At 61.0% G+C, this 56773-nt stretch carries 49 protein-coding genes and 1 pseudogene (1 of these 50 cut by a window edge); 32 read left to right on the top strand and 18 right to left on the bottom strand.

Going from position 1 to position 56773, the window contains the following annotated elements:
* From CKW24_RS21060 to CKW24_RS21070, 3 genes and pseudogenes are all read right to left on the bottom strand, one after another.
* Positions 1–133, bottom strand: a pseudogene (locus tag CKW24_RS21060) (peptide ABC transporter permease); the annotation flags it as partial.
* A gap of 206 nt (positions 134–339) precedes the next feature.
* Positions 340–1941 (bottom strand): ABC transporter substrate-binding protein, encoded by a 1602-nt coding sequence (locus CKW24_RS21065; protein WP_095170097.1) that lies wholly within the window; start codon positions 1939–1941, stop codon positions 340–342.
* A 260-nt stretch (positions 1942–2201) separates the two neighbouring features.
* Positions 2202–2768 (bottom strand): helix-turn-helix domain-containing protein, encoded by a 567-nt coding sequence (locus CKW24_RS21070; protein ID WP_095170098.1) that lies wholly within the window; start codon positions 2766–2768, stop codon positions 2202–2204.
* Between the two features lie 159 nt (positions 2769–2927).
* Here CKW24_RS21070 and CKW24_RS21075 point away from each other — a divergent pair, with 159 nt between their 5' ends.
* From CKW24_RS21075 to CKW24_RS21085, 3 genes are all read left to right on the top strand, one after another.
* The gene (locus CKW24_RS21075; protein WP_095170099.1) at positions 2928–4145 is read left to right on the top strand and encodes a Xaa-Pro peptidase family protein; all 1218 of its coding nucleotides are present in this window, start codon (positions 2928–2930) and stop codon (positions 4143–4145) included.
* 554 nt (positions 4146–4699) lie between these two features.
* Positions 4700–5758, top strand: coding sequence for an aromatic ring-hydroxylating dioxygenase subunit alpha (locus CKW24_RS21080; RefSeq protein WP_095170100.1), 1059 nt, complete (start codon positions 4700–4702; stop codon positions 5756–5758).
* Positions 5759–5845: 87 nt separating this feature from the next.
* Positions 5846–6796: a PDR/VanB family oxidoreductase gene (locus CKW24_RS21085; RefSeq protein WP_095170101.1), complete on the top strand. Its 951-nt coding sequence runs from the start codon at positions 5846–5848 to the stop codon at positions 6794–6796.
* A 9-nt stretch (positions 6797–6805) separates the two neighbouring features.
* Here the strand turns inward: CKW24_RS21085 and CKW24_RS21090 are convergent, their stop codons facing one another.
* The 4 genes from CKW24_RS21090 to mhpT all read right to left on the bottom strand — a co-directional run bounded on the left by CKW24_RS21090 (position 6806) and on the right by mhpT (position 11968).
* Positions 6806–7522, bottom strand: coding sequence for a GntR family transcriptional regulator (locus tag CKW24_RS21090; protein WP_095170102.1), 717 nt, complete (start codon positions 7520–7522; stop codon positions 6806–6808).
* 83 nt (positions 7523–7605) lie between these two features.
* The gene (locus CKW24_RS21095; RefSeq protein ID WP_095170103.1) at positions 7606–8856 is read right to left on the bottom strand and encodes an OprD family porin; all 1251 of its coding nucleotides are present in this window, start codon (positions 8854–8856) and stop codon (positions 7606–7608) included.
* Between the two features lie 66 nt (positions 8857–8922).
* Positions 8923–10257 carry an MFS transporter gene (locus tag CKW24_RS21100; RefSeq protein ID WP_095170104.1) on the bottom strand — a complete coding sequence of 445 codons (1335 nt, stop codon included), beginning with the start codon at positions 10255–10257 and terminating at the stop codon, positions 8923–8925.
* Between the two features lie 493 nt (positions 10258–10750).
* Positions 10751–11968, bottom strand: a complete 1218-nt coding sequence (mhpT, locus tag CKW24_RS21105; RefSeq protein ID WP_095170105.1) for a 3-(3-hydroxy-phenyl)propionate transporter MhpT — start codon at positions 11966–11968, stop codon at positions 10751–10753.
* 332 nt (positions 11969–12300) lie between these two features.
* Between mhpT and CKW24_RS21110 the strand changes: the two genes are divergently transcribed.
* On the top strand, positions 12301–13623 hold the full coding sequence (locus CKW24_RS21110) for an OprD family porin (RefSeq protein ID WP_095170106.1): 1323 nt from the start codon (positions 12301–12303) through the stop codon (positions 13621–13623).
* 48 nt (positions 13624–13671) lie between these two features.
* On the opposite strand, the gene CKW24_RS21115 is transcribed toward CKW24_RS21110, so the two are convergent.
* Positions 13672–14160, bottom strand: coding sequence for a MarR family winged helix-turn-helix transcriptional regulator (locus CKW24_RS21115; RefSeq protein WP_095170107.1), 489 nt, complete (start codon positions 14158–14160; stop codon positions 13672–13674).
* Positions 14161–14371: 211 nt separating this feature from the next.
* Here CKW24_RS21115 and CKW24_RS21120 point away from each other — a divergent pair, with 211 nt between their 5' ends.
* The 5 genes from CKW24_RS21120 (at position 14372) to CKW24_RS21140 (ending at position 21856) form a co-directional block, all read left to right on the top strand.
* On the top strand, positions 14372–15202 hold the full coding sequence (locus tag CKW24_RS21120) for a p-hydroxycinnamoyl CoA hydratase/lyase (RefSeq protein WP_095170108.1): 831 nt from the start codon (positions 14372–14374) through the stop codon (positions 15200–15202).
* Between the two features lie 108 nt (positions 15203–15310).
* On the top strand, positions 15311–16759 hold the full coding sequence (locus CKW24_RS21125) for an aldehyde dehydrogenase (protein ID WP_095170109.1): 1449 nt from the start codon (positions 15311–15313) through the stop codon (positions 16757–16759).
* Positions 16760–16906: 147 nt separating this feature from the next.
* Positions 16907–18790, top strand: a complete 1884-nt coding sequence (locus CKW24_RS21130; protein WP_095170110.1) for a feruloyl-CoA synthase — start codon at positions 16907–16909, stop codon at positions 18788–18790.
* 8 nt (positions 18791–18798) lie between these two features.
* A complete protein-coding gene (locus CKW24_RS21135) occupies positions 18799–20040 on the top strand; it encodes a thiolase family protein (RefSeq protein WP_095170171.1) in 1242 nt (413 codons plus the stop codon).
* A gap of 61 nt (positions 20041–20101) precedes the next feature.
* Positions 20102–21856 (top strand): acyl-CoA dehydrogenase, encoded by a 1755-nt coding sequence (locus tag CKW24_RS21140; protein WP_095170111.1) that lies wholly within the window; start codon positions 20102–20104, stop codon positions 21854–21856.
* Between the two features lie 89 nt (positions 21857–21945).
* On the opposite strand, the gene pobA is transcribed toward CKW24_RS21140, so the two are convergent.
* Positions 21946–23130 carry a 4-hydroxybenzoate 3-monooxygenase gene (pobA, locus tag CKW24_RS21145; RefSeq protein WP_095170112.1) on the bottom strand — a complete coding sequence of 395 codons (1185 nt, stop codon included), beginning with the start codon at positions 23128–23130 and terminating at the stop codon, positions 21946–21948.
* 169 nt (positions 23131–23299) lie between these two features.
* On the opposite strand from pobA, the gene CKW24_RS21150 reads away from it, so the two are divergent.
* The 7 genes from CKW24_RS21150 to pcaC all read left to right on the top strand — a co-directional run bounded on the left by CKW24_RS21150 (position 23300) and on the right by pcaC (position 29791).
* Positions 23300–24151, top strand: a complete 852-nt coding sequence (locus CKW24_RS21150; protein ID WP_095170113.1) for a helix-turn-helix domain-containing protein — start codon at positions 23300–23302, stop codon at positions 24149–24151.
* 32 nt (positions 24152–24183) lie between these two features.
* Positions 24184–25113, top strand: a complete 930-nt coding sequence (gene pcaQ, locus CKW24_RS21155) for a pca operon transcription factor PcaQ (RefSeq protein ID WP_095170114.1) — start codon at positions 24184–24186, stop codon at positions 25111–25113.
* A gap of 116 nt (positions 25114–25229) precedes the next feature.
* A complete protein-coding gene (gene pcaH, locus CKW24_RS21160; RefSeq protein WP_095170115.1) occupies positions 25230–25949 on the top strand; it encodes a protocatechuate 3,4-dioxygenase subunit beta in 720 nt (239 codons plus the stop codon).
* Between the two features lie 12 nt (positions 25950–25961).
* The gene (pcaG, locus tag CKW24_RS21165; RefSeq protein ID WP_095170116.1) at positions 25962–26564 is read left to right on the top strand and encodes a protocatechuate 3,4-dioxygenase subunit alpha; all 603 of its coding nucleotides are present in this window, start codon (positions 25962–25964) and stop codon (positions 26562–26564) included.
* A 65-nt stretch (positions 26565–26629) separates the two neighbouring features.
* Positions 26630–27979 (top strand): MFS transporter, encoded by a 1350-nt coding sequence (locus tag CKW24_RS21170; protein ID WP_095170117.1) that lies wholly within the window; start codon positions 26630–26632, stop codon positions 27977–27979.
* A 37-nt stretch (positions 27980–28016) separates the two neighbouring features.
* Positions 28017–29378: a 3-carboxy-cis,cis-muconate cycloisomerase gene (locus tag CKW24_RS21175; RefSeq protein ID WP_095170118.1), complete on the top strand. Its 1362-nt coding sequence runs from the start codon at positions 28017–28019 to the stop codon at positions 29376–29378.
* A 23-nt stretch (positions 29379–29401) separates the two neighbouring features.
* Positions 29402–29791: a 4-carboxymuconolactone decarboxylase gene (gene pcaC, locus CKW24_RS21180; RefSeq protein WP_095170119.1), complete on the top strand. Its 390-nt coding sequence runs from the start codon at positions 29402–29404 to the stop codon at positions 29789–29791.
* A gap of 49 nt (positions 29792–29840) precedes the next feature.
* On the opposite strand, the gene CKW24_RS21185 is transcribed toward pcaC, so the two are convergent.
* The 3 genes from CKW24_RS21185 to CKW24_RS21195 all read right to left on the bottom strand — a co-directional run bounded on the left by CKW24_RS21185 (position 29841) and on the right by CKW24_RS21195 (position 32421).
* Positions 29841–30581 (bottom strand): SDR family NAD(P)-dependent oxidoreductase, encoded by a 741-nt coding sequence (locus tag CKW24_RS21185; RefSeq protein ID WP_095170120.1) that lies wholly within the window; start codon positions 30579–30581, stop codon positions 29841–29843.
* Between the two features lie 29 nt (positions 30582–30610).
* Complete coding sequence (locus CKW24_RS21190; protein WP_095170121.1) at positions 30611–31441, bottom strand: shikimate dehydrogenase; 831 nt, start codon at positions 31439–31441, stop codon at positions 30611–30613.
* Positions 31442–31707: 266 nt separating this feature from the next.
* Positions 31708–32421, bottom strand: coding sequence for a FadR/GntR family transcriptional regulator (locus tag CKW24_RS21195; protein WP_095170122.1), 714 nt, complete (start codon positions 32419–32421; stop codon positions 31708–31710).
* Between the two features lie 284 nt (positions 32422–32705).
* On the opposite strand from CKW24_RS21195, the gene CKW24_RS21200 reads away from it, so the two are divergent.
* The 11 genes from CKW24_RS21200 to lpdA all read left to right on the top strand — a co-directional run bounded on the left by CKW24_RS21200 (position 32706) and on the right by lpdA (position 45390).
* On the top strand, positions 32706–33947 hold the full coding sequence (locus CKW24_RS21200; RefSeq protein WP_095170123.1) for a branched-chain amino acid ABC transporter substrate-binding protein: 1242 nt from the start codon (positions 32706–32708) through the stop codon (positions 33945–33947).
* A 59-nt stretch (positions 33948–34006) separates the two neighbouring features.
* The gene (locus tag CKW24_RS21205; RefSeq protein WP_095170124.1) at positions 34007–34948 is read left to right on the top strand and encodes a branched-chain amino acid ABC transporter permease; all 942 of its coding nucleotides are present in this window, start codon (positions 34007–34009) and stop codon (positions 34946–34948) included.
* A 3-nt stretch (positions 34949–34951) separates the two neighbouring features.
* Positions 34952–36229 (top strand): branched-chain amino acid ABC transporter permease, encoded by a 1278-nt coding sequence (locus CKW24_RS21210; protein WP_095170125.1) that lies wholly within the window; start codon positions 34952–34954, stop codon positions 36227–36229.
* Positions 36226–36981 (top strand): ABC transporter ATP-binding protein, encoded by a 756-nt coding sequence (locus tag CKW24_RS21215; protein ID WP_095170126.1) that lies wholly within the window; start codon positions 36226–36228, stop codon positions 36979–36981. Before CKW24_RS21210 ends, CKW24_RS21215 begins: the two co-directional genes overlap by 4 nt.
* Entirely contained in the window at positions 36978–37700 is a 723-nt protein-coding gene (locus CKW24_RS21220) for an ABC transporter ATP-binding protein (RefSeq protein WP_095170127.1), read from the top strand. Before CKW24_RS21215 ends, CKW24_RS21220 begins: the two co-directional genes overlap by 4 nt.
* 116 nt (positions 37701–37816) lie before the next feature.
* Complete coding sequence (locus CKW24_RS21225; protein ID WP_095170128.1) at positions 37817–39058, top strand: OprD family porin; 1242 nt, start codon at positions 37817–37819, stop codon at positions 39056–39058.
* A 127-nt stretch (positions 39059–39185) separates the two neighbouring features.
* The gene (locus tag CKW24_RS21230; protein WP_095170129.1) at positions 39186–40028 is read left to right on the top strand and encodes an SDR family NAD(P)-dependent oxidoreductase; all 843 of its coding nucleotides are present in this window, start codon (positions 39186–39188) and stop codon (positions 40026–40028) included.
* A 62-nt stretch (positions 40029–40090) separates the two neighbouring features.
* A complete protein-coding gene (locus tag CKW24_RS21235) occupies positions 40091–42283 on the top strand; it encodes a thiamine pyrophosphate-dependent enzyme (protein ID WP_095170130.1) in 2193 nt (730 codons plus the stop codon).
* A complete protein-coding gene (locus CKW24_RS21240; protein WP_095170131.1) occupies positions 42280–42765 on the top strand; it encodes a VOC family protein in 486 nt (161 codons plus the stop codon). The genes CKW24_RS21235 and CKW24_RS21240 overlap by 4 nt, the downstream gene beginning before the upstream one ends.
* Entirely contained in the window at positions 42765–43988 is a 1224-nt protein-coding gene (locus tag CKW24_RS21245; protein WP_095170132.1) for a pyruvate dehydrogenase complex dihydrolipoamide acetyltransferase, read from the top strand. The genes CKW24_RS21240 and CKW24_RS21245 overlap by 1 nt, the downstream gene beginning before the upstream one ends.
* A gap of 10 nt (positions 43989–43998) precedes the next feature.
* Positions 43999–45390, top strand: a complete 1392-nt coding sequence (gene lpdA, locus CKW24_RS21250; RefSeq protein ID WP_095170133.1) for a dihydrolipoyl dehydrogenase — start codon at positions 43999–44001, stop codon at positions 45388–45390.
* 6 nt (positions 45391–45396) lie between these two features.
* Here lpdA and CKW24_RS21255 read toward each other — a convergent pair whose 3' ends face one another.
* A complete protein-coding gene (locus tag CKW24_RS21255) occupies positions 45397–46506 on the bottom strand; it encodes an acyltransferase (protein WP_095170134.1) in 1110 nt (369 codons plus the stop codon).
* Between the two features lie 306 nt (positions 46507–46812).
* On the opposite strand from CKW24_RS21255, the gene CKW24_RS21260 reads away from it, so the two are divergent.
* Entirely contained in the window at positions 46813–47703 is an 891-nt protein-coding gene (locus CKW24_RS21260; protein ID WP_095170135.1) for a methyltransferase domain-containing protein, read from the top strand.
* 11 nt (positions 47704–47714) lie between these two features.
* Here CKW24_RS21260 and CKW24_RS21265 read toward each other — a convergent pair whose 3' ends face one another.
* Positions 47715–48911, bottom strand: coding sequence for an MFS transporter (locus tag CKW24_RS21265; RefSeq protein ID WP_095170136.1), 1197 nt, complete (start codon positions 48909–48911; stop codon positions 47715–47717).
* A gap of 155 nt (positions 48912–49066) precedes the next feature.
* On the opposite strand from CKW24_RS21265, the gene CKW24_RS21270 reads away from it, so the two are divergent.
* Positions 49067–49993, top strand: a complete 927-nt coding sequence (locus CKW24_RS21270; protein ID WP_095170137.1) for a LysR family transcriptional regulator — start codon at positions 49067–49069, stop codon at positions 49991–49993.
* Between the two features lie 122 nt (positions 49994–50115).
* On the opposite strand, the gene CKW24_RS21275 is transcribed toward CKW24_RS21270, so the two are convergent.
* A complete protein-coding gene (locus CKW24_RS21275; protein ID WP_095170138.1) occupies positions 50116–50751 on the bottom strand; it encodes a TetR/AcrR family transcriptional regulator in 636 nt (211 codons plus the stop codon).
* Positions 50752–50835: 84 nt separating this feature from the next.
* On the opposite strand from CKW24_RS21275, the gene CKW24_RS21280 reads away from it, so the two are divergent.
* Complete coding sequence (locus tag CKW24_RS21280) at positions 50836–51483, top strand: NAD(P)H-dependent oxidoreductase (protein ID WP_095170139.1); 648 nt, start codon at positions 50836–50838, stop codon at positions 51481–51483.
* Here CKW24_RS21280 and CKW24_RS21285 read toward each other — a convergent pair.
* The 3 genes from CKW24_RS21285 to CKW24_RS21295 all read right to left on the bottom strand — a co-directional run bounded on the left by CKW24_RS21285 (position 51461) and on the right by CKW24_RS21295 (position 54514).
* Entirely contained in the window at positions 51461–52363 is a 903-nt protein-coding gene (locus tag CKW24_RS21285; protein ID WP_095170140.1) for an amino acid ABC transporter substrate-binding protein, read from the bottom strand. The genes CKW24_RS21280 and CKW24_RS21285 overlap by 23 nt on opposite strands.
* Before the next feature lie 45 nt (positions 52364–52408).
* A complete protein-coding gene (gene potE, locus CKW24_RS21290; RefSeq protein ID WP_095170141.1) occupies positions 52409–53755 on the bottom strand; it encodes a putrescine-ornithine antiporter in 1347 nt (448 codons plus the stop codon).
* An 87-nt stretch (positions 53756–53842) separates the two neighbouring features.
* Positions 53843–54514 carry a bifunctional 2-polyprenyl-6-hydroxyphenol methylase/3-demethylubiquinol 3-O-methyltransferase UbiG gene (locus CKW24_RS21295; protein ID WP_095170142.1) on the bottom strand — a complete coding sequence of 224 codons (672 nt, stop codon included), beginning with the start codon at positions 54512–54514 and terminating at the stop codon, positions 53843–53845.
* A gap of 153 nt (positions 54515–54667) precedes the next feature.
* On the opposite strand from CKW24_RS21295, the gene CKW24_RS21300 reads away from it, so the two are divergent.
* Together CKW24_RS21300 and CKW24_RS21305 are read left to right on the top strand one after the other, a co-directional pair.
* Positions 54668–55330 carry a hypothetical protein gene (locus tag CKW24_RS21300; protein ID WP_095170143.1) on the top strand — a complete coding sequence of 221 codons (663 nt, stop codon included), beginning with the start codon at positions 54668–54670 and terminating at the stop codon, positions 55328–55330.
* 84 nt (positions 55331–55414) lie between these two features.
* Positions 55415–56773: the 5' portion of a SulP family inorganic anion transporter gene (locus CKW24_RS21305; protein ID WP_095170144.1), read on the top strand. Its footprint extends 411 nt past the window's final position; only the first 1359 of its 1770 coding nucleotides appear in the window; the start codon lies at positions 55415–55417; the stop codon falls past the right edge of the window.

Raw genomic sequence — 56773 nt, forward strand, 5'->3', positions numbered from 1 at the left:
CGACCCGGCGTTCGCCCATCATGACTTCCACAGGGTCGCCAGGAATCATGCGAATCAACGCGAAAGTCAGCAGGGTGATGCCGAAAAAGGTGGGGATCAACAACCCCAGTCGGCGGGCAATAAAACTCAGCATTTGGGCGACTCACTCCTTATCTTTTTTGTAATGCCGGTCATCGTGCTGGCCGTTCTCAGCAGTTCAGGCTGCATGGGTAAAGGCTTGGGCTCGACGTGTCCCGGTGTGGCGCTGGATATTTTTGGTTGTAGCAGGTGAGACCGTCCTCGCCGGTCTGGCGCCGGCTCGAGGACGGCGAAGGGGGCCGTTTGGCCGGCCCCTGTTGCTCACTGCTGGTTGTAGACGCCGTAGAAGCTGCTGAGCCCGAAAGGGCTGATCTGGAAGTTCTGCACACTGGCGCGCATCGGCTGGTAAACCGTGGAGTGGGCGACCGGGGTCATCGGCACCTGCGCTTTCAGGAGGTGCTGCGCTTGTTTGTACAGCGCGGTGCGCTGCTCCACATCGGCGGTGGCCTTGGCGGCCCCTACCAACTTGTCGTAGCCATCATTGCACCACTTGGAGAAGTTGTTGCCGTTGACCGCGTTGCAGGTGTAGAGGGTGCCCAGCCAGTTGTCTGGGTCACCGTTATCGCCAGTGAAGCCAATCAACATGACGTCCTGCTCGCCGGCGTGGGCGCGCTTGATGTACTCGCCCCATTCGTAGCTGACGATGTTGGCCTTGATGCCGATTTTGGCCCAGTCGGCCTGGAGCATTTCGGCCATCAGCCTGGCGTTGGGGTTGTAGGGGCGCTGCACCGGCATGGCCCAGAGATTGAGTGCCGTGCCTTCTTTGACGCCTGCAGCCTTGAGCAACTCCTTGGCCTTTTGCGGGTTGTAGTCGGCATCCTTGATGGTCTCGTCGTAGGACCACTGGGTCGGTGGCAGGCCGTTGACGGCCAACTGGCCGGCTCCCTGGTAAACGGCGTCGATGATGGCTTGCTTGTTTACCGCCATGTCTAGCGCCTGGCGTACTTGGAGCTGGTCGAACGGCTTGCGGGTGAAGTTGTAGGCGATATAGCCAAGGTTGAAGCCTGGTTGGCTAGGCATCTTGAGGTTCTTGTCTTCCTGCAGCGGCTTGATATCGGCCGGGCGCGGGAAGGAGGTGATCTGGCATTCGTTCTTTTTCAGCTTTTGCATGCGCACCGAGGCGTCGGTGGTGATGGCGAAGATCAGATTGTCGATCTTCACGTCTTCAGGCTTCCAGTAATCCTTGTTGCCCTTGTAGCGAATCTGGGCGTCCTTCTGGTACTTGCTGAACACGAACGGGCCAGTGCCGATCGGCTTCTGGTTGATGTCCTGGGCCTTGCCTTGCTTGAGCAACTGGTCGGCATATTCGGCCGACTGGATCGAGGCGAAGCTCATGGCCATGTTCTGGATGAAGGCTGCGTCGACACCCTTGAGGGTGAACTTGACGGTATGGTCGTCGACTTTTTCGACCTGGGTGATGTTTTCGTGCATCCCCATGTCGGTGAAGTAGGGGAACTCGGTGGGGTAGGCCTTGCGGAACGGCATGTCCTTGTCGAGCATGCGGTTGAAGGTGAACAGCACGTCGTCGGCGTTGAAGTCGCGAGTCGGCTTGAAGTAGTCGGTGGTGTGGAACTTGACCCCATCACGCAGGTGGAAGGTGTAGGTCAGGCCGTCGGGAGAAACGTCCCAGCGGGTTGCCAGCCCCGGGATGACCTTGGTCCCGCCACGTTCAAATTGCGAAAGACGGTTGAAGACGGTTTCGGCTGAGGCGTCGAAGTCGGTCCCCGTGGTGTATTGGCCTGGGTCGAAGCCAGCAGGGCTACCTTCGGAACAGAACACCAGGTTGCTGGCGGCGTGGGTGAAGCCGGAGCCGAGGATCAGGCCGGCGGCAATCATGGTCTTGAGCGTGGTTGTTTTGCGCATGCGAACCTCATTGTTGTTATTTTTGAGGGCGGCAGATCAGGTCGTTCATTCCAGGGGAGGGGCACCTGACCCTGCGGCTTTACGGGCTGTAGGCTGCCCGTCATGTGCGACAGGGAGCCAAAGGCCGACGTGCTGGCTTGGGCGGTGACGCTGAAGGGGAGAGGGAAACTCGCGCCGTCAGCGGCCGAGGCAAAACTTAAGTTATTCTAAAATTAAATACAACTTAAATTCAGTGACACTTACTTATTCGGCGCGACCGCTCAGGTCGCGGGGTGGTCGTCGAGCAGGCCGCCCATGGTGGTGACAACCAGCACTTCGGCAACATCGTCGCCAGAGTTGGCGATGGAATGGTGCTTGGTGGAGTCGAAATGCACCGATCCCCCCGGGCCGAGCGGGTAGGTGTGGCCTTCGATGGTGTAGACGATCTGCCCGGAGAGCACATAGGTAAACTCTGCGCCTTCGTGGGAGATGAGTTCGGACTGGTAGCCCACCGCCATGGTCATCTTCATCGCGTTGATCAGGTTGCCGGGAAAGCTGCTGGACAGGCGCTCGTAGACCAGCGGCTGGCTGCCGACCGTGTACCGCACGCGCTGGCCCTGGTGGGAGTCAGGCTGGGGCTGGGGAGGCTGTTCGAACAGGGAGTTGAGCGGAATGCCCAACGCACTTGCGATTTTCGCCAGCGAGGAGATGGACACGCCAGTGAGGTTACGCTCCGCTTGGGACAGGAAGCTGGCGGTGAGGCCTGTTTCAGTGGCGACTTGGTTCAGGGTCTTGTTGGCGGCACGGCGGTAGCGGCGCAACCGTTCCCCGATCTGTTCTACGGTCATTGGCGTGGCTCGTATTCTGGAAGGCGCCAGTATAGCGGGCGACGCATCGCTGAGAAGGCTTTTCGCCTAACTGAAATTAAGTAGCACTGAAAATAGGCGTTGACTGGAGTTTAAGTCAGGCTTAAATTTCGAGTATTACACATAATTCAGGAGAACGAGATGACAGTCGGTGTTGGTGGCAAAACTGCGGAACAGGCGCTGGCCGGCCTGACGAAGATGACTGCGGGCATGCAGCCCATCGGCCTCGACGAATACCTGTCACGCATTGCCAAGGCCCAGAGCCTGATGCTTGAGCAGGGCATTGCTGCCCTCTATCTGAACGCTGGCAGCAACTTGTACTACTTCACCGGAGTGAAGTGGAACCCGAGCGAACGCATGGTCGGTGCCGTGCTGCCCGCCAACGGCCCGCTGGCCTATATCGCCCCGGCTTTTGAAGAGGGCACCATCCGCGACTTCCGCGAGGTGGATGGGGTTATCCATGGTTGGCAGGAGCATGAGAGTCCTTACCGCCTGCTGCTCGACATGCTCGCTGGAATGGGCATCGCCGACGACGCAGTGGTGGGCCTATGCCCGTCCCTGGCGTTCTGCATGTTCGAGGCAATCCGCCGCCTCGAATCGCGCTTGGAGTTTGTAGATGCTTCTAGCGTGATCAACCAGTGTCGCTATCACAAGAGTGCTACAGAATTGGCGCTGATGCAGCGCGCCAAAGACATGACCTTGCAAGTGCACAAGGCTGCCGCCAGCATCCTGCGCGCAGGTATCAGCACCACCGAGGTTGCCGAGTTCATCCGCGAGGCGCACCGCAAGGTGGGCGCGCCGGGTTCGACCTTCTGCATCGTGCTGTTCGGCGAGGCCAGCGCCTTTCCCCATGGGGTGAAGCACGCGCAGGTGCTCAAGGACGGCGACATGGTGCTGATCGACACGGGCTGCCTGCTCCACGGCTACCAGTCGGATATCACTCGCAGTTACGTGTTCGGCACCCCGAGCGACCGCCAGCGCGCGCTGTGGAACCTGGAAAAGGCCGCCCAACTGGCTGCCTTCGACGCCGCACGCCTGGGCGAACCCTGCCAGGCGGTGGATGCCGCCGCACGGCTTAGCCTGGAAGTCGCCGGTCTCGGACCGGACTACCAGTTGCCCGGCCTGCCGCACCGCACCGGACATGGCATCGGCCTGGACATTCACGAGGGTCCCTACCTGGTGCGCGGTGATCAGACGCCGCTGGCCGAGGGCATGTGCTTCTCCAATGAACCGATGATTTGTGTGCCAGGCGAGTTCGGCATTCGCCTGGAGGATCATTTCTACATGACCGCCACTGGCCCGCGCTGGTTTACCCAGCCGAGCCACTCCGTGGACGACCCGTTCGGGTTGCAGGCCTGAGCAGGCGATTGTCCGAGGGGCTGGCTGCCTGAAGCGAAGGGGCGGCAGCGGCCCTTCACTTCAGGTAGTAATCGGCCTGAAGCAGCGTGAAGTCGTGACGAGCACTGCCAAGTGCGTTCCTGCGTGTTATCGAAACTAGAGTTGAAGCGGTCGTTGACCAAGGTGCCGCCACTGGCACCGTTAACCCGCACCCAGGCGGTATCTGCGGCTTCTGCAAGCCAGCATGTAACGTGCTGCTCCCCTGTTTTGTTGTCCGTGTCGCCGGCCAAGCTGGCACCCTCTTCCTTGCCAATGAAGTAGCCCATGGTTAGCGGTTGCCCACTTGACGGCGCAGCAGGTCGTCAACGGTCCTGAGTGCCACGGAATAACCATCGACCCCCAAGCTGAAGATCACCGCATCGACCACGCCAGGCATGGGGTTCATGCACAGGATTAAAACACTGCAAGCGCATTAATGGATCCATTAAATACTTAATAAGGTAAAATCTCTTGACTTGCCCAGGTCAAAATCGATCAAATGGATCCATAAGAATAAACCTGGCCTGGAGATCCCCATGTATCCGAAGAACACCTGGTATGTCGCCTGTACCCCCGACGAGATCGCCGAGAAGCCCCTGGGGCGGCAAATATGCGGTGAGAAAATCGTTTTCTATCGCGGCCATGAAGGGCGTGTTGCCGCCGTCGAAAATTTCTGCCCGCATCGCGGCGCTCCCTTATCGCTTGGCTATGTCGAGAACGGCAACCTGGTCTGCGGCTACCACGGCCTGGTGATGGGCTGTGACGGCAAGACCGTCGAAATGCCGGGGCAGCGCGTACGGGGCTTTCCGTGCAACAAGACCTACGCCGTTGAAGAGCGTTACGGTTTTATCTGGGTCTGGCCTGGGGAGCAGGACAAGGCCGACCCTGCGCTGATCCACCATCTGGAATGGGCTGTCAGCGATGAGTGGGCCTATGGTGGTGGGCTGTTCCATATCGGCTGCGACTATCGCCTGATGATCGATAACCTGATGGACCTGACCCACGAAACCTACGTGCACGCTTCCAGCATTGGCCAGAAGGAAATCGATGAAGCAGCACCGGTCACCACCGTTCAGGGTGACGAAGTGGTCACCGCGCGGCACATGCAAAACATCATGGCGCCGCCGTTCTGGCGCATGGCCCTGCGGGGTAACAACCTGGCCGACGACGTGCTGGTGGACCGTTGGCAGATCTGCCGCTTCAGCCCGCCCAGTCACGTATTGATCGAGGTGGGGGTGGCCCATGCCGGCAAGGGCGGTTACGACGCCGAGCCGCAACACAAAGCCGCGAGCATCGTGGTCGACTTCATTACACCGGAAACCGACACCTCGATCTGGTACTTCTGGGGTATGGCACGCAACTTCAATCCGCATGACGAAGCGCTGACCGCAAGCATCCGTGAGGGCCAGGGCAAGATCTTCAGCGAAGACCTCGACATGCTCGAGCAACAGCAGAAAAACCTGCTGGCCAACCCTGAGCGCAACTTGCTCAAGCTCAATATCGATGCCGGTGGCGTGCAGTCCAGGCGAGTGCTGGAGCGCATCATCGCCCGAGAGCGGACCCCGGCGGTCGAGCTGATCACCTCGGTCAAATAGCGACGACGAGCGCCCTCCAACATACCGCGGTCCACTCCCATTCCCATTTTTCGCGGCCACTGCGGTGGCCGGTCTTGAAGGTGCGACATGATTGAAGTCGTCGTGACATCCCGCAACAACGAAGCGCTGGATATTTGTAGCTACGAGCTGACCTGTGCCCAGGGTGGGGAGCTGCCCGGCTTCACTGCCGGCGCCCACATCGATGTGCACTTGCCTGGCGGGCTGATCCGTCAGTACTCACTGTGCAATCACCCGCAAGAGCGCCATCGCTACCAGATCAGCGTACTCAAGGACGCAGCCTCGCGCGGTGGTTCCCAGTGCATGCATGAGCAGGTCAACAGCGGCGATCGGCTGTACATCAGCGAGCCGCGTAATCTATTCCCGTTGGTGGCTGAAGCGCGGCGCAGCCTGTTGTTCGCCGGCGGTATCGGCATCACCCCGATTCTCTGCATGGCCGAGCAACTGGCCGACAGCGGTGCCGATTTCGAACTGCATTACTGCGCGCGCGCCGGTGACCGTGCGGCTTTTGTCGAGCGACTCAAGGGGTCACCCTTTGCCGACCGCGTGCACCTGCATTTTGATCAAGACCCCGATTCGCGCTTGGATGCGGCCAACGTTCTCGCCGGTCCGGCACCGGACTTGCACCTGTATGTCTGTGGTCCTTCAGGCTTCATGCAGCATGTGCTCGACAGCGCCAGGCTCCAGGGCTGGAGTGAAGCGCAGTTACACCGTGAATATTTCGCCGCAGCGCCGGTGGATACCAGTGCCGATGGGTCGTTCCAGGTGAAGCTTGGCAGTAGCGGCCGGGTGTTCGACATTCCGGCCGACAAGACGGTGGTCCAGGTGCTGGAAAGTCACGGTGTCGAGATCGCGATTTCCTGTGAGCAGGGTGTGTGTGGAACCTGCCTGACCCGTGTGCTGGAAGGGGTGCCCGAGCACCGTGACCTGTTTCTCACCGAAGAGGAGCAAGCTGCCAATGATCAGTTCACACCCTGCTGTTCGAGATCCAGATCGGCGTTGCTGGTGCTGGACCTCTGAGCCAAACGATCATTCGCCGCGCGCGATCACTTTAATCCCTTCGCTACTGGTGCCGCTCGCACCGAACACCTCGGCATAACGCAGGGTCGCATTGGCATGTTCGCGCATGATGGCTTCGGCGCGAGCACCCTGGCGACTGACCAGCGCGTCGACCACCGAGTGGTGTTGCATGTGAGCGAAGTTGAAGCGCCGGTATTCGCGTGCCATGTCCTCGCGATCGAAAGCCAGCGCCGACACTGAAGCGAAGGGACGATGGTCATTGCGCGCCAGGGCTTCGGCGATAGCCGGGTTGGCGCTGCTTTCGACGATCACCTGGTGAAAGCGCATGTTGAGGTCATGAAACGCCTCAAGGTCTTCTTCTGTCACGTAGCCTTTGTCGAACAGTGCATCGCCTTGCACCAGGCATTCATGCAGTGCCGCCCGCGCTTGCTCGCTCAAGCCACGTTCGGCACTTTGCCGGGCGGCCAGCCCCTCCAGCACCCCACGCACTTCCACGGCGCCGGCAATATCGTCGGCACTCACCGAGCGCACCTGATAGCCCCGTCCGCCGTGGCGTACCAGCAAGCCTTCCTGTTCGAGGGTCAGGAAGGCCATGCGTACCGGCATGCGCGAGACGCCGAAGCGATCCGCCGTCGGAATCTCCATCAGCCGTTCGCCCGCCGCCAGCTCGCCCGAGGCAATCATTTTGCGCAGTGCCACTAGCACCATTTGACCGGGTTTACTCATGCAGGCGACTTCCAGAGAGGGGGTTCGCCATAGTAACGCAAGGAGGGGGAGAGCTGCAGGGGCGAGCGCCCCTGCAGGGAGGATCAGAGTGACAGCGGGTAGTTGATGATGATGCGGGTCTGATCGAAGTCACTGTTGAAGCTGCGACGGTTGGTGGCGTTGTTGACGCGCACGCTAAGGCTTTTCAGTGGACCGCTCTGCAGGGTGTAGCTGACTTCAGTGTCGCGCTCCCATTCCTTGCCATCGGTGCCGGCCTTGGTGGTGGCGTTTTCGCCGTGACCGTAGCGGGTCATCAGCAACAGGCCGGGGATCCCGGCGGCAGCGAAATCGTAGTCATATCGAGCCTGCCAGGAGCGTTCGTCGGCATTGCTGAAATTACCGTTGAACATGTCATTGCCCAGGGTTCGCCCGCTACTGCCATATACCGACATCCAGGCGGTGTCGCCGCTGACCTTCTGCAGGCCCAGGTACAGGGTGTGGCCGCCAAGTTTGGCTGAGAACAACCCGTAGGCGGTGTGGCTTTGCACATTGCCGATCCGTGCGCTGCCGTCTTCCTTGTCGATGAAATAGCCCAGGTTCGCGCCGAGGGTCCAGTCAGCGAACTGCTGTTTATGCAGCAGGTTCAGATAGCTTTGCTGATAGATGTCTTCGAGTTGCGAGTGCCAGGCGCCGACCAGGGTTTGTTGTTGGTTGAAGCGGTATTCGGCGCCCATGTAGTTGAAACCGTCCGACATCACGGTGGGGGCTGCCCACGCCGAGAGGTCTTGCATGTTCGAGGAATTGCGCAAGCTCACGTCGGTGTATTGACCTGCTTGCAGGTTCAGTCCCGGCAACTCTCGGGACACCAGCATGGTGCCCTGAAAGGTCTGTGGCAGCAGGCGGCCGTCATCGTAGCGCAGCAGCGGGATGTCCGGCATGAGCTCGCCGAGCATCAGTTCTGTGGCGGATAGGCGCATTTTGGCGGCCACGCCAATGCGCCCGTAATCGTCGGCGGAACGTCCGTCGTCGTGCACCGGAAGCAGTTCCGAACCGCTGCGTTGTGGGCCGCTGTCGAGCTTGAGGCCAAGCATCGCGATACCGTCAAGGCCAAAACCGAGCACGCCAGGGGTATAGCCAGAATTGAACTTGAGGATAGCGCCTTGGGCCCATTCTTCTATCTTGCTCTTGCTGGCGCCCGGGTCGTTGAAATCACGATTGAAGTAGTAATTTCGCAGCACCAGGCTGGTCTTGGAATCCTCGAAAAAGCCACCGTCCTCAGCATGCGCTGAAGGTAGGAGGGCGATCAGGATTGCACCGCCGAGCAAGGCCCGGGGAGGGAGGGGGGAGCGAGTCATTATTATTGTATTCCTGGAGGATGTAGTCAGTAGCGAGGGCGGCCCCTCGCTACTCTTGGCATAGGCTCAAGCCTGGCTGAATTGGGCGTCAGGTTGCTGTTTGGCTTCAGGTCGCAGTAGTAGCAGCACGGCAGCGGCGATGACGAAAACCACAGCAAACACCCCATACAGATGCAGTGGCTGCCAGCCGCTATCGAGCAACAGGCCGGCCACGGTCGGCGACAGAATCGCGCCGATCCGCCCGATACCGATGCCCCAGCCGACGCCAGTTGCTCGTACCGAAGCGTCATAGACAATCGGTGACAGCGCGTACAAGCCCGCCACGCAGCCATTGGCAAACAGCCCGATCAACAGACCCAGTCCGAGGGCCATGGATACTGATGAGGCCGAGTCAACGAACAGCACCAGCAAACCTGCCGTAGCCAGCATGAACAGCGACAGCACACGGGTCAGGCGCCAGCGCGAGGCCAGGGCACCAATCAGGGCTGCGCCGAAAATACCGCCGACGCTCAGCAACACGCCGCCGCTGATCCCTTGCTGTGCCGAAAGCCCTGCCGATACCAGCAGCTTGGGTGTCCAGCTCATCACGAAATAGAAGCCGAACATCACCAGGAAGAACAGCAGCCAGATCAGCAGGGTCGTGCGCCGTGACGCTGGTGAGAGCAACTGCGCCAAGCGCCCGTGGCCTGAAGTCGGCGCCGAGAGGGCGGCGGGCAGCTCGCGCAGTGGTGGCTGACCGAGGCGGGCGGCCAGGCGATTGATACGTGCCAAGGCGTTGTCGGGGCGGCGGGCGAGCAGAAAGTCCAGCGATTCGGGCAAATACATCAGCACCAGCGGAATCACCGCCAGGGTTACGGCACCACCGAAGATGAATACCGAGCGCCAGCCAAAGTGCGTCAACAGCCATACTGAAAGCAGGCCACCGAAGGTCGCACCCAGGGCATAACCGGTGGATTGCAGGCTCACCGCTAACCCACGCCAGCGTTTGTTGGCGTATTCACTGGCAATCACGTTGCTGCTGGCCAGGATCCCGCCGATTCCCAGGCCGGTCAGCCCACGCAGTAGCGCCAGTTGCACGGGCGTCTGGCTCAGCGCCGACAACAGCATGCCGACCCCCGAGAGCAGCAGACAAAACAGAATCAATGGTCGACGACCAAAGCGATCCGCCCACGGTGCAATAAACAGAGAGCCGGCCGCCATGCCAAACAACCCGGCACTTAACAACAGCCCGATCTGCGCGCCGTTCAGACCCCATTCGGCAGAGACCGAGGAGGCCGTGAAGGCCATCACCAGCACGTCGAACCCATCGATCATGTTCAGGACAATACAGATACCCACGGCCAACCACTGGAACGACGCCATCGGCCGTTCATCTACCACGTTCTTCAGCGCGACAGTCATAGCTGCTGCCCCTTGAGACGAGGCTGCGTACAGGTAAAACGAGAAAGGCACACGAAGGTGGGTACAAGCCAAGACTTGAGCCCGATTGAGAAGTCACTCATCACGACACCCTTGTTATTTTTATGAGCGGGCAGGCGTTTACCTGACACCGTGTGGCGCCAGTCAATCGTTTTATGGATCCATTGAAAAGTGGCTGTTAGAGGGGTTTGCTCTGTTTTTAATACATGCTTGTAAAATCCCTTAAAAAACAAATACTTATAGTTTTTTAAAGTGTTCGATTATCGAACGTTTCGTGGATTTCATCGCAAAGGATCCAATAGAGGAGTGTAATGGGCTGATGGGGTAGAGCCTGGGACATGCTTTGCGATTCGGGACTTTGTAACTGCACGCGCCCAGTCCCAGTGCACGCTGGCACTGGGAGAGGACGGCGGTGGTGAAGCCACCTCTTACTCGATTGGATTTTGCTGCAAGGTTGAAAACTTCGCAGTGATGCTCAGTTGGCGGTATTCAGCGGTGCTTCAGTAGTCGAACTGGAGCGGGCAATCACGGTGATGATCGACAAGGCGGCGATCACCAGCCCGGGTGAAGTCGCCAGCAGCACGCCAGTAGTGCCGGCACCGGCGGCAAGGATCTGCCCGGCGGCCAAGGGGCCTGCCACTGAGCCCAGGCGACCGATGGCCACGGCCGCACCGACGCCGGTGGCGCGCACTGCGGTCGGGTAGGACGGTGGCGCCAGGGCGTAGAGCACCAGTTGCGCAGCCATGACGAAAAGCCCGGCGGCAAACCCGGCGATCGACATTGGCACGATTCCGCTAGACAGGCCGACCCCGGCCAGCGCCGCCAGCAACCCGGCATACACGAACAGCACGACCTTGAGGCCGTTGCAACGGTCCAGAAGCAGGCCACCGAGCAGCGAGCCGAGGGCGCCACCGATGTTGAACAGCATCTGGATCATGCCCGCCTGGGGTTTGCTGAAGCCCTGTTCCAGCAGCAATGAAGGGAGCCAGTTGAGCAGCATGTACATCACGGTCAAGGTGAAGAAATAGCTCAGCCACAAGGCCAGGGTGTTGCGTGTCCGGCCTTCGCCGAACAGCGCCTGTGCGGTGGACGGCCGTGGGCTGCCAGTTGCTGAACGTTGCTGGCGGAAGGCAGTGGACTCGGGCAGCAGCAGGGCCATCAGCGGTACAACCAGCAAGGGCACCAGGCCACCGATGATAAAGGTGGTTTGCCAGTGTTCACTGGAAAACATCGCCACCACTGCCGCGAGCGCACCGCCCAGGGGCACGCCGCAGTACATGACACTGATGGCGGTGCCGCGGTTGCGTTCGCTTACGGCCTCGGCGCACAGGGCTATCAGGTTGGGCAGGGCGGCACCCAGGCCCAACCCGGTCATGAAGCGCACCAGCAACAGGCTGGAGTAGCTCTCGACATAGGCAGTGCAAAGGGAAAACAGGCCGAACAGCAGCACTGCACCGACGAGGATTTTCTTGCGGCCGATGCGATCGGCGACCCAGCCGCCAAAAAACGCCCCAGGCAGCAGGCCGATGATCCCGGCACTGAACACCCAACCCATCATTTTCGGGTCCAGGGCAAAACTCTGGCGCAGCCCGGCGGCAGCAGTGCCGGCGGCCTGCAGATCGAAACCCTCGATCAACGCAACGATAAAGCACAAAGCGATTGTCAGCGTCGAACGACGCGATGGGCTGTCCATGGGGGGAACCTCATTGTTGTTTTTGTTGTGGAGTCGAGCCGTCCCATCGCACGGGGTACGCTGAAGATGACTGCTGATTAATAAGATAACAAAGATAACTAAAAAATGAACTTCTCCATAAAAATCTATAAAAACAGGATAAAAGTAATATAAATCAATTGGTAAAGCGCGGATCACAAGGCCTGATTAAAAATAGATAACAATATTAATGTTCGATTATCGGTCAGTTACCATTGACAGGAGTCATGGGCAATTTCCATTCTCTGTCCGCGAAGCCGGCTGTGCTGCGCTCTCCTGGCAGCACAAACAATAATAAAAAATGGAAATCGAACATGCCCAATCTCCCCACGTACGACGTTGCGACGGCGTCAGCCACCTGTGTACCCGGTATCGGTCGCGGGTGGGTCCTGGCGCTGCTCGGCTTGAGCGTTCTGCCCACCCAGCTTCGCGCCGCGGGCTTTATCGAAGACAGCCATGGCACCTTGACCCTGCGTAATTACTACCTGGACCGCCAGTACAAGGACGATGGGGCCAAGACCGCTGCCCAGGAGTGGGCCCAGGGTTTCATCATGAACATGGAGTCGGGGTTTACCCAGGGGCCGCTGGGTTTTGGACTGGACGTCCGCGGGCTGCTGGGGGTCAAGCTCGACTCCGCGCCGGATCGCAGCGGCACCGAGTTGTTGCCGGTGTCGGCCAGCGACAATCGGGCGGCGGATGAGTACTCGCGCCTGGCCCCGACCGCCAAGCTGCGTTTTGCCCAGACCACGGTGAAGTCCGGGGACGTGTCGATCTTCCTGCCGTTTGCGTTTGCCAGCCCCTCGCGACTGCTGCCACAAACCTTTCGCGGCACCATCCTGAGCTCCAGGGACATCGATGACCTGACGCTGAACACCGGGTACATCGATCGCATCGACAAGCGCAATTCCACCAACTATGAGGCGATGACCATCGCTTCGCCCAACCGGCGCTTCAACGCGACTGCCACGACCTCGCACATGGCCTATCTGGGGGGCGATTATCAGGTCAGCAAGACGCTGAGCCTGCGTGCCTACCACGCCGAGGTGGCCGACCTGTACCAACAGGATACCTTTGCCTTGCTGCATGACCTGCCGCTGGGCGGTGGGACATTGACCAGCGACCTGCGCAGTTTTTTCAGTCGCGAAGATGGCAGTGCCAAGGCTGGTGAAGTGGACAACCGCAACGTCTCGGGGCTGTTCAGCTACCGCTATGGCGGGCATCGCCTGGGCCTCGGCTACATGCATTCCAGTGGCGACTCGGCGACGCCCTACATCTCCGGGACAGAGTTGATGGGGATGAGTGAGCTGACCATGGCTTCGGACTTTCTCAACGCCAGGGAGCGCACGTGGCAGGCCATCTATGACTATGATTTCGCAGCGTCCGGAGTGCCCGGGCTAAGGGGGCGGTTGCGTTATTTGCGCGGTGACAATATCGAGCTGGCAGCCTTCAACGCCGAAGATCGCAAGGAGCGCGAGTTCCAGATGGAGCTGGGCTATGTGGTGCAGAGCGGGCCGCTGAAAAACGTTGGACTGGTGGCGCGCAAGGCGATTTATCGCAACGATTTCCCGGCCGGCGCAGCATTTCGCGATGAAAACCAGACCCGCTTCCTGGTGACCTACACCTTGCCGATCTGGTAACCCCGGGGACTGCAGGCTTCTCACCGACACGCCCGTTGGGGGCGTGCGTCACTCCTGATAAATCTTCTTCAGCAGTCGCAGCAGCTCTTCGCGTTCCTGATCGTCCAGTGCCGCGGTGGCATCCAGGTCGCTTTGCGCGGCGATCTGGTTGAGTTCCTTGAGCAGGGTCTCGCCGGTCTTGCTCAGGAAGATCCCATAGGAACGCTTGTCCGGCTTGCAACGCACGCGAACCGCCAGCGCACGGCTTTCCAGTTTATTGAGCAGAGGTACCACCTGGGGCGGCTCGATAGTCAGTGCCCGGGCCAGGTCGGCCTGCATCAGGCCGGGGTTCTGATTGATGATCGCCAGGGCCGAGAACTGGGCGGGTCGCAGATCGTGGGCCGAGAGGCGGCCAATCAGGTTCTGGAACAGTTTGAGTTGTGCGCGGCGCATGGCGTAGCCGATCAGGTCGTTCAACGCCGAATCGAGTGGTGCCTGCATCTCGACGTTGGTCGACGCTGCCTCGATCGACTCGGCGAGGGGGGAGGGCTTGGCCATTGCAGGTGAGTCCTGAAGGTTGGAGGTTAACAAGACTATCTATTTTGCCGGCGTTGACCGGTGATTGCTATGACCAATGTTGCCTGGCGTTTGGGGGATGGAATCTTCCAGTGTGAGGAAATTGGTTAATTCTATTAATAGTTAATTGACATAACTAATTGGCTGATTTAATTTCCAGTCATCTTCAAACCAAGAACAAGAGAGCATCGTCATGAGCAATTACGAAGGTCGCTGGACAACGGTCAAAGTGGAAATCGAGGAAGGTATCGCGTGGGTCATCCTCAACCGCCCGGAAAAACGCAACGCCATGAGCCCGACCCTGAACCGCGAGATGATCGATGTTCTGGAGACCCTGGAGCAGGATCCGGACGCCGGTGTGCTGGTACTGACCGGTGCGGGCGAAGCCTGGACTGCGGGGATGGATCTCAAGGAATACTTTCGCGAAGTGGACGCTGGCCCGGAGATCCTCCAGGAAAAAATCCGCCGCGAAGCCTCGCAATGGCAATGGAAGCTGTTGCGCATGTACGCCAAGCCGACCATTGCCATGGTCAACGGCTGGTGCTTCGGCGGCGGCTTCAGCCCCTTGGTGGCCTGCGACCTGGCGATCTGTGCCGACGAAGCGACCTTCGGCCTTTCGGAGATCAACTGGGGTATCCCGCCGGGCAACCTGGTCAGCAAGGCCATGGCCGACACCGTGGGCCATCGCCAGTCGCTGTACTACATCATGACCGGCAAGACCTTTGGCGGGCAGAAGGCCGCCGAGATGGGTCTGGTCAATGAAAGCGTACCCCTGGCACAACTGCGGGAAGTCACTGTGGCGCTGGCGCGTAACCTGCTGGAGAAAAACCCGGTGGTGCTGCGTGCGGCCAAGCATGGTTTCAAACGTTGCCGCGAACTGACGTGGGAGCAGAACGAGGATTACCTGTACGCCAAGCTCGATCAGTCACGCCTGCTGGACACCGAAGGCGGCCGTGAACAGGGCATGAAACAATTCCTCGACGACAAGAGCATCAAGCCGGGCCTGCAAGCGTACAAACGCTGAGGTGCCGCGCCAGGCAGCCGGGCGCATCCTGCTACAGGCGGTTGCGCCGGGAGCTGCGGTTACCTCGTTCCTATGTATTCCCGACAAAGACTATAAAGAGGAATCACCATGCTGGACGTGCCCCTGCTGATTGGCGGCCAGTCGTGCCCCGCCCGCGACGGTCGAACCTTCGAACGCCGTAACCCGGTGACTGGCGAGTTGGTGTCGCGGGTCGCCGCCGCTACCCTGGAAGATGCCGACGCCGCGGTGGCCGCTGCGCAGAAGGCGTTTCCCGCCTGGGCTGCCCTGGCCCCCAATGAACGCCGGAGCCGTTTGCTCAAGGCGGCCGAGCAATTGCAGGCACGCAGTGCCGAGTTCATCGAGGCGGCCGGCGAAACCGGCGCCATGGCCAACTGGTACGCGTTCAACGTGCGGCTGGCGGCCAACATGCTGCGTGAAGCGGCGTCGATGACCACGCAGATCAATGGCGAAGTCATCCCCTCGGATGTGCCTGGCAGTTTCGCCATGGCCCTGCGCCAACCCTGCGGCGTCGTCTTGGGTATCGCTCCCTGGAACGCCCCGGTGATTCTCGCCACCCGCGCGATCGCCATGCCATTGGCGTGCGGCAACACCGTGGTGCTCAAGGCCTCCGAGCTCAGTCCTGCGGTGCATCGCCTGATCGGTCAGGTATTGCAAGACGCCGGCCTGGGCGATGGCGTGGTCAATGTGATCAGCAACGCACCTGAGGATGCCGCGGCGATTGTCGAGCGGCTGATCGCCAACCCGGCGGTACGCCGGGTCAATTTCACCGGATCGACCCATGTCGGACGTATCGTCGGTGAACTCGCCGCGCGCCACCTCAAGCCGGCGTTGCTGGAACTGGGCGGCAAGGCACCGTTGCTGGTGCTCGACGATGCCGACCTGGACGCCGCGGTAGAGGCGGCCGCCTTTGGCGCTTATTTCAACCAGGGGCAGATCTGCATGTCCACCGAGCGTCTGATCGTCGATGCCAAGGTTGCCGATGCCTTTGTCGACAAGTTGGCGGCCAAGGTCGCCACCCTGCGCGCGGGAGACCCTGCGGCTGCGGAGTCGGTGCTCGGTTCGCTGGTGGACGCAAGCGCCGGAACGCGCATCAAGGGCTTGATCGACGATGCCCTGGCCAAGGGCGCGCGGCTGTTGGTCGGCGGGCAACTGGACGGCAGCATCTTGCAGCCGACCCTGCTCGACGGCGTCAACGCAAGCATGCGCCTGTACCGCGAGGAGTCGTTCGGGCCGGTGGCCGTGTTGCTGCGCGGTGAGGGGGATGAAGCACTTCTGCACTTGGCCAACGACTCCGAGTTTGGTTTGTCGGCGGCGATTTTCAGCCGCGATAGCGGGCGTGCCCTGGCCTTGGCCCAACGGGTCGAGTCGGGCATCTGTCATATCAACGGCCCGACCGTGCACGACGAGGCGCAGATGCCCTTTGGCGGGGTCAAGTCCAGCGGCTACGGAAGTTTCGGTGGCAAGGCATCCATCGAGCACTTCACCCAGTTGCGTTGGGTCACCTTGCAGAATGGACCGCGGCACTACCCGATCTGAACAGGCGGGCATTGGCTTCCCCCGCAAGTCAAATGCCCGTGTGCAAGGCCGAAATAACAATAACAAGGCTGCAGCCAACGGCTGCCACGCTATCGCTGAGTCGCCTGTGTGGCTTGGGTTTAGCGTGCCTCGACGGAGAAGAAACAGGTGAGTTCCGAATTCAGTTTGCAAGCCCATGCCCAAGCCAGCGCACCGCGCTATCGCCACGTGTCCATCGGTTGCGCGGCGGTCGAGGTTACCGAGCAGCAGGGCGTATTGCACATGCGCTCCCTCGAACCGTTGGCCGAGATGCCCAGGCGGTTGCTCGACCGTCTGGTGCATTGGGCCCAGGTGCGTCCCGAGCAGACCTTTATCGCCGCCCGCCAGGACGGCGGTGAATGGCGTCGGGTGAGTTACGCGCAAATGCTCGCCAGTGTCCGGGCTATCGCCCAATGCCTGCTGGGCTATGGCCTTTCGGCTGACAAACCCCTGGTGCTGCTTTCGGGTAATGACATCGAGCATTTGCAAGTCGCCTTCGGTGCCATGTATGCGGGCATTCCCTACTGCCCGGTGTCGCCAGCCTATTCGCTGCTGTCCCAGGACTTCTCCAAGCTGCGCCACGTGTGCGACCTGCTGCAACCAGGCCTGGTGTTCGTCAGTGACGCCCCAGCGTACCAGCGCGCCATCGATGCCGTGCTGCCGGCCGATACGCCACTGATCAGCGTTCGTGGCCAGGTCGCGGGCCGCCGCCAGGTGAGCTTTGCCAGCCTGCTTGAGCAACCGGGCGGCGCCGAGGCTGAAGCCGCTTTTGCCGCCACCGGCCCGGACAGCATCGCCAAGTTTCTTTTCACTTCCGGCTCGACCAGGCTGCCCAAGGCCGTAATCACCACCCAGCGCATGCTCTGCGCCAACCAACAGATGTTGTTGCAGACTTTTCCAGTGTTCGGTCAAGAGCCTCCGGTGCTAGTGGATTGGCTGCCGTGGAACCACACGTTCGGCGGCAGCCATAACCTGGGCATCGTGCTCTACAACGGCGGCAGTTTTTACCTGGACGACGGCAAACCTACTGCTCAGGGCTTTGCCCAGACCCTGCGCAACCTCAAGGAGGTATCTCCCACTGCCTACCTGACCGTGCCCAAGGGTTGGGAAGAACTGGTCTCGGCCCTGGAACAGGACGCGGAGCTCCGGGAGTGTTTTTTCAAGCGCGTCAGCCTATTTTTCTTCGCCGCTGCCGGGCTGTCGCAAAGCGTCTGGGATCGCCTGGACCGGGTCGCCGAACAACACTGTGGCGAACGCATCCGGATGATGGCCGGGCTCGGCATGACCGAGGCCGCGCCTTCCTGCACCTTTACCACCGGGCCATTGTCCATGGCCGGTTATATCGGCTTGCCGGCGCCGGGTTGCGAGGTTCGGTTGGTACCCAAGGACGGCAAGCTGGAAGGGCGCTTCCGTGGGCCGCACATCATGCCCGGTTACTGGCGGTCACCGCAGCAGACCGCAGAGGTGTTCGACGAACAAGGCTTTTACTGCTCCGGGGATGCGCTCAAGCTGGCCAACGCGCATGACCCGCAACTGGGGCTGATGTTCGATGGGCGCATCGCCGAGGACTTCAAGCTGTCTTCAGGGGTGTTCGTCAGTGTCGGCCCGCTGCGCAATCGTGCAGTACTGGAGGGTTCGCCCTATGTCCAGGACCTGGTAGTGACCGCGCCGGATCGTCAATGCCTCGGCGCGCTGGTGTTCCCGAGATTGTACGAATGCCGACGCCTGGCGGGGCTGGCGGCCAGTGCCAGCGACGCCCAGGTGTTGGCAAGCGCGCCGGTACGCGAGTGGTTCGCCGATTGGTTGCAGCGGCTCAATCGCGAAGCCGGCGGCAATGCCAGTCGCCTGGAATGGATTGCCTTGCTCGACGAGCCGGCCTCCATTGATCGTGGGGAAATCACCGACAAGGGCTCGATCAATCAGCGTGCGGTGTTGCAGTGGCGCGCGGAGCAGGTCGAGGCCCTGTATCGCGGGCTCGATCCGACCATCCTGCGGGCCGGGGCGAAATCGTGAGCGAAGTGCTGAACACCGGCGGGCAGTACTCGGCCTTTGCCGATGCAGCTATTTTCGATGCAGTGCGCACGCCGTGGGTGGACCTCGGTGGTGCACTGGCCGAAGTTTCGCCGATCGACCTGGGCATCAAGGTCGGGCGCGAAGTACTGGCTCGTGCGGGCGTCGATCCACTGGCGGTAGACAGCGTGCTGGCGGGCTCCATGGCCCAGGCCAGTTTCGATGCCTACCTGCTGCCACGGCATATCGGTCTGTATAGCGGCGTGGCGCAATCGGTTCCGGCACTGGGCGTGCAGCGCATCTGTGCCACCGGATTCGAATTGCTGCGCCAGGCCGCCAGGCAACTGGATGACGGTGTGCAACTGGCGCTGTGCGTGGCCACTGAGTCGATGTCACGCAATCCGATTGCCGCCTATACCCATCGTGGCGGTTTCCGCCTTGGCGCCGAGGTACAGTTCAAGGACTTTCTCTGGGAAGCGTTGTACGACCCAGCGCCCGGGGTGGACATGATCGCCACTGCCGACAAGCTGGCACGGCGCTATGGGCTGAGTCGCGAAGCCGTGGACGTCTATGCCTGTGCCAGTCATCAGCAGGCGTTTGCAGCGCAGCAGGCAGGGTGGCTGGCGCCGGAGATTGTTGCTGTGGCTCCACAGATCTTTGAGCTTGAAGGCTATCAATCTCGCAGTATTCGCTTGCCTCGGGGCGTCGACTCAGTGAGTAAAGACAGCCACCCACGACCCGCAAATCTCGCCGCCCTGGCCCGGCTGCGCGCCGTGCACGAGGGCGGCGTACAAACCGCCGGAAACAGCTGTGCGGTAGCCGATGGTGCGGCAGCGGCGCTGGTCGGACCTGCTTCGGCTAGCCGCGGCACACCGTTAGCCTTGCTGCGGGCCAGCGCGGTGGTGGGAGTGGCGCCGGAGTTCATGGGGATCGGACCTGCACCGGCGATTCGTCTGTTGGTGCAGCGCAGCGGCTTGAGCCTGGATCAGATCGACAGGTTTGAAATCAACGAAGCCCAAGCCGCCCAGGTCCTCGCCGTGGCTCAGGAGTTGCAGCTGGACCGCTGCCGTCTCAACGTCCAGGGGGGCTCGCTGGCCCTCGGTCACCCGTTGGCTGCCAGTGGCCTGCGCCTGGTATTGACCCTGTCCCGGCAACTGCGCGAACACAACCTGCGCTATGGGATAGCCGCGGCCTGTGTCGGCGGCGGGCAGGGCATGGCCCTGCTGATCGAGAACCCGACCTGGCGCGCCTGAGGCATCAGTAGCCCGCCCGTAGCGACGGATGTCACCTGTTCACTACCCTATGAGGTTTCACATGTGGAGCTATCAGGCGCCCTTGCGCGATATGCAATTTGTTCTTGAGCACTGGCTGCAGGCGCCCGAAGCGTGGCGTCGGAGTTCGGTATTCGAGGCGCTGGATTTGCCGCTGGCCCTGCAGGTACTGGAGGAGGCAGGGCGTTTCAGCAGTGGCATCCTGGCGCCGTTAAACGGCATTGGTGATCGTCAGGGTTGCCGTTTGGTCGAGGGGCGGGTCACCACTGCGGATGGCTTTGCCGACGCGTATCGGGCCTATGTCGAAGGCGGTTGGCCGGCCCTGGCCTGTGCCGAGGCCCTGGGCGGACAAGGCTTGCCGCAAGTGCTCGACGCGGCACTGCAAGAGATGCTTTACGCCAGTAACCACGCGTGGGCCATGTACACCGGCATCGCCCACGGCGCCTACCTGTGTTTGAAGACCCACGCAGCCGCTTGGCTGCAGGAACGCTATCTTCCCGGGATAATCAGTGGCGAAACCTTGGCCACCATGTGCCTGACTGAGCCCCAGGCTGGCAGTGATGTCGGCCTGCTACGCTGTCGCGCCGAACCTCAGGACGACGGCAGTTATCGGCTCAGTGGCAGCAAGCTGTTTATCTCGGGCGGCGAGCACGACCTCACCAACAACATCCTGCATCTGGTGCTGGCTCGCGTGCCGGGAGCGCCAACCGGCAGCCAAGGGGTTTCGCTGTTCCTGGTGCCGAAGTTATTGAATCAAGGGCAGGCCAACGGCGTGGCCTGCGACGGTATCGAGCACAAGATGGGGATCAGGGGCAGTGCCACCTGTTCCCTGGTGTTCGAGGCGGCCCAGGGCTGGTTGATTGGCGAGGTCAATCGTGGCTTGAAGGCGATGTTCGTGATGATGAACTCAGCACGTCTTCACGTAGGCCTGCAAGGCCTGGGGCACTGTGAAGCGGCCTGGCAGAACTGCCGTAGCTACGCCAGTCAACGCCAGCAGATGCGTGCACCGTCAAGACCGGCCGGGGTCGTGGCGCAGGCAGCCGACCCGATCCACTACCATCCGGCAATGCGCCGCGTCCTGCTCGAGTTACGCGCCACCAGCGAAGGCATGCGCGCTATTGGCTATTGGGTCGCACACCTGTTGGACCAGGCCGAACATGACCCGCAGCTGCTGGCTCGGCAACAAGCCGGGCAACTGGCGCAACTGCTAACGCCGATCATTAAGGCGTTTTTCACCGAACAGGGTTTTCGCCAGGCCAGCAACGCCTTGCAGGTGTTTGGCGGTTACGGTTACGTCACCGAATTTGCCATCGAGCAAACCCTGCGCGACAGCCGTATCGCCATGATCTACGAAGGTAGCAACGAGATTCAGGCCAACGACCTGCTGCTACGCAAGGTACTGGGCGACCAGGGCCAGGCTTTCGACCTGTTGTTGGCGCAATTGCGCGAGGAGTCCAGGCTGGGCGCCGAAATGCCACAGTGCGCCGACTTTGCTGCACAACTGGCGAACCTGTGTAGTGCGCTTCACGTGCTGGTTGGCGAGGTGCGTGAGCGATCACTCGAAGATGTCGAGTACCCCTATCGAGCTGCAGGGAGTTTTCTTCAGCTATGCGGCCTGACCTTGCTAGCGCAGGCCTGGGCACGGGCGGCTCGGGTCTCGCGGCAATTGCCTGAAGACGATCCGCTGCGCGCCGTCAAACTGGAAACCGCCGGGTTCTTTTTCAGCTACCTGCTGCCCCAGGCCGAGCAGCACATGGCTGCGGTGCGTGGGGCGCGAGCAAGGTTGGCGTTTATTTAACTGGATTCAACGGGTCGATCATCGAGCAGGTCGGTGTGGTGTTTCCTGCACATTGACCTGAGCACCGGGCTCAGGTCACGACTTGCCCATTACTCTATGGCTTCGTAGGGCAGGCCGACGTAATTCTCGGCAATGCTCTGGCGCCCGGCGGGCGAACTAACGAAGTAGTCGAGCTCGGTTTGCTGCATGCGCAGGCCAAAGGCGTCGGTGTCTGGGAACCGGTGTAGCAGCGAGGTCATCCACCAGGAAAAACGCTCGGCTTTCCACACTCGGCGCAGGCAGATCTGCGAGTATTTCTCCAGCAGATCGGTGCGACCCTCGCCATAGACCTTGAGCAAAATTCGATACAGCGTGCTGACATCGCTGGCGGCGAGATTCAGGCCCTTGGCACCGGTCGGCGGGACGATGTGAGCCGCATCACCGAGCAGGAACAGGCGGCCATATTGCATGGGTTCGACGACGAAACTGCGCAGCGGCGCGATACTTTTTTCAATGGAGGGGCCGGTCACCAACTGGTCGGCGAGGTGCGCGGGCAGGCGCAGTTTGAGTTCGCCCCAGAAGCGCTCATCGGGCCAGTCCTCGAGTTTTTCCTCGGTTCCCACTTGCACGTAATAACGGGTGCGAGTTTTCGAGCGCATGCTGCACAGGGCGAAGCCGCGCTCATGGTTGGCGTAGACCAGCTCCTCGTGGACGGGTGGGGTGTCGGCGAGGATACCGAGCCAGCCAAAGGGATAGACGCGCTCGAACACCTTCAGGGTGTCTGCCGGTATTGACTGTCGCGAGACGCCATGGAAACCGTCGCAACCGGCAATGTAATCGCAGTCCAGGCGGACGATCTCGCCGTTACGCTCAAAGGTGACGTAAGGGCTGTCACTCTTCATGCCGTGAGGTTGCACGTTCTCGGCGTCGTAGACGGTCGTGGCACCGGCGCCAACGCGGGCCTCCATCAAGTCACGGGTGACTTCGGTCTGACCGTAGATCATCACGGTCTTGCCGCCGGTCAGCTGTTTGAGGTCAATGTGTTCACAACGTCCATCGAAGGCCAGTTCGAAACCGTCGTGTACCAGGCCATTGGCATCCATGCGTTCACTGACGCCAGCCTCGCGCAACAGATCGACCATGCCTTGCTCCAGCACACCCGCACGGATACGCGAAAGGATGTACGGCGGGTTCTTGCGTTCGATGATGACGTTGTCGATGCCGGCGCGATGCAGCAATTGACCGAGCAGCAAGCCGGAGGGGCCGGCGCCGATGATGGCGACTTGAGTTTTCATTGTTGTAGTCCTGTCTGTGCGGCTGAAGGCGTTACGCCTTACAGAACGCTGTTATTTTTGTCTCCTGTATTTTTGATGACTAAAGTACCGATAAGAAGGCACTATCCGGCAAGATCCATGGACTTTTCGTGGATCGTCGCCATTGGGGGGAAACGTGAAATCTTCTGCCATGTCTGTTCCAGTGTTCAAACTCTATGGTGAGACCACGGTCTGGCCGACTCCCGATCTGCTGCATTGCGAGTCCATTCCAGAGCGCAGTCAGCTGCACAGTTGGGAAATAAAACCGCACTGGCACAGCGATCTGGTCCAGCTGTTGTATGTGCAGGCGGGACAGGCGGTACTGGAAGTCGAAGACCTGAGCACGCAAGTTCAAGGCCCGGCGTTACAGGTGGTACCCGCATTGAGTGTGCACGCCTTCAGGTTTTCCGAGGATATCCAGGGCCATGTCATTACTCTGGCCGTGCCCTTGGTCGAGCAGCTCGGCGCTGCGCTGGACAGCACGGCGCTGAATACCCCGGGCTGTTATTTGCCAGGTCCTGAGTCTGCTTACCTGGACACGCTGTTCGCCGCGATCAGTCGGGAATATAGCCAGGACCAACCTGGCCGCGATCCTATGTTGCACTCGTTGATCACGTTGCTGGTTGTCTGGCTCAGTCGTCGCAGCCTGGCGCTTTCACCGCCCGACACCAAACTCCGTGAGCGTGGTCGAGAGCATCTGCAGGGGTTTACCCGAGCCTTGGAGTTACGCTTTCGCGAGCACCTGCCCATCGAGCACTATGCGACGGCGCTGGGGATCAGCGCTGCTCACCTCAATGCCCTGTGTCGGCGCTTGTGTGGGCAATCGGCATTGGCGATGATCAACCAGCGACTGCTGCTCGAAGCCAAGCGCAATCTGGTGTATACGGCGATGACCGTCAATCAGGTGTCGGACAGCCTGGGCTTTTCCGAGCCTGCCTACTTCTCGCGCTTCTTCAAACGCGGAACCGGGCAGTCACCGAAACAATTTCGCATCCCGCGTTAGCGGATGCCAGACCTGCAAGGCAGCCAACTGCGGTGAATATCGATACCCGGATAAAATTTCGTCATTTGCTGTGTTTTCTCGAAGTAGCGCGCCAGGGAAGCCTGGCCCGTGCCTCGGATAAATTGGCAATCAGCCAGCCAGCGCTTTCCAAAACCCTCAAGGAACTGGAAACCTTGCTGGCCACCCGCTTGTTCACACGCAGCAAGAGTGGCGCCGCGCTGACCGACGCTGGGGTGGCTTTTCTGCGCTATGCCGGACCGAGCGTGCAAGCCCTGCGCGAAGGGGTCAATAACCTGCGTTCTGGTGAACATGCGCCGATCACCGCAAGGCTCGGGGTGCTGTCCACAGTGGAAAGCCTGCTGGTACCGGAAGTCATCTGCCGCTTGCACGCCCGCCATCCGGCCTTGGTCGTGAGCGTGGTGACCGGACCCAGCGCGTACCTGCTGTCGCAACTGCGCGTCGGTGAGTTGGATCTGGTGGTCGGGCGGATGACCGATAGCCCACAGATTCTTGGCCTGGCATTCGAGCACCTGTACAGCGAATCCATGACCCTGGTGGTGCGTAGCGGCCATCCGCTGCTGAGCGATCCCCACGGTCACCAAAGTCTTGAAGACTATCCGCTGGTACTGCCATTGGCCGGGACGACGATCCGCAAGTTCGCCGACAGCCTGTTTGTGCAGCACGACATCAGCCCGCCGCGCCGGCGTCTTGAAACCTTGTCGCTGACCCTGAGTCGGCGTTACGTGGAGTGCAGTGAGGCGGTCTGGGTCGCGCCGTTGGATGCCGTCAGGCAAGACCTGAGCCGCGGTGCATTGGTCGAATTGGATTTGGGCATTCGTGAACCGGGCGGCTCGGTTGGCATGTGCAGCAACCCCGCGCTGCACATGCCCCTGGCGACCCAATGGTGCGTGGAGGTACTGCGCGAAGTGGGGGAGGAGTATCGCGAGGGACGCTATCCATAACCATTTGGATATGGATAGCGGCTGTTTTTTCAGTTTTGGATCAGCTCTTGCCAGGAGAGACTGGGCGACAGGCTGTTGCCTATCAGCCGTTACCCATAACAATCAAGGAGACTGATATGTCTGATGCGGACAATGCCCGCTTCGTCATTCGTGACCGCAATTGGCATCCCAAGGCCCTGACCCCGGATTACAAAACCTCGATCTTGCGTTCCCCCCGGCAGGCCCTGGTCAGCATTCCTCAGTCTCTCTCGGAAACCACCGGGCCGGACTTTTCCCACCTGAAGATGGGCCAGCACGATAACGATCTGCTGCTCAACTTCAACCACGGTGGGCTTCCCGTCGGCGAGCGCATCATCGTCGCCGGGCGGGTCTGTGACCAATACGGCAAGCCGATCCCCCATACCCTGGTCGAGATGTGGCAAGCCAATGCCGGTGGTCGCTACCGGCACAAGAAAGACAGCTATCTGGCAGCCATCGACCCCAATTTTGGTGGCGTTGGCCGGGCCTTGACCGACCGCGACGGCAACTACAGTTTCCGCACGGTCAAACCTGGCCCGTACCCATGGCGCAACGGACCCAATGACTGGCGGCCTGCGCATATTCACTTCTCGATCAGTGGCCCGTCCATTGCGACCCGCTTGATCACTCAGCTGTATTTTGAAGGCGACCCGCTGATCCCCATGTGCCCGATCGTCAAGTCGATCGCCAATCCGGATGCGGTGCAGAGCTTGATCGCCAAGCTCGACATGAGCATGGCCAATCCGATGGACTGCCTGGCTTATCGCTTTGATATCGTTTTGCGCGGTCAACGCCAGACCCATTTCGAAAACTGCTGAGGAGGCTCGCGCATGCCCGTTCAACTTTTACCTGAAACCCCTTCGCAAACGGCTGGCCCTTACGTGCATATCGGCCTGGCGCTGGAGGCGGCTGGCAATCCACCCCGCGAGCAGGAAATCTGGAACGAGATGGCCAAACCCGGAGCCCCGGGCGAGCATATTCTGCTGCTGGGCAATGTCTATGACGGCAATGGCCACCTGATCCGTGACTCGTTCCTGGAGTTTTGGCAGGCCAACCACGAGGGTGTGTACGAGGTCGAGTACAACCTTGAAAACCCCTTCAATAGTTTTGGCCGGACCGCCACCACGGATGTCGGCGAGTGGCGGTTGCATACGATCAAGCCGGGCGTCGTTCGCAACGCAGCCGGTGTGCCCATGGCGGCGCATATCAATGTGGCGTTGTTTGCCCGTGGCATCAACATTCACCTGCAGACCCGCCTGTACTTCGACGATGAGGTCGAGGCCAATTCCCTCGATCCGGTACTTAACCTGATCGAGCAGCCGCAACGTCGGGAAAGCTTGATCGCCAAGCGTTGCACCGTTGACGGCAAGCTGGCCTACCGCTTTGACATTCGTGTCCAAGGTGAGGCGGAAACAGTGTTCTTCGACTTCTAGGGTTGCAAGCCTGCGTGCGCTGTACCGGTTTTCCAAGCGTCTAATAAAAATAAAGGAAATTTTGCATGACTGTCTCCGTACCTGCGCCGGTGGCCGGCACGCTCGATGTCGAGGCGTTGATCAACACCAAGGCACTCTCCACCTACCAATGGCGGATCGTCTTGCTGTGCTTTCTGATCGTGTTCCTGGATGGTCTGGACACGGCCGCCATGGGCTTTATCGCACCGGCGCTGAGCCAGGACTGGGGCATCGATCGCGCCAGCCTGGGGCCGGTGATGAGTGCGGCATTGATTGGCATGGTCTTCGGCGCCCTGGGTTCCGGGCCACTGGCGGACCGTTTCGGGCGCAAAGTGGTGCTGGTGGTCTCGGTGTTTCTGTTCGGCTTGTTCAGCTTGCTCTCGGCCTACAGCAACAACGTCGAGCAGTTGCTGGCTTTGCGTCTGCTGACCGGCCTGGGGTTGGGCGCAGCGATGCCCAACGCCACCACGTTGCTGTCCGAATACACCCCGGATCGACTCAAGTCACTGCTGGTGACCAGCATGTTCTGCGGTTTCAACCTGGGAATGGCGTGTGGCGGATTCGTCTCGGCGAAGATGATTCCGTTGCTGGGCTGGCACAGCCTGTTGATGCTCGGCGGGATCTTGCCATTGGTGTTGTCCGTGGTGCTGTTGCTCTGGCTACCGGAGTCGGCGCGCTTTCTGGTGGTGCGTAATCAAAGCGTAAAGCGGATTCGCCAGGTTCTGGCACCGATCGCCCCGCAGGAGGTCGCCTCGGCGGCGGGCTTCAGCGTGCCGGAGCAGGGCGTGGTGCAAAGCCGCAATGTGCTGAAAGTGATTTTCTCCGGTACTTACAGCGTCGGCACCTTGTTGCTCTGGCTCACCTACTTCATGGGGTTGGTGATCGTTTACCTGTTGACCAGTTGGCTGCCAACCCTGATGCGTGACAGCGGCGCGAGCATGGAGCAGTCGGCGTTCATCGGTGCATTGTTCCAGTTCGGTGGCGTGCTCAGTGCAGTGGGTGTGGGCTGGGCGATGGACAAGTTCAATCCGCACAAGGTCATCGGCATCACCTACCTGTTGGCTGGCGTCTTTGTCTGGCTGGTCGGGCAGAGCCTGGGCAATGTCACCTTGCTTGCGACCCTGGTGCTGTTGGCGGGTATGTGCATCAACGGCGCACAATCGGCGATGCCATCGCTGGCGGCGCGTTTTTATCCGACCCAGGGGCGCGCCACGGGTGTGTCGTGGATGCTCGGCATTGGCCGTTTTGGGGCAATCCTCGGTGCTTGGACTGGGGCGACATTACTGGGGCTGGGGTGGAACTTCGAGCAGGTGCTGAGCGCCTTGGTGGTGCCCGCGGCATTGGCCACCGTTGCGGTCGTGATCAAGGGGCTGGTGAGCCATGCGGACGCCACCTGAGATGACCTGACTGATTTCTGAATTCTGGAGTAATGGCGTGAACAGACCCACCAATCAACTCTTCGATAGCTATTTCACACAGTCGGCCATGCGCGAGATTTTTTCCGACCGGGGCCGGGTGCAGGGCATGCTGGATTTCGAAGCCGCCCTGGCCTGCGCCGAAGCCGGCATCAAGCTCATTCCCCCCGAAGTGGTGGCGGATATCGTCGCGGCCTGTCGCGCCGAACGCTACGATTTCGATGCGTTGGCCATTGCCATTGGCAGCGCGGGCAACTCGGCGATTCCCTTGGTCAAGGCGCTGGGCAAGGAGGTGGCTGGGCAAAATCCGGCGGCTGAACGTTACGTACACCTGGGCGCGACCAGCCAGGACGCGATGGACAGCGGCCTGGTGTTGCAATTGCGTGCAGCCATCGAGTTGTTGGAAGGCGATATGGCGCAACTGGCCGATGTGCTTGCGCAGCAGGCGCTGCGTTATGCGGGCACGCCGATGGTCGGACGTACGTGGTTGCAACAGGCAACGCCGGTGACCCTCGGTATGAAGATCGCTGGCTGGCTGGGCGCCATCACCCGTCATCGCCAACGCCTGGTTGAAATCAAGCCGCGTTTGCTCTGCCTGCAGTTTGGCGGTGCCTCCGGCAGCTTGGCGGCGCTAGGTGATCAAGCCTTTGTTGTGGCGCAAGCCCTGGCCACTGAACTGAAATTGAACCTGCCCGAGCAGCCCTGGCACACCCAGCGTGATCGCCTGGTGGAATTTGCCAGCCTGCTGGGAATGATCGCCGGCAGTCTGGGCAAGGTCGGCCGGGATCTGAGCCTGCTGATGCAGACCGAAGTGGGGGAAGTGTTCGAACCCACTGCGCCGGGCAAGGGTGGTTCTTCGACCATGCCGCACAAGCGCAATCCGGTTGGCGCAGCGGTGATGATCGGTGCGGCGACCCGTGCGCCGGGACTGGTGTCGACCATGTTTGCCGCCATGCCACAAGAACATGAACGTAGCCTCGGGCTCTGGCATGCCGAATGGGAAACCTTGCCGCAATTGTGCTGCCTGGTATCCGGCTCATTGCAACAGGCGTTGCAGGTGGTTCCCTGGCTGGAAGTCGATGCCGAGCGCATGCTGCACAACTTGCAGCTGAGCCAGGGGCTGGTGCTGGCAGAGGCCGTCAGTATCGCTCTTGCCCAGCGCATCGGTCGCGATGCTGCCCACCACCTGATAGAGCAATGCTGTCGCCGCGCCGTAGAGCACGGCGTGCATTTACGTGAAGTACTCGACAGCGAACCGCAAGTCAGCGCGCAGCTGTCCGCGGATGAACTGGAGCGGCTGCTCGACCCCTCCCATTACCTGGGGCAAGCGCAGTGCTGGGTCGAGCGCGCGGTTGCCGATCATCAGGCTTTTACCCTTTGAACGCTTGGCAAGAGGATTGTGAAATGGACGAAAAGCAACGTTACGAAGCCGGCATGCAAGTGCGCCGCGAGGTGCTGGGCGATGCCCATGTTGATCGCAGCCTGGAACAGCTGACGCCCTTCAATGCGCAGTTCCAGGAAATGATCACTCGACATGCCTGGGGCGACATCTGGACCCGTCCCGGCCTGCCGCGCCATACCCGCAGCCTGATCACCATTGCCATGCTGATCGGGATGAATCGCGAAGGTGAGTTACGCCTGCATCTACGTGCGGCGAAGAACAATGGCGTGACCCGTGATGAGATCAAGGAAGTCTTGATGCAGAGTGCTATCTACTGTGGCATTCCTGCTGCCAATGCGAGCTTCCATCTGGCCGAGTCCATCTGGGACGAAGTGGGCGTGGAGTCGCTGTGAAACTCCAGGCTTACTGACTGGCAGTAAACCTGGACTATTACGGTCTACCTCATCCCGCAATATACAACCCGCCATTCACATGCAGCACCTCACCCGTCATGAAGCTTGACCCGTTGCTGCACAAAAATGCGATCACCGAGGCGATCTCGCTGGGTTGACCCAGGCGTCTGAGCGGGGTCTGTTCTACCGAGTCGCTGCCGCGGTTAGCGATCAGGTCCTGGGTCATTGGGGTTTCGATGATGCCGGGGGATACGGCGTTGACCCGGGTCTCCGGGCCCAGCTCGCGGGCCAGGGCACGGGTCAGGCTCAGCAGGCCGCCCTTGGAAGTGCCGTAGTGGGCGTTGGAAAACGCGCCACGGTGTGCGGCCACGGAGGTCAGGTTGACGATTGCGCTGTTGCTGCGCAGTGCCGGGATCGCCCGGCGGCACAGGTAAAATACGCCGTCGAGGTTGATGCCCAGGGTCTGGCGCCATTGCTCATCGGTCATTTCTCGAATCGGCTGCGACTGGTACAGGCCGGCCGATGGCACCAGGAAGTCGATGCCGGCGAAGCGTTCGACGGCCAGTTGCACGGCCTTGCTCGAGTCGTCAGGGTCGGCGGCATTCATCCGCAGGGTGACGACGCGCTCGCCGCTGGGGTCAAGTTGCTGGGCGAATGCCGCGAGGCCGTCGCCGTCCAGGTCGGTGAGAACCATCGAGGCGCCGTATTGATAGAACAGTTTCGCCACTTCACGGCCAATGCCACCGTTGGCGCCTGTCAGCAGGAGGACGCGGTTGTTGAAGTCGTACATGGTCGGGGTCTCCGGAAGAATGCCAGGGCTCATGGGCCGAGAATGCGGGCCAGGTGTTCATGTTGCAGGTCAACACCGAGAAAGCGGCAGATCTGCACTATCTGGCCGTAAATCATGTGTTGCCCGTGGTGCACGCGGCAGCCGCGCTCGCGTGCCGCTGCCAGCAGGGCGGTATCGCCGGTGCGCATCACGGCTTCGCAGACCAGGGCATCGGCTCGTAGGGTGGCGGGATCCAGGGGCAGGGCGTCGTCGTCCTTGAGGCCCAGAGCGGTCGCGTTGATGATCACGTCGAAGTTCTGCGCATTGCCGTCGCTGCTGCTCAGGTCGACCTGGGGGAACTGCGCTCTGAGGCGTTCGAGCAAGGCTTCGGCACGTGCCGGGGAGCGGTTGTAAATTGCCAGTCGGGCCGGTTGTTGTTGGGCAATCGCCCAGGCAATCGATTTGCCGGCACCGCCGGCGCCCACCAGCAGCACCCGCTTGCCTTCCAGTCGGTGACCCTGCTGATGCAGCCCGGCGAGCATGCCCTCGCCATCGAAGTTGCCGCCGATCAGGCGACCGCTCTCGGAGTCGATCCGTACGACATTGACCGAGCCGACCTGGCGCGCGGTGTCGGTCAATTCGTCGCAGTACTCAACGATGCTTTCCTTGTACGGGATGGTCACGACCAGGCCGCGCAGATTGGCGATGCCGGATACCCCGAGCAGCACTTTTTGCAAATTCGTGCCACGTACATGCAGGGGCACGCAGGCCAGGTCCAGGCCCTGGTTGGCGGCGCTGTGGTTGATCACTTGCGGGGTTTTTACGTGGGCGATCGGATCGGCAACGATGCCGATCAGTTGTGTCTGGCCACTGATGTGCATGGGAAATCTCAACGGTAGGGTTGGGGACGGGCGCTGGCGTCGCTTTCAAGCGGGGCAGGGCCGAAAAAGGCATCAAGCGCAAACAGCAATGGAGGAGGCTGGGCAGGTGCAGCGGGTCTGTTGGAAGGCAGATGGGCCAGTGAAGCCAGTCCTTGCAACAGCGCTCTGATGGGAGTCATGAGTATTAACCTGTCTGACATATTTTATTGTTGTCTGACAGGATGGTAGAAGGCTTGGCTTTTCGGTGTCAAGGTGCTGCAGGGGGATCAGGCCTGCAGGTACATGTTCATGCGCTTGGCGGCATTGCGCAGATGACGCTCGGCAGCTTCACCGGCCAGCACTGGATCGCGCGCCTGGATGGCCTGGAAGATGGCCTGGTGTTCGTCCTGCACGTCCTGGATCAGCTCATTGTAGATTTCCGCGGTGTTGCTGCGGGCCTCGCGAATCAGCCTGCGGACACTGTGGTCGAGGTACTCGTTGAGCGACTTGAAATGCGGGTTGTGCGTGGCCGCGACAATCGCCTGGTGGAACGCATAGTCCTCTTCGTCGCCGAGTTGGTCGTTGACCATGGCGTATTCCATGCCGACCAGGGCCTGGCGGATCTTTTTCAAGTCTTCGGGGGTATGACGCAAGGCCGCCAGGCGCGTGGCGCCGACTTCAATGGTGATCAGGAATTCGAGGATGTGCAGCAGTGCGTCTTCTTCACCGAGCGAGACCTCTTTCAAGCGAAACGCATGGCGCTCGCCGCGCTTGGCGACGAAGGCGCCCTTGCCCTGCTGGGTAGTGATCAACTCCTCGAACTTGAGTTGCGACAAGGCCTCACGCACCACCGCTCGGCTGACCGAAAACTGTTCGCACAGTTGCCGTTCGCTGGGCAGTTGATCACCGGTAGCCAGTCGTCCGGACTGGATTTCGCCACTGAGCCAGTGAACGATCTCCATGGGCAGGGGCTGGTAGGGGGGCACGTTGTCGCTTTTCATTGTTCAGTCCTCTGCCGAGAGGCAGCACGGGTACAGGTATCGAAGTGATGAGCTGCGATAGTGAAGGATTGAGTTGTGGTCTTACAAGTGTTTGAAAAAAATAATCTCGGGTTAGGCCGGCTGTTTTCAAGGCCTTCAAGTAAATCGATAAAAAATAAATGGGTAATTTTTGGCTTGGGTGCTTTGACTTCGGGGCATGGTTGACGTAGTTTTCGCCAACTGGTCAGACAAGCTGTGGCTAATGTTCTACCAGACTGTAAATAACAATAAAAAACGAGGTTTCCATGCACACCAAGACCACGCTGCGTCTGCTCACCCTCGGCACGACCCTGTTCGCCGGTATCGCCTGCGCCGATCCTCTGAAAGTGGCGTTGGTGGAGACCCTGTCGGGGCCGTCGGCTGCCACTGGGCAAATGTTCCGCGCTGCCACGCGTTTTCAGATCGAACGCTTGAATGCCGAAGGTGGCTGGAACGGCGAACCGATCCAGCTCCTGGAGTTCGACAGCCAGGGTACCCCGGCGGGCGCTTCCGAGAAACTCAAGGCCGCCATTGGCAGTGGCGCCCAAATGATCGTTCAAGGTGCCTCGTCGGTGGCCGCCGGGCAGATCACTGAAGACGTGCGCAAATACAACCTGCGTAACAAGGGCAAGGAAGTGGTGTTCCTCAACGTCGGCGGAGAAGCGCTCGAGCTGACCGGCAGCAAATGCCACTTCTATCACTTCCGCTTCAACGGCAATGCGCCGATCCGGGTCAAGACCCTGGTCGCGGCGATGAAAGAGGCGGGCACCCTGGGCAGCAAAGTCTATTCCATGAACCAGAACTACAGCTGGGGCCTGGACATGGAGCAAGCCATCACTGAAAACGCCGCGGCTGGCGGTTATCAGTTGGTGGGCAAGAGCCTGCACGACACCCAGAAAGTCCAGGATTTCTCTCCCTACATCGCTCGCATCCAGGCCTCTGGCGCTGAAACCGTGCTGACGGGCAACTGGGGCAACGACCTGTTGCTGCTGATGAAAGCCAGTCGCGCCGCTGGCCTGAAACTACGCTTCGGCACCGCCTTTCTCGATCAGCCGGGCAACCTGGCCAACGCCGGCGACGTCGCGCTGGGCCACTATGTTTCCCATCCCTTCAACATCGAGGCCGCGGGCGAAGCGGGCAAGACCTTTGCCAGCGAGTACCAGGCCAAGACCGGTCACCTGCCTGCCTATATCGAACCGCAAACCGTATTCGCCTTGCAGATGGTCGGCAACGTGCTGAAAAAACTGCCGGCCGAAGACGGGCGTCTCAATACCCGCAGCTTCGCCCTGGCCCTGGAAAAAGCCAGCGACAGCAATCCGCTGGGTGATGTGCGCATGCGCGCCGAGGATCACCAACTGCTGATGCCGTTCGTGGTGTCGGTGGTGTCGAAGGAGGCTCCCTACAAAGTGGACGGCACCGACATGGGCTTTGTGCCGATCAAGTCGTTCAGCGCCGATCAGGCCGCCGCGCCTGTCCAGGATGCCTGCCGGATGCAACGACCCGAATGACCTGCGTGGCGTGCCAGCTCGGCACGTCTTCCTGTCCATCGCGAGCGCTGGAGTCGCCTATGGAATTCCTCACAGTCTCACTGCTTAACGGCGTGATCTACGGCCTGCTGCTGTTCATGGTCTCGGCCGGCCTGACCTTGATCTTCGGCATGATGGGCGTGCTCAACTTCGCCCATGCCTCCTTTTATATGGTGGGCGCCTACCTGGCCTACACCCTGCAGAAGTTTGTCGGCTTCACTGCTGCGGTGCTGCTCTCGACGGTGCTGGTGGGCCTGCTCGGGGTGATCGTCGAGCGGTTTTTCCTGCGCCGGGTGCACAAGCACGGTCACGCTCACGAGCTGCTGCTGACCTTTGGCCTGACGTTCATCATTGCCGAGCTGATCAAGTTGTTCTACGGCAACTTTTCCGTCGAGTACCGGGTGCCGGAGTTCCTCAACTTTGCTGCCTTCCAGGTATTCAGTACGGACTACCCGTTCTATCGCTTGTTGATGGGGGGAGTGTCGCTGTTGGTGTTTGGCCTGATCTATCTGCTGTTGACCCGCACGCGCGTCGGCATCGTCGTGCGGGCGGCAATCCATCGCCCGCAAATGGCCGAGGCGCTGGGGCACAACGTGCCGCTGGTGTTCATGGCGGTGTTCGGCATTGGCGCGGCGCTGGCCGGCCTGGCCGGAGCACTGGCGGGAGCGTTCTACACCACCAATCCGAACATGGCCCTGGAGCTGGGGGTGATTGTCTTTGTCGTGGTGGTGGTTGGTGGCCTGGGTTCGATGGCCGGGGCAATGATCGCGTCGTTGCTGATCGGGCTGATTTCTTCTTTTGCAGTCGGTGTGGATCTAAGCCTCGCGTCGCTCTTGGGCTTGTTCGGGGCGGGCGACTGGGCGCTGCAGATGGGCGGGCTGATGACCCTCAAGGTGTCCAGCGTGGCTGCAACCATTCCGTTTGCGCTGATGCTGCTGATTTTGCTGATCCGGCCGTCCGGGTTGATGGGCGAGAAGGGATAAACCATGAAACTGACGAAAATCCTCCTGGCGGTGTTGCTGCTGGCTTTGCTGGTGCTGCCCGCCATCCTGCCGGCGGCGATGGTCAATGCGGCCATCCAGATGCTCATCGCAGCCTTGTTTGCCTGCGCCTTTAACCTGTTGTGCGGGCAGGGCGGCATGCTCTCTTTTGGCCACGCGGCCTATTTCGGCGTGGGTTCGTTCGCCACGTTGCACGCGATGAACGCGCTCAATGGCGAAGGCCTGCTGCCAACGCCGTTGCTGCCGTTGATCGGGGCCATGGGCGGCTTTGTCTGTGGCCTGTGCGCCGGCTGGTTCGCGACGAAGCGGGCCGGGGTGTATTTCTCCATGATCACCCTGGCACTGGCCGAGTTGCTGCATTCCCTGGCCCCGCACCTGAGTACGCTGTTCGGCGGCGAGGCCGGTATTTCGTCGATGCGCACGGCGGCCTGGGGACTGGATTTCGCTGATGCCAGCCAGGTGTACTACCTGACGCTGGGCTGGGTAGTGCTGTCGATCGCCTTGCTCTACGCCTTCACGCTGACCCCTATGGGACGCTTGACCTTTGCCCTGCGCGAGAACGGCCATCGGTTGCAGTTCCTGGGCTACAACGTGCATCGGCTGCGGGTGTTGGTGTTCGCCTTGTCGGCGATGTTCGCCGGGATTGCCGGGGGCTTGCAGGCACTGAACCTGGAGTCGGCCAACTACGTGCTGTTCGACATGCGGTTTTCTGCCGAGGTGGTACTCAACACCTACATCGGTGGCGTCAACGTGTTCCTCGGCCCGGTACTCGGCGCAGCGTTGATGACCTTCTTTGGCAATGCCGCCTCCGACCTCACGCAATCCTGGTTGCTGTATCAGGGGCTGCTGTTCGTCCTGGTGATGATGTTCATGCCCAGCGGCCTGGCCGGGCTGGTGCTGTGCTGGACGGCGCAGATTCGTCGACGCGGCTGGCTGGCAATGATCCCGGCGGCACTCGCGTCGTTGCTGAGCGCGGGGTTGTTGAGCCTGGCGGTGGTGTTTGCGATCGAGACGTTGCAACGGGTGTTCAGCCAGGACTATCAGGCATTGCTGATGGCGGATCAGGCCTGGCCTGCAATCAGCCTGTTCGGCCGCGAATGGCTGCCGGGTGCGCCGCTGACCTGGAGCATGCCGCTGCTGTTGGGTGGCGTGGGGCTGCTGGTGCTGAAGCTGGCCCGCCGGCAATGGCTGCGCCTGCTGGACGATGAACCGGCGGCCGCGGGCGCCGCCCTCAGCCCTCGGGTCGAAGGAGAACAGCTATGAGCAGTGCGATCCTGCAATTACGCGATGTACACAAGTCGTTCGGCGAGGCCCACATCATTCGTGGTGCGCAGCTTGAGCTGCGCGCCGGCGAACGCCACGCGGTGATCGGGCCCAACGGGGCGGGCAAATCGACCCTGTTCCATTTGATCTCCGGGCAACTGCAGCCCAGCAGCGGACAGATCCTGCTCGGTGATGAGCCGATCCAGGGGTATTCGCCAGAACAGATCAATCATCTGGGCTTGTCGCGCTCGTTCCAGATCACCAACATTTTTCCCGGGCTTTCGGTGTTCGAAAACCTGCGCATCGCGGTGATGCGCAAACACCAGATGCAGTACCACTTCTGGCGTTCGATCCAGCGTTACCCCGAGGTGCGCGCCCAGACCGAGCAACTGCTTGAACAGGTGCGGCTGCAGGATAAGCAGGCGGTGTGCGCGGCCGAACTGTCCTACTCCGAACAGCGCGCCCTGGAGATAGGCATGACCCTGGCCTGTGACCCCCGGGTGATCCTGCTCGACGAGCCGATGGCGGGCATGTCCCATGAAGAAACCGACTACGCCCTGAACCTGATTCGCGAGGTGACCCAGGGGCGTTCACTGCTGATCGTCGAACATGACATGGACGTGGTGTTCTCCCTGTGTGACCGCATCAGCGTGCTGGTCTACGGCGAAGTCATCGCCACTGGTACACCGGACCAGATCCGCGCCAACCGCCGTGTACAGGAAGCCTATCTGGGTGAGGAGCAATGCGCATGAACCCGACCTCGCAAAACCTGCTGTCGATCAGCGACCTGCATGTGCACTACGGCAAGAGCCATGTGTTGCATGGCGTCGACTTGAACATCGCGCACAACGAAGTAGTGAGCCTGCTGGGACGCAATGGCGCCGGGCGTTCGACCACCATGAAAGCGGTCATGGGCCTGGTGCCGCCCAGTGCCGGCAGCATCCAGTTGGCGGGACGGGAACTGACGGGGCTGCGCCCGTACCGGATCAGTCGCGCCGGCATCGGTTTTGTCCCGGAAGAGCGCGAGGTGTTCGCCAATCTGAGCGTTGAGGAAAACCTGCGCATGGGCCAACAGGCGCCTACTGACGGCGCCACGGCGTGGACCGTCGAGCAGATGTTCGACTACTTCCCGCGGCTGCGCGAGCGGCGCAACACGGGCGCCGGCAACCTGTCAGGGGGCGAACAGCAGATGCTCACCCTGTGCCGTTCGCTGCTGGGTTGTCCCAAGGTGCTGCTGATCGATGAACCCACCGAGGGCCTGGCGCCGAAGATTGTCGCGGTGGTTGCCGAGGCCATTCGCGACATTCACCGGCGCGGGGTATCGATCCTGTTGGTGGAGCAGAGGCTGACCATCGCCCTCAAGGTCTCCAGCCGCGTGTGCGTGATGGGCCATGGGCGGATCGTCTTCGAGGGCACGCCCCAGGCACTGACCGCCGACCCGAACCTGATGAAGGAGTGGCTGGCGGTCTGAGGCCGCCACCGCGTTCAACCGGCAGGTCCGACTGCCATTTTCACGCTGATCCCGTGGCGGCCCTTGTGCCTGCCAGGGATCGCTGCATCTGCAATCCACCAGGAATAACAATAACAATGAGCCTATCCAGACACTTCACTGTTCGACCGTTGCTATTGCTCAGTACTTTGCCGGGCTTGGCCTTGGCCCAGGAGCAAGGTTTCATCGAAGACGCTACGGCCACCGTGCAAATGCGCAACTTCTACTTCAACCGCGACTTCCGTGACAGCGGCGCTGCCAAGGCCAAGAGCGAGGAGTGGGCCCAGGGCTTCTTGCTCAACGCCAAGTCCGGCTACACCCAGGGCACGGTCGGTGTCGGTGCCGATCTGATCGGTCGCCTCGGCGTCAAGCTCGACAGTGGCGGCGGGCGCGGTGGCAGCCTGTTGCTGCCCGCCGACGGCAATGGTTCGGCCGATGACTTCTCCAGCCTGGGAGCGGCGGTAAAACTGAAGGTGTCGAAGACCGAACTGAAAGTCGGCGAACTGCTGCCGACTCTGCCGATCCTCCAGTACAACGATGCGCGCCTGCTGCCGCAGACCTTCCAGGGCGCCATGCTGACCTCCAGGGAAATCACCGGCCTGACCCTCAACACCGGGCAGATGCGTTCGTTCACCCAGCGCAACTCCAGTGACCGTGAAGACCTGTTCATCGATGGTCGCGCATTCGCCACCTCCGATCGCTACAACTACCTGGGCGGCGAATACCGTTTTAATCAGGAGCGGACGATGGTCGGCCTGTGGGGCGCGCAACTGGAGGACATTTACCGCCAGCGGTACATCCAGTTCACCCACAAACAACCGGTCGGTGCCTGGACGCTGGGCGCCAACATCGGCTTGCTGGATTCCGAGGAGGAAGGCCAGGCCAAGGCGGGGCAGATCGACAACCGTTCGTTCTACACGGCCCTGAGTGCCGGCGTCGGTGGGCATACGCTGATGGCCGCTTGGCAACGCATGTATGGCGAGGATGGCACCATCTGGTTGAGTCCTACTACCACCGTGCTGCCCAGCGATATCCAGGTGCGCAATTTTGCCGCCGCCGAGGAGAAAGCCTGGCAACTGCGCTACGACTACAACTTCGCGGCCCTGGGTGTGCCCGGCATGAGCGCTTTCGTGCGCTACGTCAATGGCGACAATGTGGCGGTGGCCGGGGGCAATGGTGGCAAGGAGTGGGAGCGCGATTTTGATCTGTCCTACGTGATCCAGAGCGGGCCCTTGAAGAACCTCGGGTTGCGCTGGAGGAATGCCATGGTGCGCTCCAATTTTGGTCCGTCAGTGGACGATAACCGGCTGATTGTCAGCTATAGCCTGGCGCTGTTCTGATCGCTGCGGCGAGGTAATTTTGAATAAATTCCTTTGACAGACCCAGGGCCGCACGTTAGTTTCTGGCTACTGGTCTGACAAGTTAATATAGATGTATGACCAGACAAAAAATACAAGTGAGAACCTCATGTCCCATCCAGATCACTCTCCCATAACTACCGAACAGCCACAGTCCGCTGCAGCCGTTTTCCAACACAGCGCCTACGCCGGTATTGCCGGCAAAGTCGTGGTAGTGACCGGTGGCGGTAGTGGTATCGGCCTGGCACTGGCCGAAGGTTTTGCCCGCAACGGCGCACATCTGCTGTTGATCGACATCAACGCCCAGGCCATGGCGGACGCCAAGAGCGCGTTGCAGCAAGGTTTCCCGGCGACACGGGTGGAATGTTTCCAGGCCTCGGTCACCGACGAAGTCGCGGTCGAGGCTGCCTTCGCTCACGCCAAGGGGTGTTTCGGGCGTATCGATGTGTTGCTCAACAACGCGGGCGTATCGATCAACAAACCGTCCCTGGAAATCACGTCCACCGAATGGCGGCGGGCGATCGAAATCAATTTCAACAGCGTGTTCTTCTGCGCCCAGGCGGCGGCCCGGCACATGATCGACCAACAGGGCGGGGTGATCATCAACACCTCGTCGATGTGGGGCGTGTCCCATTCCGCGGATCGCACCGCGTACTGCGCGACCAAGGCCGCCGTGGTGTCCATGACCAAGTGCCTGGCGGTGGAGTGGGCCCGGCATGGCATCCGCGTGAACGCCATTGGTCCTGGCTATACCCGCACTCCGCTGGTCGAAGAGCTGCAGCGTGCCGGGCGCCTGGACGTCGAGGCGCTGCGCCAGCGCACGCCTTTGCAACGCCTCGGCGAGCCGGGCGAGATGGCTGAGCTGGCGCTGTTCCTGGCGTCTGGCAGTGCAACCTTCATCACTGGGCAAATCTACGTGTCGGACGGCGGTTGGACCGCCAACGGCTTCTAGTCCGGCCTCGTTGTGCCGGCCCATCGTGGCCGGTCGATTGACGTTATTTGTGGAGAATTGAAATGCCGAAAAGTGTTGCCTTGTCACCGGCCTCGCCATGGGTCGAGCTCAGTTCCACCGACGCCGACTGGAAGCAGGCCGACCCTGCGTTGCTGGGCACCATGCTCAGTCAGTTGCACCTGATCCGTGCCTTTGAAGAAACCGTGCTGGAGTTGGCCGGTGAAGGCCTGGTGCATGGTCCGGCGCACTCGAGTATCGGTCAGGAAGGGGGGGCGGTAGGTTCGATCGTGGCGCTGGGCGCTGCGGATGAAGTCAACGGTTCGCACCGTGGTCATCATCAGTTCCTGGCCAAGGCGCTGGTGTACTTGATGCCCGAGGGGATCGATCCGCAAGCGCCGGTCAGCGCACCGATCCAGGACCTGCTGCAACGCACCCTGGCGGAAATCCTTGGCCTGGCCCAGGGCTTCTGCAAAGGCCGTGGCGGTTCGATGCACCTGCAGTGGGCCGAGGCGGGTGCCTTGGGTACCAACGCCATTGTCGGCGGCGGCGTACCGCTGGCCGCCGGTGCCGCCTGGGCCCATCGACATGCCAAGACCGACACCGTGGCGGTCACCTATTTCGGTGACGGCGCGGTCAATATCGGCTCGGTGCTGGAGACCATGAACCTGGCGGCGGCCTGGAAACTGCCGCTGTGTTTCTTTATCGAGAACAACCTGTACGCAGTCTCCACCACGGTTGACGAAGCGACGGCCGAACCGCGCCTGTCAGCACGTGGGCTGGGCTTCAATATCCCCAGCTGGAAGGTCGATGGCATGGACCCGCTGGCGGTTTACCTGGCCATGCAGCAGGCGCTGGCGCACATGCGTGCTGGCAATGGTCCGACGGTCATCGAGGCCGATGTGTACCGGTTCTTCCATCAAAATGGTCCGTTCCCCGGCAGCGCCTTCGGCTATCGCAGCAAGGAAGAAGAGCAGAGCTGGCGCGCCCGCGATCCGCTGGAGCGCCTGGCCCGGGAGATGAAAAAGCGCCAGTTGATTGACGATGCCGGCCTCGCCGACCTGCGCGAAACCATCAAGCTGGCAATGGCCCAGGCCGCTGCTGCACTGCTGGAGGCCGACCCTGCCGGGAAACCGGGCAAGCGGCGGATTCGTCCCGAATTATGGCCTTCTCCAGACTTTCGCGACGTCGGTATTCGCGGCGACCTCAGTGAGCTGGCCGACGCCCGCACCTGTGAGCAATCGAGCTACCGCGGCGGTCTTGAGCAACGCAAGTTCATCGACGCGATCGCCGATGTGATGAACCGACGCATGGAAACCGATGACAGCATTGTGGTCATGGGTGAGGACGTGCACCGTCTCAAGGGCGGTACCAACGGCGCCACCCGTGGCCTGAAAGAGCGTTTTGCGCAGCGCGTCCTCGGCACCCCGATCAGCGAGAACGCCTTCTGCGGGCTCGGTGGCGGCATGGCCCTGGACGGCCGATTCAAACCGGTAGTGGAGTTCATGTACCCCGACTTCATGTGGGTTGCCGCCGACCAGGTGTTCAATCAGATCGGCAAGGCCCGGCACATGTTCGGTGGACAGAGTGACGTGCCGCTGGTGCTGCGTACCAAGATCGCTATGGGCACCGGCTACGGCTCGCAGCACTCCATGGACCCGGCCGGGATCTACGTGACCAATCCGGGCTGGCGCATCGTTGCGGCTTCCACGCCGTTCGACTACATCGGCCTGATGAATGCCGCGTTGGCCTGCAAGGACCCAGTGCTGGTGATTGAGCACGTCGACCTGTACAGCCATAGCGGCGAAGTGCCGGTGGATGATCTGGACTATCAGATTCCATTCGGCACCGCTGCCGTGCGCCGTGAAGGCCGCGACCTGACCATCCTCACCTACCTGAGCATGGTCGGGCACTCCCTGGAAGCGGTGGAGCAGACCGGTATCGATGCCGAAGTGATTGACCTGCGTTTCCTCGATCGTGCCAGCTTCGACTGGGCCACCGTCGAGGCCAGTATTCGCAAGACCAACAATGTGCTGATCGTCGAGCAGGGCGCCCGGGGCACTTCCTATGGTGGTTGGCTGGCAGACGAACTGCAGCGCCGTTGTTTCGACTGGCTCGACCAGCCGATCCAGCGCGTGACCGGCGGCGAAGGCTCGCCGAGTATTTCCAAAGTCCTGGAGCGCGCCGCTTGTGCCCGCACCGAGGAAGTGATTGAAGGCCTGCAACAGGTCATCCGTGAAAAAGGGGCACACCAATGAGTATGCAGATGCTGGTTCCAATGGAAGTGGGGATTTGCTGCGTCGATCTCCCGGCCCTCAGTCGTTTCTACCAGGACGTGCTGGGTTTTACATTTGTCGCCCAGGTGCAAGTGCCGGCGGCCGCCGCGCAACAGGTCGGCCTGAGCGAAGGCGGCTACAGCGTGGTGCGGCTACAGACTCCCTACGGCGAACGGATCAAGCTGCTGGCGCCGGAGCGCGCACCGACCCGGCAGGAGCCCGGCTTGATCCTCGACCGCCAGAATGCCAGTTACCTGACGTTCATTGTCGAAGACATCGCCAGCCTGGTGGCCGGCCTGAAAAGTGCCGGCGCGAGTTTTTTTGCCGGCGACGCGCCGATCCAGTTGCGTCCTGACGTCAAGGCGCTGTTCTGCCGCGACCCGGAAGGCAACGTGCTGGAGCTGGTGGAATACGCAGACATCGCCGCCTACCGTCCCGACCTGTCAAGCCTGCGGAGTGTCTGATGGCCAAGCTCTTACATATGCCCGAGGTGTCGGCCAACACGACTCACGCCGCGATCCAGAACTGGACCCTCAAGGAAGGCGACGCGATTAACGCCGGTGATTGCATCGCCGAGATCGAAACCGAAAAGGCCCTGGTCGAACTGGCGGCCGAAGAAGATGCGGTGCTGGGCAAGATCCTGGTCGAACCGGGGCGCGAAGTGGCAGTAGGTGCGCCGATCGGGGTGCTGTTTGCCCGCGGCGAAACCGATGTCGATATCGCTGCGCTGTTGGCCAAGGCCGGTGCGCTGGCGGCGGCCAATGAGCCGGTGGTGGAGGAGGCGCCTGTGCGCCAGGTCCGCGCTGAGGTGTCGCCGCTGATTGATGCGCCCACCCCCGGGCGAGTCTTCGCCAGCCCTCTGGCTCGCCGCCTCGCAGCGGCCAAGGGCCTTGACCTGACGCGCCTCGAGGGCAGCGGACCGAACGGGCGTATCGTCAAGCGCGACGTTGAAGCGGCGACCGTTGTCGCTGCAGCGCCGATACCTGCGCCAACGCCGGTATCGACCAGCGATTTCGATGAAATCCCCCACAGCAGCATGCGCAAGACTATTGCCCGCCGTCTGGTGGAGAGCAAGGCCACGGTCCCGCACTTCTATCTTGAGCTGGAATGCCGGATGGAGTCCTTGCTGGCCTTGCGTGAGCAAATCAACCAGAGCGCCCCGAGGAAGATTTCGATCAACGACTTCATCGTCAAGGCGGTGGCTGTCGCGCTCAAGCAAGTCCCGGCGATGAACGTGACCTGGACCGATTCGGCGCTGCGCCGCTACCACCATGCGGATGTCTGCGTGGCGGTATCCACCGACAGCGGCCTGATCACGCCGGTGGTGCGTAATGCCGACAGCAAGGCCCTTTCGCAGATCAGCGCGGATGTCGCGCAGTTGGCTGGGCGCGCCCGCGACGGACGCCTGCGCCCCGAAGAATACCAGGGCGGCAGTTTCACCATCAGTAACCTGGGGATGTTCGGCGTCGAGCAGTTCAGCGCCATCATCAATCCACCCCAGGCGGCAATTCTGGCGGTGGGTGCGGCGCAGCAAAAGCCGGTGGTTGAAAACGGTGAGCTGAAGGTCGGTGCGGTCCTGCGCTGCACCCTTTCGGTAGACCATCGCGCCGTCGATGGCGCGTTGGCGGCGCAGTGGCTCGCCGTGTTCAAGGGCCTGCTGGAAAACCCGCTGGGTATGCTGATCTGAGGGAGTTGCCATGAGCGAAATGAAATTTGATCTGATCGTCGTGGGTGGCGGCCCAGGCGGCTACGTGGCGGCCATCCGCGCCAGCCAGCTCGGCCTGCGCACGGCGTTGGTAGAAAAGGCGCAACTGGGTGGGGTTTGCCTGAACTGGGGCTGTATTCCAACCAAGGCCCTGTTGCGCAGCGCCGACGTGCTGCGCCTGATCGGTCGCGCGGGCAGTTTTGGTATTGAGGTCGGGCCGGCCAGGCCGGACCTGCAGGCCATCGTCAAGCGCTCGCGCGATGTGGCTGCCCAGTTGCATCGCGGCGTCAGCGGGTTGATGAAAAAACACCGCGTCCAGGTGTTCAATGGGCATGCACGGCTGGAGGGTCCGCAGCGGCTGAAAGTGAGCGGGGAACAGGGCGATCTGAACCTGACTGCGCCGCACATTATCCTGGCAACCGGTGCCCGCGCCCGGGTGCTGCCGGGCATGGAGCCGGACGGCAAGCATTTCTGGACCTACCGCCAGGCACTGGTGCCGGACAGCGTACCCAAGCGATTGGTGATCGTTGGTGGCGGTGCGATCGGCATCGAGTTCGCCAGCTTCTATCACGCACTTGGCGCTCAGGTCAGCGTGGTGGAAATGGCTGATCGAATCCTGCCGATCGAGGACCAGGACATCAGCGCCTATGTGGCACAGTCCCTCACGCGCGACGGAATCCGCCTGTACACCGGCTGTGCGCTGCAAGGCAGCCAGGTGGAGGAGGGCGTGGTGCAGTTGCGCCTGGAAGGCAACAGCAACGAGAGGCTACAGGCCGATGTGGTGCTGGTGGCCGCGGGCATTGTCGGTAATGTCGAGGACCTCGGGTTAGAGGGCACCGCAGTCAAGGTGCAGCACACCCATGTGCTGGTGGATGAGTTCTGCCGCACGGGCGAGCCCGGAGTCTACGCCATTGGTGATCTGGCGGGGGCTCCATGGCTGGCGCACAAGGCCAGCCACGAAGCCGTTATCTGTGTCGAAAAGATCGCCGGCCTCAACCCCCATCCATTGGATCCGCGCAGCGTGCCAGCCTGCACCTACAGCCACCCGCAAGTCGCCAGCGTTGGCTACACCGAAGCCCAGGCGCGCAGTGCCGGTAAGACGCTCAAGGTCGGCAAATTTCCCTTCGCCGCCAACGGCAAGGCGATCGCCATGGGCGCCACCGAGGGTTTCGTCAAGGTGGTGTTCGACGCGCACAGCGGCGAGTTGCTGGGCGCGCACATGGTCGGCGAGGAGGTTACCGAGATGATCCAGGGCTATACCATTGCGCGGGGCCTGGAGACGACCGAGGCCGAACTGATCGACAGCATCCTGCCGCACCCGACGATGTCTGAAGCCATGCATGAAGCGGTGCTGGCAGCCTATGAGCGGGCGCTGCATGGCTGAGTGTCGCTAGGCTGTGGCTAAGTTCGATTTTGTTCTCGTTAAGTGTTTTCCGACTCGCATCATCGGCCGTTCAATGTATGAATGCGTGACGTGTGAAAAGACAACCGTTAACACGGTCGATGCGGCGATGGCTAAAACCACTGTGCTGGTTGAACTCATGCTGAGCGTATTGATTATGGCGAGGGTTAAAAATACAAAAATCATGTGATTTACGTAGATCGAATAGGAGATTTTTCCAAGGTAGGAGGCTGCTGTGCTGTTGAGAACGGCTGATAAGACTCCTTGCATGCTGTTCTTTTCAGGAGGCAGCGCGCAGTAAGATGAGGCAGCCCAGATTAACAGCGCAGCTGTATATTCCTGCATGAAGGGCAGTGCCAGCAGCGGTGGAAGCACTGATAGGATCTTTGATTTTTCGCTGTATTTGCTCAGGTAGGCTGTCGCAATCCCCACGGCAAAAAGCGATAGATATTGTCCGATGTATCCGCCACCCATGCTGCTGTTGAGTGAAATCATCAACATGATCAGTGCACAAAGCGCTGGCAGTTTGAGCAATCTTTTGGGTGCTCCCATGAGCAAATAGACGGCGGGAGCCAACACGTAAAATTGCCACTCTACCGATACGCTCCATGCTTGCCCCACCAAGGTGTACGCCGAGTTAGCCAGGAGACTGTCGGGAATCAGCCCCTGGATAAGTAATAGGTGGGCCGCTAAATGTTCACTCAAGTTACTTGTTGCACTATCAATCAGTGCGATTCTGGCGGCGGTCATTGGCGCAACGGGGGAGGTTAACAACACTTCGCGAGCAAAGGGCAGCATAAACACGGATATTGCCAGTGCTAGCAAGTACGCGGGAAACAGTCGAAAAGCTCTGTGTATGAGAAATGTTCGATAGCTGGGTTGTTCCCTGTCTAGCAGGCTGAATATGACAAACCCGCTTAATATGATGAACACTTGTACCGGTACTGTGTTCCAGAGACTGGCACTGGGTAGAGCGTGGCTTTCTGAAAGCCCGGACATCATATGCCCAACCACAACCCACAGCGCTAGGATCCCTCGAAGGCCTTCGAACTCTGAAACGAAGCCTCTGTTTCGCGTCTCGTTGATTTTTGTGCTCATCTAACAAGTCCACGCTTGATGTTTTCATTGGCTCGGTGCATAGCCGCCGAGTCTAACCGATGCCCGGCCCTGTGGGCGAACGGTCGTCCGTGCGCGTCATCAGTGCCGAGGGTATCAAGCCTGCAGACAGGCGATTTCAGCGATGCATGGGGATCACGTTGAGGGATCGCCGAATCAGGTCTATGCTTTTTTCTGGTTAAAAAGCACGTACAGACAGGTTGCGACGGGAAGGCTTCTGGATCCACGGTTAGACGGGAGCCCATTTGCATGCAGATCCGCGCTATGCGCTAGGAGCCACTCACGTCTATGAAACCCACGCTCGCAACGAAAGTACGCTCGGTCGGAACTGATTTTGACTCTCCATTTGTCATTGAAAATACCCTCGATGAGGTCGCGCAACGTGTCGCCGCGCAAGGCCAGAGTCTGGGGGTTGGGGACGGAGGGTTACATTTCGATAGTCGTCGTTTTGCGGTAACTGTCGAGTACATGAAGACCTATGGATTACATCAAGGGTATTGCCTTGAAATCGGTAGTCTTGAATACCTTAGCTCTCGTGTGATCTGGTCTTTTTTTCCAGAAGCCACTGTACGAGGCACTTCCCATGACCTGCGCAAAGATCCAATCCCCTATGCCGATAATTCTATTGATCATGTGATCTGCACAGAAGTTATCGAACATATTTCAGATATAAATTACGAGCAGGCAACCACCTTGGATGGCGTATTTTTTTTCCTTGGTGAAGTGCATCGAGTACTGAGAGTGGGTGGCAGGGCGCTGATTTCTACTCCCAACGCCAGCAGTTTGTGGGCGCTCCAACAAGCGCTGGTGAAAAATGCCCCGCTGATGTATGACTGGCATTTCCGCGAATTTACCCTCAGCGAGATGCAGCAAATCGTAGAGCATGCAGGTTTTAAAATAGTTGCTCACAATACTGAATTCGTCTGGCATCTCTGGGATTTCACCCCACTCGAAAATTTTCTCGCTAGCTCAGGTTATGATCTTTCCGGGCGCGGCGATGACCAGTTCATTGTCATTGAAAAAGTCTCGGCTCCAGTCAAAAAGCCCCATCACTTGATGCTCCCTACCAAGGAACAGTGGAAAGAGCGCGGTGTGCGCCTGTTAAGAAATAATCTAAAACGCACATTTTATAACTTTAAGCTTTGGCTGAAAGTCAAGGTGAAGACATTGCTTCGATAGCGGATTGCTGGTCAGGTTTTTCTACCTGTCACCAGGCCAGAAGCCCCGAGAAAGTAAAACACCCCACCGGCAACCACAAACACCCCAAGCATGTAGAAGATAAAGTGCGCAGGCTGGCTCGCCAGGACCATACCGCACAGCACCGGCCCCAGTGCCGCGCCGAGGTTGCTGAGGTTTTGTGCGCCGTAGTACAAACCGCGCAGAGGGGCTGGGGCAATGTGGTCGATGAACATGTATTCGGCGGGGAACACGATGATTTCGCCGAGGGTGAAAATGGCCATGGACAACACCCAGAGCATGACGCTGGTCGAGAGGGCAAACCCGCCCAACCCCAGCAGGAACATGCTCAAGCCCGCCGCCAGCCAGAGGTTCAACTGGCGCTGGGAGATCCTCCGGCCGATCAGGTATTGCAGGCTGATCACCATGACGGCATTGGTCGTGACCAGGGCGCTGATGACCTGATAAGCGAACTCGGGCGTGGTCGTGACCACCAGGTACTGCGAGAGGTAGGCCGTGAACTGACCAAAGACCACGGCACTGAGCAGCCCGCCCAGGGTGAAGCAGACCAGTCGCCGGTCCTTGAGCAGCAGTTTGCCCGTCGCCAGAAATGCGCCGGGCGCACGGGTCGTATCAAGCACCTGCAGCGCTCTGTCGCCCCACCGCCAATAGACCCCGAAGAAGCCTGCGCCGAGCCCCGCGGACAGCAGGAAAGGCAAGCTGATATCCAGCCGGGCCATCCCGGCGCCCAGCAATGGGCCGACGGCGTAACCGATATTGCTCAGGGTGTACTTGATCGAAAACACCCGGCTGCGCTCGCCTGGTGCGAGCAGGCGGCCGAACCCGGATTTGACCGCGATATCGATTACCGCAAATGCCAGGTTGATCACCACCAGGCAGAGGTAGAACAGCCACAGGTTGCGCGCCAGGAACGTGCCGAGAAAACCCAGGGCAAACACCGCGCTGCAAACCAGGATCAGTCGGTGGCTGCACACTCTGTCCACCAGGAAGCCGCCGTAGAGGCTCAACAACGACCCGACGATCAGGCTGCTGCCAATCACCAGTCCGACATCCGCCACACTCAAGCCGAAGTTGGCGCTCAAGTAGATCACTAGATAGGGCAGGGTGACTGCCCGCGCCAGGGTCAAGACCAGGGAGGCACTGAGCAGTAGTTGTACTGTGCGTGGATAATATTTCAGGGTGGCAAGCATCCGTTCCTCATCGTTCAACGGGGTGGATTCAGCAGCGTTGTCAGGCGCGGGGCATTGATAGATGCGCTGGAATCCAGCTTACTGGGGAATGCTGTTCGGATTGGTGATGGTTTTTCCACTGCTACCGGAATCTGATTCATTAATGTGGGACGTGTATGTTTTCTTCAGAACGCTTGAAGGGCATTGATGTGTTTGTCTGTGTCGCGGACGCTGGCAGTTTCCGGGTTGCCGCCGAGCGGATGCACCTGACGGCCTCGGCCATCAGCAAAAGCATCGCTCGCCTGGAGGCGCGGCTGGGGTCTCGGCTGTTCCAGCGCACGACGCGGCGCCTGGCATTGACCGATGCGGGGATGACGTTCTATCGCACCTGTACCGCGGTACTGGCCGATCTGGAAGCGGCAGAGCTGGCGCTGCATAGCGAAACCACTGAGCTTCAGGGGCGGGTTCGACTGGATCTTCCCGGTGCCTTCGGCCGGGCCCAGGCACTGCCACTGATACTGCAGTTTGCCCAGGAGCATCCGCGGCTGCTGCCGCATATTTCCTTTTCCGACCGTTACAGCGACCCGATTGCCGAAGGTGTCGACATTGTGGTGCGCATTGGGGGGGCGGACATCTGGCCCGATACCCTGGGGCATCACTACCTGGGCAATGAGTGGCATGTCTTCTGTGCATCACCCGCGTACTTGAGCCAGCATGGCACGCCCGTGTCCGAGGACGATCTGCAGCATCACCAGTGCATCGCCTACGGCTGGGTCGATGGCAACGTCAGCCCGTGGAGCTTTGCCGGCACCCGCGCCGGGGAAACCGAGCGCCGGCAGGTGCCTGCCACGCTGGTGGTGGGGGATGGCGAAGGATTGTTGGTCGCGGTACTGGCGGGGGGCGGAATCGCGCAACTACCGACATGGTTGATCCAGCAGCACCTGGAAGCGGGGACCCTGGTCGAAGTGCTCCCTCGGTTGGCAACCGACGGCCAGGCGATCAACCTGGTCTGGCAAAAAAGGCGGCAGGCACTTCCCCGCATCAGTGCCTTGCTGGAGGTCCTCGCCACAGGCCTGAAGCCGTCCAGTGGCAACGGCGTGTGAGGCGGCATGGCTGGGAACACCCCGTAGCAGCTGCCAAACGCTGCGTTCGAGGACACAGTCCTCGCCTGGGGAGAGCACAATAAATTGCCGCAGGCGAGCTAACGCTCGGCCTGTTGCAACGTTTACTCAAGGCCTGCCGAGCTGCCACTGCGTTCGACCATCGCAACAACGGTTGCAAACAGTTCGTCTTGCGCCTCGGTAGGGGTGATTTCAGCCGTCGTGGCGGCGTGGGAGAGCGCCTCGGCGGCGCCGAGCATCGCTCGCAGGCCGGCGGCTGCAATCTGCCCACCCTTGGCGAAAGGGGCGAGGACGCTGCGGCATTTTTCGATGAAGATCGCCTGGTACTCAGCCTTGATTTTTTCCAGCTCCGGCGAGCTCGCCAGCGCTGCGATCACCCCTGGTATCTCGTTGCCCTGTAGCAAGACGCACTCGACATAGGAGCTGGCGATTACACTCGCCCGACTGGCCAGGGTCGGTTCGCTAGCCTCGAGCGCCGCGTCCATCAGTGACGTCTGGCGTCCGTCGAAATCCTGATAGAGCGCCGCCAGCAGCCCCGGCCGGGTGATGAAATGGTCATAGACCACGGGTTTGGTGACTCCGGCTGCTTCGGCCAGGCGTCCCAGGGTCAAGGCCTCGGTGCCTTCCTCCCGGACCAGTTGCCAGGCGACATCCAATAACTGACGCAGACGGTCTTCGCGAGACAGGCGGCGCCGCGCTGGGGCGGTGGGATCTGACTGAGGCGGTTGGCGACTTGACATGCTTATATACCAAACGTAACTTAGCGGCGTTAACTTACTAAAAGTATATAGCTCTCGTCCTCACCCGTCAGCAGGAGTTTTGCCATGCATGCACTCATCGTGGTCGCTCATCATGATCCCCGCTCGCTGAGCCAGAGTATCGCGGCGCAGATCGCCCAGGGCCTGGCCGATACTGGCAACACATTGGAAGTCGCTGACCTGTGGGCGGAAGGTTTCGACCCCAGGTTTGGCGCTGCCGATTTTGCCGTGCATCACCGCCAAGCCCCGGCGCCTGCCGAGGTGGCGGCCGAGCAGGCACGGATCGACCGCGCCGATGCCCTGGTGCTGGTGTATCCGGTGTTCTGGTGGTCGATGCCGGCGCTGCTCAAGGGCTGGATCGATCGAGTGTTCAGCAATGGCTGGGCGTTCGATTTCACCGCCGATGCGCCACTGCTGAAAAAACTCCAGCACCTGCAGGTGCACCTGATTGGGGTCGGTGGCGCGGACCGCGGCACCTACGAACGGCACGGCTATGGGCTGGCGATGAAGACCCAGATAGATCACGGGATCTTCGATTACTGCGGGGCCCAGGTCATGACGTCTGAGTTACTGCTGGAGTCGGAAACCCAAGACCCGCGAGCGCATCTGCAACTGGCGCGGCAGTTGGGGCGCAGTCTGTCCAGTGCAACGATCGCCGATCGCGCAGTGCGGGCTCCCGGCCCGGTCGCGCTCAAGGAATCGCATAGACCTTGAACAGCTTTTTCGCCGTCTCGCCGACACCGCCCAGGTGCTTGGCGTAGGCCTGTTCGATCTCGCCCGAGCGATACATCTCACTCAAGGCGGTGTCGACCAGCAGGCGCCAATCTTCATCCTCGCGCGCCAGCGCCATGGCCGTCGGCGAGTACTCGAACACTCGATCCAGCAGGACCAGGTTGGCGGCGGGTTGATTAGCGAGCAGGTTGCTCAGCAGCATGCGTTCGGCGAAGAAAGCATCGGCCTGGCCTTCGGCGACCAGCTTGAGGCCCGCCGCGGTGTCCGGCACGGTGACCAGGCTGGACACCACGCCCAGCAATTGCATTTGCTGGCGGATCCAGGCTTCGGTGATGCCGCCGGCGGTAGTGGCGTAGGTCTGGTTGGACAGCCCATGATTGACGGTCGCGCGCCAGGTCGGTCCGGTCCGAGCGACCTTGCCCTCCAGCACATTGAGCAGCGATTCGGATGCATCCTGGCGCACCACGGCCGACAGGCCGGCGGTATAGATCGGGATCGAGTAGCTCACCCGCTGGCGCCGCGCCAGGGTCGGTGGCGTCGGCGTACAGAGGATATCGACCTTGCCTGAGCTGACGGCCAGCATCTCGTCGTCGTTGGCCACCGGTTGGTAGCGCACCTGCAACGTTGGTAATCCCAGCTCGTTCTTGAGCTTGTCGGCGACTTTCAGGCACAGGTCGATGGCATAGCCGTTGGCGTTGTCGCCAGTCTGGACGCTAAAGGGGGCGAAATTCGCCAGGTAACCGAGGGTCAAGGTATGGCTCGCCCGCACGCGCTCCAGGGTACTGGCGCTGGCGATCATCGGCGCAATTGCCAGCAGGCAGGTAAAGAGCAGGTGGGTGGTTCTGGTGCGTTGTTGATTCATCGTCTGGCCCCGCAGTCGGCTGTCTGTGCGATCGGCAAATCAGTGCTAGGGATTACCGGTCCCGGTCCCGCTCGGGGCGGGTGCCTGGATGTCGACAAACCGCTTGGAGAGGAAACCGTAGAGCAAGTAACCGAATGCCAGGACAATCAGGCCGCCGAACACCGCATCCTTGCCGCAGGCATACAGGGCGTACAACGAGTAAGCCACGGCGATCAGCAACAGCAGGGTGTTGCGGGTGTAGATCGCCGTGCTGACGCGGGCTTTGTACATCATCACCATCAGCCCGGTGGCAGCTGTCACGTAGGGAATCAGGTTGGTCACCGCCGCCAGGCTCACCAGTTTGGCGAACTGGGCGCTGGCATTGGGCGAAATGGTCGACAGCGCCATCAAGGTCTGCAACACGCCGCACACCAGCATGCCGATGATGGGGGCATCCTGCGCACTGACCTTGCTGAAGAATTTCGGGAACATCCCTTGGTCAGCGGTCATCTTTGCGGTTTGCGCCAGGGTGAACTGCCAGCCCAGCAGTGAACCGACACACGCCATCACGGCCAGCGCCATGACGATGTTACCCACCATGGGGTTGAACATATGGGCATAGACGAGCGCGAAGGGCGCGGTCGAGTTGGCCAGTTCAGCGTTGGGGATCATGCCTTGGATCACCGTCGTCGACAGCACATAGACCACGGCCGCACCGAGGGTGCCGAACAGGCAGGCCAGAGGTACGTTGCGCTTGGGGTTCTCCACCGCATCGCTGGCCTGGGCCGCCGACTCCATGCCAAGAAACGCCCACAGGGTCAGGGGAATGGCCTTGCTGATGGCTTCGGAGATCGGCAGCTCATTGGGGTTCCAGGCGGCAATCAGCACCTCGGGCTTGAACCAGAACCAGCCGATGATACTCAAGCCGGCCACTGGGACAATCACCCCCCAGACGGTCAGCGCCCCGATCTTGCCGGTGATTCGCGGGCCACCGAAGTTGGCCACGGTGGTCAACCAGAGCAGGCCGACTGTACCGACGAACAGAGGAATGGCGCCACTGCCCAGCCAGGGCACGAACGCGGTCATGTAGCCCACCGCAGAGATGGCGACGGCCACATTGGCGATGCCCAGCGAGAGAAAGTACAGGTACGAACAGAGAAAGAAGCCCGATTTGGCGTGGGCCTCCTCGGTGTAGGCGGACAACCCGCCAGAACGCATGCAATAGATGCCGCACTGGGAAAAACAATAGGCGATGGCCATGGAACCGATGGCCGTGACGATCCAGGACAGCAACGAGACGGCCCCCAGTTGGGCCATGCTCGTCGGCAGCAGGATGATGCCCGACCCCATCATATTCACCGTCACCAGCGTGGTGAGCCCGGTGAGGCTCATTTTTTTGCTTGAGTCGGCCATCAACCACTCCTCGATCCACATTGCCCCCGGCAGGTGAAATCAGCGTAGCAGCGAGATTGGAAAAGCTATTGAGTACCTGCGGGTCTTTTAGTCCTGGCGCTGGGCAATCAACAGCAGCGACTGCGGCACCGGGCTCTGTGGGTGCTGCGGTTCCTGCAGGGCGCTCAGGCGCAAACCAGCCATGTCCAGGGCGTTGAGCCAACTGGACAAGGTGCGCATGTACCACGGCATCGGTTGCCAGTCGCCCTTGAACCCGGCGAAGGTTTCTTCGCGCCAGCCGTCCTGATATTCGCCCGCCGCCGCTGTCCAGGGGTGCAGGGTCTGGATCAGCAGGGCGCCGCCCGGAGCGAGCAGGGCGTGCAGGGCGGCGAGCAGGGGGATGATGTCCTGGTGCAGCAGGGCGAAGTTGGCGCAGATCAGCGGGTACTGGTTCCCGATGTCGACCCGGGACTCGACCAGCGCCTCGTAGCTGGCCAGGTGTACGGGCGCCGAGCCTGCTGCCCGCGCGGCCTCCACCAGGGTTGGCGCGCCATCCACGCCGACCGCCTCGATCCCGCGTTTGCTCAGCTCACGCAACAGCCAGCCCTCGCCGCAACCGAGGTCGAGCACGCGTTCGGGCTGGCGCCCCAGCACCGCCAGCAGGATCGCCTGGTCGGTGACCTGCCGACGGCTTTCAATGCTGCCGCTGCGCACCGCCTCGATCCAGGATGAGGCGTTGTGGTGCCAGCTTTGCAGCAGGGCGGATTCGGCAGTGGGCATCTCGACCTCCAGGCCTTTGACAGGCAGCGCGAACAATTTTTCACACTACACTGAATCTGGATCGGGCCCCAGAGGCTGGCGTTATCCATGTTCTGGCCTAGGTATTTTGCACAACGCGCAGCAGATCGAATTAACAGTGATGAGGATCAGTGCATGGCCAACACCGACCACGCAAAGTGCGCCCGGGTCCTGGACCCCGTCGAACGAGTCACCGAAGTTATCTTCGGCCTGCTCATGGCAATGACCTTCACCGGCACTATCAGCGTCGCTACCGGCGGCCAGGAGGAAGAGCGCACGATGATGATCGCCGCGTTGGGATGCAACCTGGCCTGGGGCCTGGCCGATGCGGTGATGTATCTGCTGCGTAGCCTGATCGAACACAGCCGCAAGCGCTCCTTGCTCGACAGCCTGCGTGGCGGGGCGGACCCGGCTGCCGGGCGAGCGTTGATCGCGCAGGCATTGCCTGGGCGCCTGGTGGCCGCGGCCGGTACTGAGGAGCTGGAGGCGTTGCGCCAACGCTTGCTCCAGCACGCGACGACGGCGGTGCAGCCGCGCCTGGGCTGGGATGACTTCAAGGGGGCTGCCGGGGTTTTCCTGCTGGTGGTGTTGTCGACATTTCCCCTCGTGGTGCCGTTCCTGCTGCTCGACCAGACGGCGCTGGCGGTACGTCTGTCTAACCTGATCGGGCTGCTGGTGCTGTTCATTGCCGGTTGGGTACTGGCCAAGTATGCCGGTGGCAAACCCTGGCAAGGCGCCCTGACCACAGCCACCACCGGTGCTGCGCTGATTGCCGCGATCATCGCCCTCGGCGGCTGAGCGCCGCGCTGCGTACCTGGGTGATAGCCAGTCCTGTTGCACGTTGATTTTTCCATTCGCTCTACAGTAGAAGGCCACCACCCCATGAGCCAGACGGATCCCTTGCCTCCCGCCCCGGAACCGGGACGCATCGCCCATCGCCAGTCCAGCGACAGCCAGCCGGGCTGGGCCCGCTGGCTCCCCGGCCTGCAAACGCTGCGGCAGTACCAGATCGCCTGGTTGCGTCACGACATTGTCGCCGGGCTGGTGCTGACCACCATGCTGGTTCCCGTGGGCATTGCCTATGCGGTGGCGTCGGGCGTCCCCGGTATCTATGGGCTCTACGCGACCATCGTTCCACTGCTGGCCTATGCCTTGTTCGGCCCCAGCCGGATCCTGGTGCTGGGGCCGGACTCTTCCCTGGCAGCGGTGATCCTCGCCGTGGTCCTGCCCCTGTCCGGTGGCGATCCGCAACGGGCCATCGCCCTGGCAGGAATGATGGCGCTCGTCTCCGGAACCGTGTGCATCCTGGCGGGTATAGCGCGCCTGGGATTCATCACCGAACTGCTGTCCAAACCGATTCGTTATGGCTACATGAACGGGATCGCCGTGACCGTACTGATCAGCCAGTTGCCCAAGCTGTTCGGGTTTTCCATCGACTCCGATGGCCCGCTGCGTAACCTGTGGTCGATCGCCACCGGGGTGCTGGACGGCAGGAGCAACTGGACCACCTTTGCCGTGGGCGCTGCCACCCTGGCAGTGATCCTGCTGCTCAAGGGCAGCAAACGTGTGCCAGGCATCCTCATCGCCGTAGCCGGCGCGACAATCGCCGTGGGGGTGCTGGACCTTGGCACGCGGGCCGGGGTGGCGGTGCTGGGCTCGCTGCCGCAAGGGTTGCCGGCATTTGCGCTGCCGTGGATCACCCGTGCCGATATTGTCCCGGTGCTGATCGGCGGTTGTGCCGTGGCCCTGGTGTCGTTCGCCGACACCAGCGTGTTGTCACGGGTCTATGCGGCGCGGACCCGCACTTATGTCGACCCGAACCAGGAAATGGCGGGGTTGGGTTTTGCCAATCTGGCCGCCGGGTTTTTCCAGGGTTTTCCCATCAGCAGCAGCTCTTCGCGCACCCCGGTAGCCGAAGCCGCCGGGGCCAAGACCCAACTCACCGGGGTGGTCGGTGCGCTGGCGGTGGCTGGGTTGTTGATGGTCGCGCCGAACCTGTTGCAGGACCTGCCCAGCAGTGCCCTGGCCGCCGTGGTAATTGCCTCCGCCATCGGTCTGATCGAGGTCAGTGACCTGCGCCGGATTTATCGTATCCAGCGCTGGGAGTTCTGGTTGTCGATCGTCTGCACCATCGGTGTCGCCGTATTGGGTGCGATCGAGGGCATCGGCCTGGCCATCGTGATCGCCATCATCGAGTTCCTGTGGGATGCCTGGCGCCCTTATTCCGCGGTGCTCGGGCAA

The organism is Pseudomonas sp. Irchel 3H3 (genome assembly GCF_900187635.1).
Lineage (GTDB): Bacteria > Pseudomonadota > Gammaproteobacteria > Pseudomonadales > Pseudomonadaceae > Aquipseudomonas.

Bases quoted from the DNA above. Each gene is read 5' to 3' on its own strand.
- CKW24_RS21220 (WP_095170127.1), top strand. From the start codon at position 36,978: ATGAACCCGACCTCGCAAAACCTGCTGTCGATCAGCGACCTGCATGTG.
- CKW24_RS21245 (WP_095170132.1), top strand. From the start codon at position 42,765: ATGGCCAAGCTCTTACATATGCCCGAGGTGTCGGCCAACACGACTCAC.
- CKW24_RS21265 (WP_095170136.1), bottom strand. From the start codon at position 48,911: ATGCTTGCCACCCTGAAATATTATCCACGCACAGTACAACTACTGCTC.
- pcaC (WP_095170119.1), top strand. From the start codon at position 29,402: ATGGACGAAAAGCAACGTTACGAAGCCGGCATGCAAGTGCGCCGCGAG.
- CKW24_RS21205 (WP_095170124.1), top strand. From the start codon at position 34,007: ATGGAATTCCTCACAGTCTCACTGCTTAACGGCGTGATCTACGGCCTG.
- pcaG (WP_095170116.1), top strand. From the start codon at position 25,962: ATGCCCGTTCAACTTTTACCTGAAACCCCTTCGCAAACGGCTGGCCCT.
- CKW24_RS21150 (WP_095170113.1), top strand. From the start codon at position 23,300: ATGTCTGTTCCAGTGTTCAAACTCTATGGTGAGACCACGGTCTGGCCG.
- CKW24_RS21200 (WP_095170123.1), top strand. From the start codon at position 32,706: ATGCACACCAAGACCACGCTGCGTCTGCTCACCCTCGGCACGACCCTG.
- CKW24_RS21260 (WP_095170135.1), top strand. From the start codon at position 46,813: ATGAAACCCACGCTCGCAACGAAAGTACGCTCGGTCGGAACTGATTTT.
- CKW24_RS21140 (WP_095170111.1), top strand. From the start codon at position 20,102: ATGTGGAGCTATCAGGCGCCCTTGCGCGATATGCAATTTGTTCTTGAG.
- CKW24_RS21225 (WP_095170128.1), top strand. From the start codon at position 37,817: ATGAGCCTATCCAGACACTTCACTGTTCGACCGTTGCTATTGCTCAGT.
- CKW24_RS21125 (WP_095170109.1), top strand. From the start codon at position 15,311: ATGCTGGACGTGCCCCTGCTGATTGGCGGCCAGTCGTGCCCCGCCCGC.
- CKW24_RS21295 (WP_095170142.1), bottom strand. From the start codon at position 54,514: ATGCCCACTGCCGAATCCGCCCTGCTGCAAAGCTGGCACCACAACGCC.
- CKW24_RS21100 (WP_095170104.1), bottom strand. From the start codon at position 10,257: ATGACTGTCGCGCTGAAGAACGTGGTAGATGAACGGCCGATGGCGTCG.
- CKW24_RS21255 (WP_095170134.1), bottom strand. From the start codon at position 46,506: ATGAGCACAAAAATCAACGAGACGCGAAACAGAGGCTTCGTTTCAGAG.
- CKW24_RS21280 (WP_095170139.1), top strand. From the start codon at position 50,836: ATGCATGCACTCATCGTGGTCGCTCATCATGATCCCCGCTCGCTGAGC.
- potE (WP_095170141.1), bottom strand. From the start codon at position 53,755: ATGGCCGACTCAAGCAAAAAAATGAGCCTCACCGGGCTCACCACGCTG.
- CKW24_RS21070 (WP_095170098.1), bottom strand. From the start codon at position 2,768: ATGACCGTAGAACAGATCGGGGAACGGTTGCGCCGCTACCGCCGTGCC.
- CKW24_RS21300 (WP_095170143.1), top strand. From the start codon at position 54,668: ATGGCCAACACCGACCACGCAAAGTGCGCCCGGGTCCTGGACCCCGTC.
- CKW24_RS21195 (WP_095170122.1), bottom strand. From the start codon at position 32,421: ATGAAAAGCGACAACGTGCCCCCCTACCAGCCCCTGCCCATGGAGATC.
- CKW24_RS21230 (WP_095170129.1), top strand. From the start codon at position 39,186: ATGTCCCATCCAGATCACTCTCCCATAACTACCGAACAGCCACAGTCC.
- CKW24_RS21270 (WP_095170137.1), top strand. From the start codon at position 49,067: ATGTTTTCTTCAGAACGCTTGAAGGGCATTGATGTGTTTGTCTGTGTC.
- CKW24_RS21215 (WP_095170126.1), top strand. From the start codon at position 36,226: ATGAGCAGTGCGATCCTGCAATTACGCGATGTACACAAGTCGTTCGGC.
- CKW24_RS21095 (WP_095170103.1), bottom strand. From the start codon at position 8,856: ATGACTCGCTCCCCCCTCCCTCCCCGGGCCTTGCTCGGCGGTGCAATC.
- CKW24_RS21210 (WP_095170125.1), top strand. From the start codon at position 34,952: ATGAAACTGACGAAAATCCTCCTGGCGGTGTTGCTGCTGGCTTTGCTG.
- CKW24_RS21090 (WP_095170102.1), bottom strand. From the start codon at position 7,522: ATGAGTAAACCCGGTCAAATGGTGCTAGTGGCACTGCGCAAAATGATT.
- CKW24_RS21075 (WP_095170099.1), top strand. From the start codon at position 2,928: ATGACAGTCGGTGTTGGTGGCAAAACTGCGGAACAGGCGCTGGCCGGC.
- CKW24_RS21170 (WP_095170117.1), top strand. From the start codon at position 26,630: ATGACTGTCTCCGTACCTGCGCCGGTGGCCGGCACGCTCGATGTCGAG.
- CKW24_RS21275 (WP_095170138.1), bottom strand. From the start codon at position 50,751: ATGTCAAGTCGCCAACCGCCTCAGTCAGATCCCACCGCCCCAGCGCGG.
- pcaH (WP_095170115.1), top strand. From the start codon at position 25,230: ATGTCTGATGCGGACAATGCCCGCTTCGTCATTCGTGACCGCAATTGG.
- CKW24_RS21085 (WP_095170101.1), top strand. From the start codon at position 5,846: ATGATTGAAGTCGTCGTGACATCCCGCAACAACGAAGCGCTGGATATT.
- CKW24_RS21240 (WP_095170131.1), top strand. From the start codon at position 42,280: ATGAGTATGCAGATGCTGGTTCCAATGGAAGTGGGGATTTGCTGCGTC.
- pobA (WP_095170112.1), bottom strand. From the start codon at position 23,130: ATGAAAACTCAAGTCGCCATCATCGGCGCCGGCCCCTCCGGCTTGCTG.
- lpdA (WP_095170133.1), top strand. From the start codon at position 43,999: ATGAGCGAAATGAAATTTGATCTGATCGTCGTGGGTGGCGGCCCAGGC.
- CKW24_RS21080 (WP_095170100.1), top strand. From the start codon at position 4,700: ATGTATCCGAAGAACACCTGGTATGTCGCCTGTACCCCCGACGAGATC.
- CKW24_RS21120 (WP_095170108.1), top strand. From the start codon at position 14,372: ATGAGCAATTACGAAGGTCGCTGGACAACGGTCAAAGTGGAAATCGAG.
- CKW24_RS21190 (WP_095170121.1), bottom strand. From the start codon at position 31,441: ATGCACATCAGTGGCCAGACACAACTGATCGGCATCGTTGCCGATCCG.
- CKW24_RS21285 (WP_095170140.1), bottom strand. From the start codon at position 52,363: ATGAATCAACAACGCACCAGAACCACCCACCTGCTCTTTACCTGCCTG.
- CKW24_RS21235 (WP_095170130.1), top strand. From the start codon at position 40,091: ATGCCGAAAAGTGTTGCCTTGTCACCGGCCTCGCCATGGGTCGAGCTC.
- CKW24_RS21110 (WP_095170106.1), top strand. From the start codon at position 12,301: ATGCCCAATCTCCCCACGTACGACGTTGCGACGGCGTCAGCCACCTGT.
- CKW24_RS21115 (WP_095170107.1), bottom strand. From the start codon at position 14,160: ATGGCCAAGCCCTCCCCCCTCGCCGAGTCGATCGAGGCAGCGTCGACC.
- mhpT (WP_095170105.1), bottom strand. From the start codon at position 11,968: ATGGACAGCCCATCGCGTCGTTCGACGCTGACAATCGCTTTGTGCTTT.
- CKW24_RS21065 (WP_095170097.1), bottom strand. From the start codon at position 1,941: ATGCGCAAAACAACCACGCTCAAGACCATGATTGCCGCCGGCCTGATC.
- CKW24_RS21185 (WP_095170120.1), bottom strand. From the start codon at position 30,581: ATGTACGACTTCAACAACCGCGTCCTCCTGCTGACAGGCGCCAACGGT.